General features: G+C 73.2%; 42 protein-coding genes and 1 pseudogene (1 of these 43 running past the window's edge). 24 read left to right on the plus strand and 19 right to left on the minus strand.

Annotation, left to right across the window (positions count from 1 at the left end):
* Positions 1–134: 134 nt before the first annotated feature.
* On the minus strand, positions 135–707 hold the full coding sequence (locus ACGFYY_RS09230; protein ID WP_393707833.1) for a TetR/AcrR family transcriptional regulator: 573 nt from the start codon (positions 705–707) through the stop codon (positions 135–137).
* Between the two features lie 143 nt (positions 708–850).
* On the opposite strand from ACGFYY_RS09230, the gene ACGFYY_RS09235 reads away from it, so the two are divergent.
* On the plus strand, positions 851–1582 hold the full coding sequence (locus ACGFYY_RS09235) for an SDR family oxidoreductase (protein ID WP_365280316.1): 732 nt from the start codon (positions 851–853) through the stop codon (positions 1580–1582).
* Positions 1583–1655: 73 nt separating this feature from the next.
* On the opposite strand, the gene ACGFYY_RS09240 is transcribed toward ACGFYY_RS09235, so the two are convergent.
* The 3 genes from ACGFYY_RS09240 to ACGFYY_RS09250 form a co-directional block, all read right to left on the minus strand.
* Positions 1656–3392, minus strand: coding sequence for an acyl-CoA dehydrogenase family protein (locus tag ACGFYY_RS09240; protein WP_393707834.1), 1737 nt, complete (start codon positions 3390–3392; stop codon positions 1656–1658).
* Positions 3393–3531: 139 nt separating this feature from the next.
* A complete protein-coding gene (locus ACGFYY_RS09245; protein WP_393707835.1) occupies positions 3532–4104 on the minus strand; it encodes a PadR family transcriptional regulator in 573 nt (190 codons plus the stop codon).
* A 109-nt stretch (positions 4105–4213) separates the two neighbouring features.
* Entirely contained in the window at positions 4214–5311 is a 1098-nt protein-coding gene (locus ACGFYY_RS09250; protein WP_393707836.1) for an alpha/beta hydrolase, read from the minus strand.
* A gap of 344 nt (positions 5312–5655) precedes the next feature.
* On the opposite strand from ACGFYY_RS09250, the gene ACGFYY_RS09255 reads away from it, so the two are divergent.
* Positions 5656–6261: a GPP34 family phosphoprotein gene (locus ACGFYY_RS09255; protein WP_393707837.1), complete on the plus strand. Its 606-nt coding sequence runs from the start codon at positions 5656–5658 to the stop codon at positions 6259–6261.
* A gap of 7 nt (positions 6262–6268) precedes the next feature.
* On the opposite strand, the gene ACGFYY_RS09260 is transcribed toward ACGFYY_RS09255, so the two are convergent.
* A complete protein-coding gene (locus tag ACGFYY_RS09260; RefSeq protein ID WP_393707838.1) occupies positions 6269–6892 on the minus strand; it encodes a nucleoside/nucleotide kinase family protein in 624 nt (207 codons plus the stop codon).
* Positions 6893–7000: 108 nt separating this feature from the next.
* Positions 7001–7459: an Ig domain-containing protein gene (locus ACGFYY_RS09265; protein WP_393707839.1), complete on the minus strand. Its 459-nt coding sequence runs from the start codon at positions 7457–7459 to the stop codon at positions 7001–7003.
* A gap of 855 nt (positions 7460–8314) precedes the next feature.
* Here ACGFYY_RS09265 and ACGFYY_RS09270 point away from each other — a divergent pair.
* The 4 genes from ACGFYY_RS09270 to dacB all read left to right on the plus strand — a co-directional run bounded on the left by ACGFYY_RS09270 (position 8315) and on the right by dacB (position 12521).
* Positions 8315–8752, plus strand: coding sequence for a hypothetical protein (locus ACGFYY_RS09270; RefSeq protein ID WP_393707840.1), 438 nt, complete (start codon positions 8315–8317; stop codon positions 8750–8752).
* Between the two features lie 121 nt (positions 8753–8873).
* On the plus strand, positions 8874–9251 hold the full coding sequence (locus ACGFYY_RS09275) for a hypothetical protein (protein ID WP_393707841.1): 378 nt from the start codon (positions 8874–8876) through the stop codon (positions 9249–9251).
* Positions 9252–9373: 122 nt separating this feature from the next.
* Positions 9374–10786 carry a carotenoid oxygenase family protein gene (locus ACGFYY_RS09280; RefSeq protein WP_393708012.1) on the plus strand — a complete coding sequence of 471 codons (1413 nt, stop codon included), beginning with the start codon at positions 9374–9376 and terminating at the stop codon, positions 10784–10786.
* An 85-nt stretch (positions 10787–10871) separates the two neighbouring features.
* Positions 10872–12521 carry a D-alanyl-D-alanine carboxypeptidase/D-alanyl-D-alanine-endopeptidase gene (dacB, locus tag ACGFYY_RS09285; protein ID WP_393707842.1) on the plus strand — a complete coding sequence of 550 codons (1650 nt, stop codon included), beginning with the start codon at positions 10872–10874 and terminating at the stop codon, positions 12519–12521.
* A 28-nt stretch (positions 12522–12549) separates the two neighbouring features.
* Here the strand turns inward: dacB and ACGFYY_RS09290 are convergent, their stop codons facing one another.
* Positions 12550–13056 carry a hypothetical protein gene (locus tag ACGFYY_RS09290; RefSeq protein WP_393707843.1) on the minus strand — a complete coding sequence of 169 codons (507 nt, stop codon included), beginning with the start codon at positions 13054–13056 and terminating at the stop codon, positions 12550–12552.
* Positions 13057–13201: 145 nt separating this feature from the next.
* Between ACGFYY_RS09290 and ACGFYY_RS09295 the strand changes: the two genes are divergently transcribed.
* The 4 genes from ACGFYY_RS09295 (at position 13202) to ACGFYY_RS09310 (ending at position 20181) form a co-directional block, all read left to right on the plus strand.
* A complete protein-coding gene (locus tag ACGFYY_RS09295) occupies positions 13202–13549 on the plus strand; it encodes a S26 family signal peptidase (protein ID WP_393707844.1) in 348 nt (115 codons plus the stop codon).
* A gap of 6 nt (positions 13550–13555) precedes the next feature.
* A complete protein-coding gene (locus ACGFYY_RS09300; protein ID WP_393707845.1) occupies positions 13556–14236 on the plus strand; it encodes a hypothetical protein in 681 nt (226 codons plus the stop codon).
* A 570-nt stretch (positions 14237–14806) separates the two neighbouring features.
* Positions 14807–15754, plus strand: a complete 948-nt coding sequence (locus ACGFYY_RS09305) for a GDSL-type esterase/lipase family protein (RefSeq protein ID WP_393707846.1) — start codon at positions 14807–14809, stop codon at positions 15752–15754.
* Between the two features lie 173 nt (positions 15755–15927).
* Positions 15928–20181, plus strand: coding sequence for a molybdopterin-dependent oxidoreductase (locus tag ACGFYY_RS09310; RefSeq protein WP_393707847.1), 4254 nt, complete (start codon positions 15928–15930; stop codon positions 20179–20181).
* A gap of 52 nt (positions 20182–20233) precedes the next feature.
* Here the strand turns inward: ACGFYY_RS09310 and ACGFYY_RS09315 are convergent.
* Positions 20234–20388, minus strand: a pseudogene (locus tag ACGFYY_RS09315) (aminopeptidase); the annotation flags it as partial.
* Positions 20389–20611: 223 nt separating this feature from the next.
* On the opposite strand from ACGFYY_RS09315, the gene ACGFYY_RS09320 reads away from it, so the two are divergent.
* Together ACGFYY_RS09320 and ACGFYY_RS09325 are read left to right on the plus strand one after the other, a co-directional pair.
* On the plus strand, positions 20612–21283 hold the full coding sequence (locus tag ACGFYY_RS09320; RefSeq protein ID WP_393707848.1) for a pyridoxal 5'-phosphate synthase: 672 nt from the start codon (positions 20612–20614) through the stop codon (positions 21281–21283).
* A gap of 109 nt (positions 21284–21392) precedes the next feature.
* Complete coding sequence (locus tag ACGFYY_RS09325; RefSeq protein ID WP_393707849.1) at positions 21393–22097, plus strand: M24 family metallopeptidase; 705 nt, start codon at positions 21393–21395, stop codon at positions 22095–22097.
* 42 nt (positions 22098–22139) lie between these two features.
* On the opposite strand, the gene ACGFYY_RS09330 is transcribed toward ACGFYY_RS09325, so the two are convergent.
* Together ACGFYY_RS09330 and ACGFYY_RS09335 are read right to left on the minus strand one after the other, a co-directional pair.
* Positions 22140–23390 (minus strand): molybdopterin molybdotransferase MoeA, encoded by a 1251-nt coding sequence (locus ACGFYY_RS09330; protein WP_393707850.1) that lies wholly within the window; start codon positions 23388–23390, stop codon positions 22140–22142.
* Positions 23391–23553: 163 nt separating this feature from the next.
* On the minus strand, positions 23554–23973 hold the full coding sequence (locus ACGFYY_RS09335) for a molybdopterin-binding protein (protein ID WP_393707851.1): 420 nt from the start codon (positions 23971–23973) through the stop codon (positions 23554–23556).
* A gap of 363 nt (positions 23974–24336) precedes the next feature.
* Between ACGFYY_RS09335 and modA the strand changes: the two genes are divergently transcribed.
* Positions 24337–25161 (plus strand): molybdate ABC transporter substrate-binding protein, encoded by an 825-nt coding sequence (modA, locus tag ACGFYY_RS09340; RefSeq protein WP_393707852.1) that lies wholly within the window; start codon positions 24337–24339, stop codon positions 25159–25161.
* A gap of 410 nt (positions 25162–25571) precedes the next feature.
* A complete protein-coding gene (locus tag ACGFYY_RS09345; protein ID WP_393707853.1) occupies positions 25572–26723 on the plus strand; it encodes a methyltransferase domain-containing protein in 1152 nt (383 codons plus the stop codon).
* Positions 26724–26905: 182 nt separating this feature from the next.
* On the opposite strand, the gene ACGFYY_RS09350 is transcribed toward ACGFYY_RS09345, so the two are convergent.
* A complete protein-coding gene (locus ACGFYY_RS09350) occupies positions 26906–28402 on the minus strand; it encodes a DUF6056 family protein (protein ID WP_393707854.1) in 1497 nt (498 codons plus the stop codon).
* 364 nt (positions 28403–28766) lie between these two features.
* Here ACGFYY_RS09350 and ACGFYY_RS09355 point away from each other — a divergent pair, with 364 nt between their 5' ends.
* On the plus strand, positions 28767–30245 hold the full coding sequence (locus ACGFYY_RS09355) for a hypothetical protein (RefSeq protein WP_393707855.1): 1479 nt from the start codon (positions 28767–28769) through the stop codon (positions 30243–30245).
* A gap of 80 nt (positions 30246–30325) precedes the next feature.
* Here ACGFYY_RS09355 and ACGFYY_RS09360 read toward each other — a convergent pair whose 3' ends face one another.
* Together ACGFYY_RS09360 and ACGFYY_RS09365 are read right to left on the minus strand one after the other, a co-directional pair.
* Positions 30326–30763 carry a hypothetical protein gene (locus ACGFYY_RS09360; RefSeq protein ID WP_393707856.1) on the minus strand — a complete coding sequence of 146 codons (438 nt, stop codon included), beginning with the start codon at positions 30761–30763 and terminating at the stop codon, positions 30326–30328.
* A gap of 245 nt (positions 30764–31008) precedes the next feature.
* Complete coding sequence (locus ACGFYY_RS09365) at positions 31009–33150, minus strand: PIG-L family deacetylase (RefSeq protein WP_393707857.1); 2142 nt, start codon at positions 33148–33150, stop codon at positions 31009–31011.
* A 525-nt stretch (positions 33151–33675) separates the two neighbouring features.
* On the opposite strand from ACGFYY_RS09365, the gene ACGFYY_RS09370 reads away from it, so the two are divergent.
* Complete coding sequence (locus ACGFYY_RS09370; protein ID WP_393707858.1) at positions 33676–34605, plus strand: hypothetical protein; 930 nt, start codon at positions 33676–33678, stop codon at positions 34603–34605.
* 29 nt (positions 34606–34634) lie between these two features.
* Here the strand turns inward: ACGFYY_RS09370 and sbnA are convergent, their stop codons facing one another.
* Positions 34635–35645: a 2,3-diaminopropionate biosynthesis protein SbnA gene (gene sbnA, locus ACGFYY_RS09375; RefSeq protein ID WP_393707859.1), complete on the minus strand. Its 1011-nt coding sequence runs from the start codon at positions 35643–35645 to the stop codon at positions 34635–34637.
* Positions 35646–36045: 400 nt separating this feature from the next.
* Between sbnA and ACGFYY_RS09380 the strand changes: the two genes are divergently transcribed.
* The 4 genes from ACGFYY_RS09380 to sbnB all read left to right on the plus strand — a co-directional run bounded on the left by ACGFYY_RS09380 (position 36046) and on the right by sbnB (position 43420).
* Positions 36046–38667, plus strand: coding sequence for a Pls/PosA family non-ribosomal peptide synthetase (locus tag ACGFYY_RS09380; RefSeq protein WP_393707860.1), 2622 nt, complete (start codon positions 36046–36048; stop codon positions 38665–38667).
* Between the two features lie 48 nt (positions 38668–38715).
* On the plus strand, positions 38716–41232 hold the full coding sequence (locus ACGFYY_RS09385) for an amino acid adenylation domain-containing protein (protein WP_393707861.1): 2517 nt from the start codon (positions 38716–38718) through the stop codon (positions 41230–41232).
* A gap of 119 nt (positions 41233–41351) precedes the next feature.
* The gene (locus ACGFYY_RS09390) at positions 41352–42293 is read left to right on the plus strand and encodes a TauD/TfdA family dioxygenase (RefSeq protein WP_393708014.1); all 942 of its coding nucleotides are present in this window, start codon (positions 41352–41354) and stop codon (positions 42291–42293) included.
* Between the two features lie 68 nt (positions 42294–42361).
* Positions 42362–43420 carry a 2,3-diaminopropionate biosynthesis protein SbnB gene (sbnB, locus tag ACGFYY_RS09395; protein WP_393708016.1) on the plus strand — a complete coding sequence of 353 codons (1059 nt, stop codon included), beginning with the start codon at positions 42362–42364 and terminating at the stop codon, positions 43418–43420.
* Between the two features lie 21 nt (positions 43421–43441).
* On the opposite strand, the gene ACGFYY_RS09400 is transcribed toward sbnB, so the two are convergent.
* Positions 43442–44380, minus strand: coding sequence for a nitrilase-related carbon-nitrogen hydrolase (locus ACGFYY_RS09400; RefSeq protein WP_393707862.1), 939 nt, complete (start codon positions 44378–44380; stop codon positions 43442–43444).
* 193 nt (positions 44381–44573) lie between these two features.
* On the opposite strand from ACGFYY_RS09400, the gene ACGFYY_RS09405 reads away from it, so the two are divergent.
* Positions 44574–45578, plus strand: a complete 1005-nt coding sequence (locus tag ACGFYY_RS09405; protein WP_393707863.1) for a LacI family DNA-binding transcriptional regulator — start codon at positions 44574–44576, stop codon at positions 45576–45578.
* Between the two features lie 88 nt (positions 45579–45666).
* Here ACGFYY_RS09405 and ACGFYY_RS09410 read toward each other — a convergent pair whose 3' ends face one another.
* Genes ACGFYY_RS09410 through ACGFYY_RS09420 form a run of 3 tightly spaced genes read right to left on the minus strand, consistent with a single transcriptional unit; the run spans position 45667 to position 52801 of the window.
* Entirely contained in the window at positions 45667–46626 is a 960-nt protein-coding gene (locus ACGFYY_RS09410) for an ABC transporter ATP-binding protein (protein WP_393707864.1), read from the minus strand.
* Positions 46623–49514: a hypothetical protein gene (locus ACGFYY_RS09415; RefSeq protein ID WP_393707865.1), complete on the minus strand. Its 2892-nt coding sequence runs from the start codon at positions 49512–49514 to the stop codon at positions 46623–46625. Before ACGFYY_RS09415 ends, ACGFYY_RS09410 begins: the two co-directional genes overlap by 4 nt.
* Positions 49511–52801: an FtsX-like permease family protein gene (locus tag ACGFYY_RS09420; RefSeq protein WP_393707866.1), complete on the minus strand. Its 3291-nt coding sequence runs from the start codon at positions 52799–52801 to the stop codon at positions 49511–49513. The genes ACGFYY_RS09415 and ACGFYY_RS09420 overlap by 4 nt, the downstream gene beginning before the upstream one ends.
* Positions 52802–52997: 196 nt before the next feature.
* On the opposite strand from ACGFYY_RS09420, the gene ACGFYY_RS09425 reads away from it, so the two are divergent.
* Positions 52998–53765 carry an ABC transporter ATP-binding protein gene (locus ACGFYY_RS09425; RefSeq protein WP_365271393.1) on the plus strand — a complete coding sequence of 256 codons (768 nt, stop codon included), beginning with the start codon at positions 52998–53000 and terminating at the stop codon, positions 53763–53765.
* Here the strand turns inward: ACGFYY_RS09425 and ACGFYY_RS09430 are convergent.
* Positions 53760–54464, minus strand: coding sequence for a DUF4232 domain-containing protein (locus ACGFYY_RS09430; RefSeq protein WP_393707867.1), 705 nt, complete (start codon positions 54462–54464; stop codon positions 53760–53762). The genes ACGFYY_RS09425 and ACGFYY_RS09430 overlap by 6 nt on opposite strands.
* A gap of 221 nt (positions 54465–54685) precedes the next feature.
* On the opposite strand from ACGFYY_RS09430, the gene ACGFYY_RS09435 reads away from it, so the two are divergent.
* Both ACGFYY_RS09435 and ACGFYY_RS09440 read left to right on the plus strand, forming a co-directional pair.
* On the plus strand, positions 54686–56083 hold the full coding sequence (locus ACGFYY_RS09435; protein WP_393707868.1) for a helix-turn-helix domain-containing protein: 1398 nt from the start codon (positions 54686–54688) through the stop codon (positions 56081–56083).
* Between the two features lie 174 nt (positions 56084–56257).
* On the plus strand, positions 56258–57671 hold the 5' portion of the coding sequence (locus ACGFYY_RS09440) for an FAD-dependent oxidoreductase (protein ID WP_393707869.1). The gene runs 263 nt beyond the window's last position; the window shows 1414 of its 1677 coding nt (coding positions 1–1414); it begins with the start codon at positions 56258–56260; its stop codon lies off the right edge, out of view.

The raw sequence follows: 57671 nt of genomic DNA on the forward strand, positions 1-57671 counted from the left end.
CCGGCGGGCGCGGGTCACATCCCCGTCGCCGCCCCCCCCCCGGGGGGGGGGCGGCCCCCGCCCGCCCCCCCCCCCCCCCCCCCCGCCCCCCCCGGGGGGGGGCCCCCGGGCCCCCCCCCCCCCACCCCTCGGCGTCACCCCGCGCGTCGCAGTCCGTCCAGGGTGAGGTCGAGAAGGCGTTCGGCCTGGTCCCGTCGATCCGGGCCCGCCGAGGTGAGGGCGATGCCGGCGAGAGCGGCGAACATGTCGGCCGAGCCGATGTCGGTCCTGATGGCACCCGTGGCGGCACAAGGTTCCATGAGGGAGGTGAGGGCCTCCTGGATCATCCGGCGGCTGTCGGCGTAGGGGTCGGTCCCCGCGGCGACGACGGCTCGCATCGCGTCGGCCATGCCCATCTTGGCGGTGGCGTAGTCGATGAAGCGGCGCGTCCAGGCCCGCAGCGCCTCGAACGGCGGCAGCGTCTCCAGCAGGGCGGGAACGGCGTCGCACAGTCGGGCGACCTCGTTCCGGTAGGCCGCCTCGATGAGTGCTTCCTTGGTGGGGAAGTTGCGGTAGAGGGTACCGGTGCCCACACCGGCCTCCTTGGCGATGCGCTCGAAGTGCGCCTCCAGCCCCTGCTCGGTGAACACGCGCACCGCGGCGGCCAGGATCTTGTCCCGGTTGCGCTGCGCGTCGGCCCTCAAAGGGCGTCCTGCGTCTGCGGCCATCAGCGGTCCCTCGCTCCTCAGTCGCTCCCCACTTGCTAAGTGGAGGGGCCTCCACTTAGTGTGAGCTGAAGTGGCGGCGCCTCCACTTTCACTCTAGGGCATGGCACCGACCTGCCCATTCCTCTCCCGAAGGGACTCCCGGTATGTCGGGAATCGAAGGCAAGGTCGTCGCCGTCACCGGCGCCGGCAGCGGTATCGGCGAGGCGACCGCCCTCCTGCTCGCCGAGCGGGGCGCGAAGGTGGTCCTCGGCGCACGCCGCACCGAACGGCTGGAGGCGCTGGCCGCCCGGATCGAGCGGGCCGGCGGTCAGGCCGCGTGGATCCGTACGGACGTGACGCGGCGCGCCGACCTGTCCGGCCTCGTCGGCCTGGCGCGGGAGCGGTACGGCAGGCTCGACGTCCTCGTCAGCAACGCCGGGGTCGGACTCATCTCCCCGCTCGACGAACTGCGGGTCGAGGACTGGGAGGAGATGATCGACGTCAACCTCAAGGGCGTCCTCTACGGGATCGCCGCGGCGCTGCCCGTCTTCCGGGAGCAGGGCTCCGGACACTTCGTCAACACCGTGTCCACCGCCGGACTGCGCGTCGTGCCGCTCCAGTCGGTGTACGCGGGCACCAAGAACGCCGTGCGCACGATCTCCGAGGGCCTGCGCCAGGAGGCCGGGGACAGCGTGCGCGTGACCGTGGTGTCGCCGGGGGCCGTCCGCACGGACTTCACGGAGCGCATGGACCCGCAGGCGCGGGCCCGGATCGACCGGATGATGGAGACCGCGCTGTCCCCGGACGCGGTGGCCCGCGCCATCGCCTTCGCCGTCGAGCAGCCGGACGGTGTCGATGTGGGCGACATCGTCGTACGCCCCACCGCGCAGGCCTGAGAACCCGGGAAGGGGACCGGCTCCGGCCGCGGCGATGCCGCGCCGTGCCGGTCCCCGTGGGCGGCCGGGGTGCTTACGGGGCCATCTCGTACGTGCCGGACAGGGCCTCGACCCGCGCCCAGACGCGCGCCGCCCGCTCCTCGTCGACGACCGGACGCCGGACCGCGCCCAGCGCCCAGTCCTGCTGGGCCGCCGTCGCGGAGTCCTTGCCGTACAGCTCGACCGCGTGGCCGGAGAAGTCGCGCACCAGGACGGAGAACAGCTCGTCGAGCACCGAGGCGTCCAGGTCCGTCGACCGGGCCTGCTCCAGGATCAGCTGTCCGTACACGACGAGCGCGAACAGCTGGCCCACGGAGAGGAGGAAGTCGAGGTCGCGGCTCTGCGCCTCGTCCGGGGCGACGGTGGCCACGAAGGTGCAGAGCGCGTCGGCCTGCTCGCGGAACCGGGCCACGTTCGCCACCTCGGCGTAGGCGTCGAAGGCGGTCCGCCAGTCGTGGAACTGCACGGAGCCCAGACCCCGGGCCGGGCCCTGCTGGAACAGGAAGGCGTCGTCGGCCGCGTCGAGCCGGGTCGGTACGGCCGGGTACTCGGCCGTGTTGAGCAGGTGGTTGCGCATGAACTTGAGGATCAGCGCGAGGTTGACGTGGACCGTGCCCTCCAGCTTGGGCAGTCCACGGATCTCGATCGCCGCCTGCGCGAAGTAGTTGTCCTTCTCGAAGCCCTTGGCGGCGATGACGTCCCACATCAGGTCGATGACCTTCTCGCCCTCCGTGGTCACCTTCATCTTCGTCATCGGGTTGAACAGCAGGTAGCGGCGGTCGTCCGGTCCGGCGGAGCGGAAGTAGTCGACGGCGCGATCACTGAAGAGCTTCATCCCGACCAGGCGGACGTAGGCGTCGGCCAGCTCCCGGCGCACGTGCGGGAAGGCGGTGACGGGGCGACCGTAGAGGACCCGGTTGTGCGCGTGGGTGACGGCCTCGTACATCGCGTGCTCGCAGATGCCGATGGAGGCGGTGCACAGGTTGAACTTGCCGACGTTGACGGTGTTCAGCGCGGCGTCGAAGGCGGCCTTTCCGGTGTGCAGGACGTCCTCGGCGCGGACCGGGTACTCGTCGAGACGGAACTCGCTGACGTACTTGGAGGAGTCGACGACGTTCTTCACCAGGTGGTACGCCGGGTGGCGGCTGTCGGCGGCGAAGAAGACGTACCCGTCGGGGCCCTCGATGTCGGTGCGGCGGCCGAAGACCGAGACGAGGCCCGCGGCGTTGCCGTTGCCGATGTAGTACTTGGAGCCGCTGGCGCGGAATCCACCGGCGCCGACACCCTCGTCGTCCGGCGACAGCAGCATGTCGGTGGAGTAGATGTCGGCGCCGTGGGTCTTCTCCGACAGGCCGAAGGCGAACACCTCGCCCTCGGCGAGCAACTGCGCGGCGCGGGCGCGGGCGTCGGCGTTGTCGCTCTGCCAGACCGGGCCGAGGCCGAGGATGGTGACCTGCCAGGCGTACCAGTAGTCGAGGCCGTAGAAACCGAAGATCTCGTTCAGGGCGGCGATCCGTGCGGTGTCCCAGCGCTTGTCCGACTCCCCCGCACCGGCGGCCGTGGCCGGGGTCAGGAAGGTCGCGAAGAGGCCCTCCTTCGCGGAGAAGGCGAGGAAGTCGGCGAGCCAGGCGCGCGAGCGGTAGTCCTCGATCAGCCGGCGCTTGCCGCGGCTCTCGAACCAGTCGACGGTGGCGCGCAGGAGCCTGCGGGTCTCGGGGTCGAAGTGCGCCGGGTCGTAGGTGTTCGGGTTGAAGAGCAGGGCGTCAGCCATGGAGGTTCACCTTCCGAGGGGTTCGAGGAGGGGTGGGGAGGGACGGGCACATGCGTGGGGGTGCGGCGGGGGCGATGCGTCGGGGTGCGGTCCGGCGCGGGGCGGCGCGGCCGGCCACGCCGCAGGCTCCGGGCGACGTTCAGACGGTGGCGGCCGACGGGGGCCCGCCGAGCCGGTGGAGGGTGGCGAGGACGTCGTCGAGCCAGGCGATCGTCATCCGCTCGAACGCGATGCCGCCGCGCAGCACGACGTGCTGGAGCTCCTGTCCGGCGTCGAGCGGTGCGTGGGCGTCCGGCCCGGTGAAGTCGCGCCGTTCACCGGCGAGATAGCGGGCCAGTCGGTCGCTGTGCGCCCGGTGATGTCGCTCGACCTCGTGGATCAGTGCGGCCGGGTCGTCGAAGGCCGCGCCACGGATCTTGACGGCGAGGTCGTGGCGGAGGCTCTCGGGTTCGATCGGCTCGTGCAGCCACTCGGCGAGTGCGGTGCGGCCGGGGCCGGCGACGGAGTACTCCTTCTTGTCCGGTCGGCCCTGCTGCGGGACCTCCCGGGCGGCGAGCAGCCCGTTGCCCTCCATGCGTCCCAGGACGCGGTAGATCTGCTGGTGGGTGGCGGTCCAGAAGTAGCCGATGGACCGGTCGAACCGGCGGGCCAGCTCATAGCCGGAGCCCGGCTTCTCCAGCAGGGAGACGAGGATCGCGTGGTCGAGCGCCATGCCCCGATCTTTCTATGCAACTCGTTGCATAGACAAGCGGCAGGGGTCAGGTGAGACGCGGCTCACCCGCCTCCCGGCCCGCCGCCCACCTACCCGCTCGCCCGGCCCTTCACTCGACGCCGAGCCGCGCACCCGTCCAGACGAGCGCCGGCGGGATCTCCCGGAGCCAGGTGTTGAAGCTGTGGCCGCCGCTGTCGAGGATGATCGACGACACGTGCGCGGGCGCCTTCACCTTGCGGACGAACTCCAGCGTCTGCGGGTAGTTCGGCTCCCCCCGCAGGGAGGAGGTCACCAGGAACGAGGAGTTCCCCTGCGGCAGGTGGTCCAGGTGCCACAGCAGGTCGGACCGTTGCTCCTCGCCCTTGTTCCCCTTGAACAGATCGCCCGAGTCCTTGTCGATCTCGGGCCGGTACTCCGCCGAGAGGCCCACGCCGACCGCGTACGCCTCCGGGTGCTGCACCGCCATCTTCAGCGCGCAGTAACCCCCGGTGGAGTCGCCGATGATGCCCCAGCTCCGCGGCGTGGTGCCCACGCGGTACGCACCGGAGACCGCCTTGACCACGTCCGCGCCGAAGAAGGCCTCGCTCTGCGGGCCCCCGGGGACGTCCACGCACTGGGTGTTGGGCGCGGCGATCGTGGGCCGCATCATCACCAGGATCATCGGTTGCATGCGCTTCTGCTTCGCCAGGCTCCACGCCAGTCGCGGGTAGTGCAGTTTCTTGATGAGGTTCTCGGCCATGCCCGGGTAGCCGGTGAGGACGACGGCCGCCGGGAAGGTGCGCTGTTCGTCGCGCTTGTCGAAGTACTCCGGCGGCAGGTACACGTACGCCTCGACGGCGGCCCGGGACCGCTCGCCGTGGATCGTCACCTTCTCTATCACCCCGCCCACCTGCGGGTTGCGACCGCCGAGCACCTCGGGGGCCTGCCGGCCCAGCACTTCCAGGGCGGCCCCGCCCGGGGCGGCCGGGGCCTGGCGCTTCGTCCCGGCGAGATCGGCCCAGGAGTCGTAGAGGAGGAAGGTGCGGTTGGCCGCCGCACCTACCGAGGCGAGGACCAGCAACTGCACGAGTGCGAGCAGCCCGACCCGCCCCAGCACCCACCGGACGCCGGGCCGCCCCAGCCGGGGCCACAGCCCTACCGTGAGGGCGAACAGCAGCGCCGTGCACACCACGACGCCCGCCATGAGCGTGCCACTCGTCAGACCCATGAATCAGTGAACCTTCTCCGTCGCACCGGTCCGGACGCTCGGTCCGGTGCGCTACCGGTGGGTAGCGCGCCAGGCAAGAGGGACGGATCGGGCCCCACGTTCCCTCGCGGAGCGAGAGGGCCCCTTTGCGCATGCGTTGCTCGGGGTCGCCGGGCTCGGCGCCGCGGCCGGTGGCGACGCCCTCGGCCGCCACCTGATCCGCGAGGCCTCGTCCCTCTTCGTGGTCCCCGGGGGCGTCCGTCCGGGCGACGTTCGGGAACCCGGGGGTCGTGGTGGGCGTTGGTGCGACCATAGGAAGGTGATCAGCGGGATCCGACTTCCGATGACTTCGAGGGGAGCCGTTCATGAGCACGGCGAAAGACCTGTTCATCATCGCCATGGATCCGCAGCCGGAGCGTGCGGTCGGCCAGGGGGACCTGTCGCTCGCCCTCGCCGGTGCCGAGTTGATCGATCTGCTCGCCGCGCAGGCCGCCGTTCTGGAGGGTGACCGCATCGTGCCGGCCGGTGTGTCCGAGCTGAACGACGAGCTCCTGACCGAGGCCTCGTCGGTGCTCACCCGGCAGACGCCGTACGAACGGGTCGAGGACTGGCTGTGGCGCCGCGGCCGTGACCTCTCCGCCTCGTACCAGGCCGCCCTGGAGGAAGCCGGTCAGCTGACCCGGGGGCGGCGCGGCCTGCTGCCCTTCGGCACGGATCGCCTGGAAGTGGCCGACACGCCCGCGCACCGCCGGGCGCTGAGCCGCTGGGAGGCGGACGAGCCCGTCCTCGCCTCGCTCGCCGCGGCCGTCGGCGTCCGCGAACCGCGCTCCGACGACGAGCCGGGCCCGGACGACGAAGCGGTGACGACCGTGCTGGCCGTCGTCGGCGACGCCGTCATGGAACTGGAGGCGGTACGCCAGCGGCGGTCCATCGAGAACGCGGCGTTCGCCAACGTCTGGCGCGTCCCGTGAGCCGCGGTCAGCCGGCGTCGAGGACGACGTCGGCGCGGTGGCGGCCGAGGGCGACGAGGCGGGCGTTGGCCTCGTCGGAGCGGGCCACCCACGCGCGCGCGTGGGCGGGGTCCTTGCCGTGCCGTACGTGACGCTCGATCAGTCGCTCCAGGCGCAGCTCCTCGGCGGGGGCGAGGTACCAGGCCTCGTCCAGCAACGGGCGTACCGCGGCCCACTCCCCCGCGTCGTGCAGCAGGTAGTTCCCCTCGGTGATCACCAGCGGTACGTCCGGGGGTACGGGGATGCTGCCCGCGATCGGCTCCTCCAGCGAGCGGTCGAAGGCGGGCGCGTACACCGTGGGTCCGTGGGGCGCGCGCAGCCGTCGCAGCAGGGCGACGTAGCCGGCGGCGTCGAAGGTGTCCGGGGCGCCCTTGCGGTCGGCGCGGCCCAGCCGGTCCAGTTCGGCCTGGGCGAGGTGGAACCCGTCCATCGGGACCACGACGGCCCGCTGGGGCCCGAGCGCGTCCGCGAGCCGGGCGGCCAGTGTCGACTTCCCGGCGCCCGGGGGTCCGGCGATGCCCAGGACGCGCCGCTCGCCCGGGACGGCCAGCGCGCCCGCCCTCACCACCGGTTCCGTCGCACTCGTCCTCATCCGCACATCCTGCCCCAGGGGTTCGACACCGGGTGCCCCGGCCGTGGTCACGGCCGGGGCGCCGGGCGCCGGGCGATGGGTGCCTGGCGATGGGTGCCTGGCGATGGGTCAGCAGCGCGGGCAGGCGTCGCGGATCACGCGCCAGGTGAAGGTGGCGGAGGCCGTGGCACCGGCGGCGTCCCTCGCGGTGACCGTGACGGTACGCGTGCCGGCGCCGCGCAGGAGGCCGGTGATCAGGCCGGTCGAGGTGTTGATCACGGCACCGGTGGGCAGGTTGGTCGCCGACCAGGTGTAGGGAGCGGTGCCGCCGGTGGCGGTCATCGGTAAGTAGGCGTGGTCGTACTGGTAGTCGACCTGGTTGCCGGGATTGACCACGGACGGGGCGGCCGTCGCCGCGCGCGTCACCGGGGCGGTCGGGGCGTGCGGTGCCGCGACGGACGGGGCCGCCGACACGGCCAGGACGGCCGTCAGGCCGACGGCCAACGTGGCCAGGGTGCGCGGGACGCGTGCGGGACGCGCGGTGCGTGAGGTGCCTGCGATGCGTGAGGTGCGCGTGGATCTGCTCAACTGGACCTCCGAACTCGTCGGGAGAGAGCGGCGGTTCCGGTAGGGTCCCGGCAGCCGCCATCACCCGGTGTGGGTATGAGTGTTCGAGGTGCGTGGCGCGTCGGCATCATAGGTGGGCGCGGCCGTCGCGTCGATGGCGCCGCCACCGCCGGACGCGGGCCGGGCGGGCCGTGCCCGTCGGAAGCCACGCGGACCGGCCGCTCAGGCCTACGATGTCCGACATGCCCGGTTCGGTCGCCGTTCCGCACAACCCCCCGCCCCGCGCCCGACTGCGGTCCGCCACCCGCCTGGCCGTGTGCGCCGCCGTGCCCTGGTTCCTCTGCCTCTGGTGGGGCACGAGCACGGTCCCGGTGCCGGCCGCCCTGCCGGCGGTGCTGATCCTCCGCGAGGACGTGTACGCCGCCCCGCGCCTGGCGTGGGACCGGCTCGTCGGCGTCGTCGTGGGCGTCGCGCTGACCACCCTCGTACTGCACTGGCTGCCGCCGCCCTCGGCCTCCGCGGTGACCTCGACATCGGTGGCCGCCTCGGTGTCCTTCCTCGCCGTACTGACCTGCGGCTGTGCGGGCATGTACCTGATGTACCGGGGTGGTGCCCCCAACCAGCAGGTCCTGATCACCGCGCTGGTGATCTACGCGACCGCCCTTCCCGGGTACGCCGTGGCCCGCCTGGTGGAGAGCGCGGTCGGCATCGCCACCGTCGTACTGCTGGGACCCCTGCTGTGGCCGCCGGACCCCTACCGGCAGGCCGCCGCCGGCCTCGACGCGTACCGGGGCGAACTCGGCGGTCTCCTCGACGCGGTCGCCTCCCGGCTCGCCGGAGACGGCGGAGCTGTGGCTGCGCCCGCGCGGCGCCCTCGTGTCCTACGACCGCGCCGTCCGGCGCGCCCGACCCCCGCGGCTCCGGCGGCTCCACCCGCGTACTCCGAGGCGCCCGCCCGACGGGCTCGGGGAGCGGCTGCGGCTCGCCGCTCGGAGCGCCCTGACCCTCCAGTACTTCGGCCACGAGCTCCGGGAGCGCGCCAGGACCACCGTCCCGGGCGGGCCTCCCGACGCCGGCGGGCCGTCCGATCCCGCCCTGCGCGATCTGGCCCCGCTGGTGCGGGCCACCGCCCGCGCGCTGGACGCCGCCCTGCGCGGCGAGGACTGCGCCGCGGACCTCGACCGGGCCCGCGGCCTGGACCTCGCCCACCGTGCGGCCCATCCCACCCGACACGACGCCGTCCTACGGGCGGGCCTGCACCTGACCCACGAGGCCGTGGCCGACCACCAGGCGACCCGGTCGACCCGCCCCTGACGGCCGTGCGGGCGGCCCGCTCCGGGTCGGCCGACCGCGGCCTCGTACCGAGCGGTGCCGGTCGCGGCCGGCGCGGGAGCCACCGATAGGCTCGGGCACCGTGCGGCGAGACGAAGGAACGATGACGTTGGACGAAGGCCTGCGGGTGAAGTTGGCCGAGGACCTCACGCTGGCCGGTCCGGTCACGGCGGCGGGGGAAGTCGTCGCCGGGTACCTGGCCCTGGCCTCGGGCACGGAGGGCACGATCGAGCGGGTGGACGAGTACCGACCGCGCAGCGGCGAGGACGTGCGCGAGTACGAGCGCCTGAAGTCGCTCCTCGACTCCTTCGGCCATCAGATGCCCGAGGGGAGCAGGAAGCAGCTCGAGGAGAAGGTCACGTCCCTGGAATCCGCGTGGATCGCCTTCCAGGAGCAGAAGGTCCGCGTGACGGTCCGCGTCCGCTTCGACAACGGGTTCGTCCTCGACGGGGCACACGAGGAACTCTTCACCTCCGCCTGAGGCCGGTGAGCGGGGCCGGCGGGTCCGTCTGGCACCCGTACCCGACGCGCGTTTCACTGGAAGGTGCCGTACCTGCCCGCCCACGGAGGACCGCGCACCCGGGAGGTCCCGTGAACACGTACGTGTCACCGCGCTTCGACCCCACCCGCGTCCCGCATCTGCTGGGGGCCTTCGCGCCGGTGTCCGAGGAGGTCGACGTCGCGGACCTGGAGGTGACGGGCGAACTGCCCGACTCCCTGGACGGCCTGTACCTGCGCAACGGCCCCAATCCGCGGTTCACGCCGATCGGCTCGTACCTGTACCCCATCGACGGCGACGGGATGCTGCACGGCGTACGGGTCTCCGGTGGCCGGGCCCGGTACCGCAACCGCTTCGTCCGTACCCCGGCGCTGCTGGCCGAGGAACGAGCCGGTCGGGCCCTGTGGGGCGGCCTCGAATCGATGGTCGTGCCGGACGCCGACCAGGTGGGACCGGAGCTGGCCGGCACCTTCAAGGACCTGCCCGACATCAACGTCGTCCGGCACGCCGGCCGCCTGCTGGCCCTCGCCGAATCGGCCTGCCCGTTCCGGATCGACACCGAACTGGCGACCCTGGGCCGTGAGGACTTCGGCGGGGCCCTGCCCGCCGGCATCACCGCCCACCCGAAGATCGATCCGGTCACGGGCGAGATGGTCGTCTTCTGCTACGGGCTGGAGCCGCCCTACCTGACCTGGTCCGTCATCGACCGCGACGGCACGGTCGGCCGCGGGCCCACCCCCGTCGACGGGGTGGACGAGCCCATGATGATCCACGACATGGCTCTGACCGGCCGCTACGCCGTCCTCGTCCTCGCCCCGGCCTTCTTCGACCTCGGCGCGGCCATGGCCGGCGGCTCCTTCCTGGCCTGGCGCCCCGAACGCGGCACCCGGGTGGCGCTGATCCCGCGCGACGGCGGGCCGGTGCGCTGGGCGTCCGACGAGGCCTTCTGGGCGTGGCACACGGTGAACGCGTACGACGACGGCCCCGGCGCGGACGCCACGGTGGTGCTCGACTACGTGGAGTGGAGCAGGTTGACCGTCGGCGGCCCCGAGCAGGACGGCGCCCCGATCAGCGGTGGCCTGGTGCGGGCGCGCCTCGACCCGGCCGCCGGCAGCATGGCCCGTACCCCGCTGGACGACTCCCGGGTGGAGTTCCCGCGGGTCGACGACCGCCGCATCGGCAGGCGCCACCGGTACACCGCGCTGGCCACCGAAACCGGGCGGACGGACCTGCTCCCCGGCGAGTACGACGCCGTGCGCTGGTACGACGTCGAGACCGGGACCTCCCGTGTCTGGGCGGCCGGGGACCTCTCCGTGGGCGAGCCGGTCTTCGCCCCCGAGCCCGGCTCCGAGGAGGGCGGCCACTGGCTGACCTTCGCCACGGACCGTACCGACGGATCGAGCTGGTTCCTGGTCATCCCCGCCGAGGACCCCACCGCCGGCCCGGTGGCCCGCGCCCGTATCCCCGTACGCGTCCCGCTCGGCCTGCACGGCTGCTGGCTGCCGACCGAGGAGTGAACCGTCCGGCGCGCCGGCGCGGCGCGGCCGTGCCACCCTGTTGCTTGGCCTCGGGAGGAGACAGCCGCGACGAACGGAGCGCGCTGTGAGCAGACCGTTGCACCCCGCACCGATACGGCGCAGCATGGCCGCCGCCTGCGCCGCCCTGCTGTTCGTGGCCCTCGTCCCGGGGACCGCGACCGGCGCGGACCCGACCCCTACGCCGTCCTCGGCCCCGTCGACCTCCACGCCGTCGGCGACCGGCGACACAGGTCTCGCGGGCCTCGACCCACGGATCACGGCGATCATGCGCAAGCCGGACTACCGCAACGCCCGGTGGGGCCTGCTGCAGACCGATCCGGACGGCCGCGTGGTGCACAGCCTCTTCCCCGAGGAGTTCTTCATCCCCGGCTCCACCGCCAAACTGCTGAGCGTCTCGGGTCCGTGGCACACCCTCGGCGCCGACCACCGCTTCGTGACCCCGCTGTACGCGGTCGGGGAGCGCGACGGCGCGACGCTGACCGGCGACCTCGACCTCGTCGCCCAGGGCGACCTGACCATGGGCGGTCGGACGCGCCCCGACGGTACGGTCGCGTACACCGACCTCGACCACACCTACGCCAACGACTTCCCGGGCGCGACCCTCACCCCGGAGAACCCGCTCGCCGGCATCGACCAGCTCGCCCGGCAGGTGCGGAAATCCGGCATCACCCGTGTCGAAGGCGACGTGATCGTCGACAGTCGGCTGTTCCTCCCCGACCCGGAGCTCGTCCCCACCCCGACGCCGCTGATCATCAACGACAACCTGATCGACCTCATGACCACCCCCGGGGACCGGCCCGGCGCGGACGCCCGGCTGGACTGGCGCCCCAAGGTCGCCCCCTACGAGGTCACCTCGGCGGTGAAGACCGTGGCGGCCGGGAAACCGACCGCGGTCACGGTGACGGCCACCGACGGCGGCACCCGGATCCGGCTGACGGGAACGATCGCGGCGGACTCCGAACCGCTGCTGCGCACCTCGCCGATCGGCGACCCGGCCGGCTTCGGACGCGTCGCGCTGATCGAGGCCCTCGCACGCGCCGGGGTGCACGTCACCGCCGACCCGTCGGGCGCGAACCCGGTGGGGCGGCTGCCGAGCGACTACGACGGGCGGCCGCGGGTGGCGGCGTACACCTCCCCGCCCTATGCCCAGTACGCCAAGCTGATCCTCAAGGTCAGCCACAATCTCGGCGCGAACCTCGGCATCTGTCTCCTCGCCGTCACGGTGAAGAGCAACCAGTGTCCGGCCGGCTTCCCGGTGCTCGCCGACTTCCTCGACCAGGCCGGTGTGGACCGTGAGCAGGCGCAGCTCATGGACGGCCGGGGCGGCAACCCCGCCGACCGGGCCACTCCGCAGGTGCTGGTGCAGATGCTGGCGTACTGGCAGCGGACCCCGGACGCACGGCTGTTCCGGGAGGCCCTGCCGATCCTCGGGGTCGACGGCCTGCTGGCCGAGAACTGCCGCGACTGTCCGGCCCGGGGAAAGGTGTTCGCGAAGACCGGCGCGGCCGTCGGCGGTGACGCCCTCAACGACCGGCTGGCCGTCGGCGCGATCACCATCGCGGGCTACCTGGACAAGGGCGGCGGACGCTTCGACACCTTCTACGCGGGCGTCAACGGCGCCTCCACCCCGAGCGCCGACCCCACCGAGGTACTGACCATCGCCAACGACCTCGCGATGATCGCCGCCTACCTCCAGGAGTCGACCGCGCCCTGAGCGTTCACCTCCCGCCCGAGGGGAGCGGCTACGGCTGCGCCCAGGTGTGCAGCAGGGCTTCGCGCGCACGTGGCTCGGGGGTGCCCTCCGCGGCATGCTCCCGGCCCCACTCCTCGAGGGTCAGCGGGTTCCCGCTCCCTCCCACGAACTGGTCGAGCAGGTCCCGGGAGAGGCGTGTCTCCTCCGCGGTGTAGCCGCCGGCCGCGGCGGCGTGGACGGTCACCTCCTGCGCGCCCTCTTCCGTCTCCAGCCGCAGCCTCATCTCGGGCGGCCCCTCGCCGAGGTTCTCCGCTCCGATCGCGGCCGAGACCATCGACCCGAGGATCTTCGCCGCACGCCCCACCGGGTTGTGCTTGGGCGCGTCCTCGACCGCCGCTGAGCGCAGCTCCACCCAGGTCCACGTCCGGGGGCTGTCGGGGTCCATGGCCTCCACGCCCTCGGCGGTCAGCCGGACGCCGATCCCGAGGGCGTTGGGCGGCGAGCCCACGTACACCGCGTCCGAGGTGACCCAGAACAGTCCGACCATGGCTGCCACGCGCCGCTCCCTCGCTCTCGCCCCGACACACCCCATCCATACCGCCCGCCGGGAACGGACGACGGCAGACACACCGGGCGTCCGGCGTGCCGTGCCCGGGCGTAATTCGATAGGGTCCCGCGGCCAGGTCTGCGAGCATCCTTCAATGGGTGCATGGGACGCAGTGGCCGGCAGGGTCGCCGGCGGGGCCACCGTGGGGTTCCGACCGACCGGCTCCTCGATGGTCCCGTTGATACGCAGTCGTCAGCGGGTGGTCGTCGCTCCGGTCGATCCGGCGAAACTGAAGGTCGGGGACATCGTCCTGGCCCGTGTCGCCGGGACGGTGTATCTGCACCTGGTCTCGGCCGTGGACCCGGCGCGGCAGCGGGTGCAGATCAGCAACAACCGGGGCCGGGTGAACGGCTGGACCGGTCACGATCGGGTCTTCGGCATCTGCACGGCGGTCGAAGGTGTCCCGCGGGCGGGCGCCGCGGACAAGACGCGTGCGGCGTAGGGGAACATGGCGACGCACCGCGTGAAGCTTCCGGTCACCATCCACCGAGCGCGGCTCGGCCCGGTGGAGTTCAAGGTGATCCGACCGGCCCGGCCGCCGGTCCGCGCCGTACTCGTCGACCGTGACCGCTATGTCGACACCCTCCTCGACCAGGATGCCGCGAAGCTGATCGGGGGCCTGTGGACGGTGGCCGCCTCGTCACCGCGCTCGCTGGTCCACATACCGATGCGCGGGAACCATGCTCCCGATCACGTGCAGCCGGAAGCGGGCACACGCCAGCTGGACCTCGTGCTGCTGCACCACTCGCTCCAGTTCGCGCCCGCGCGGTGGAAGGAACTCCGTGCCCGGCTCGGCCCGGGGCGCCCGCGAACGGTGACCCTGCCGGTGCCCGCTCCCGTTCCCGGCGGCGAACCGGCGGGCGACGAGGCGGCACGGCACCACCGGGAGGACCGGGATCTGTTCCACCAGCACCTCCACGCCGAGACGCTGTTCATGACCGGCAGCGCCAAGGTGTTCCGGGCCACCGCCCACCGCTTCCTCGACATCGCCCGGTACGGTCCCGGACACGTGGCCGCCCCTCCGCGCAACCCGCACTTCTGCACGCAGTTCCATGCCGCCGACGGAGTCCTCGGTGACGCGCGCGAGATCCACATCGAGTACCGCGACCGCTGGAGCCCCCACGGGTGATCCCCGCGTCCCCGTTCACCCGTCCGGGCGCTGTACGTGGACGACGGGCGGACGGCGCGCGAGCGGATGAGCCCGCTGTGGGTGCTGACCCGCCGGCTCGCGGACATCGCCGACGGGCGTGGGCCCGAGTGCGCGGAGCGCGGTGCCGAGGAAAGGCTCCGGTGCGCGCGGCTGCTCCTCAGGATGTTCGGCGCTCCGACCAGCTCGGGAGCGCGAACCGGGCCCTCGCCGCCCTCTCGCCGGTCGTCACCCCCGAACCGCAGCCGGAGCTGGTGGCGTTGCCACGCGTCCGACGGCATGTCCCGGCGGCGGCGCGGCGCACTGCGCGGCCCCACCGCCGTCGGCCCCGGCCACGCTCGCCGAACGGGGTGTGACCCCGGAGGAGATCCACCCCCACCTGCGCACGTGGGCGGACTCCGACCGCCGACTCCTCCCCTGCCACACGGGGCACGGCCTCCCGGAGGACGGCCTGCCGCGGGAGGCGGCGCGGGCCCACCTGTCGCCGCTCGCGCCCTGTCGGCCGTTAGGGTGAAACCTGACCCTCCGTGAAGAAAGGCCCCACGGCTCACTGTGACCGCATCACGTTCGCACACCCTGTTCTCCTTCGGCACGCTGAGGGACGAGCGGGTCCAGACCGCCCTCTTCGGCGGAGCCGTCCCCACCTCCCCGGCGTCGCTGGCCGGTTACACCACCCGGCCGCTGAAGATCACCGATCCGGCCGTGATCGCCGCGAGCGGGCTCGACGTGCACCTGATCCTGGAGCGCAGGCTCGGCGCGTCGGTCGAGGGCGCCGTCCTGCACCTCACCGACCAGGAACTCGCCGCGGCCGACGCCTACGAGGTCGACGACTACACCCGCCGGCGGGTGGTCCTGTCCTCCGGAGCGAGCACCTGGGCCTACCTGGACGCCAAGCCGCTGCGCCCGGCCGAGCGCATCGTCGTCGTGGGCGACAGCATCGCCTACGGGCGCTGCGACCCGCGGGGCGGCTGGGCGGGCCACCTGGCGGCCGCCCACATCGCCGCGAACGAGGCCGAACGCCGGTTCTTCAACCTGGCGGTGCCCGGCAGCACCCTCGCCGACGTCGTCGAGCAGACGCCATCGCTGCTGGCGGCCCGCCGGCCCGACACCCTCCTGGTCGCCGCCGGCATCAACGACTCGGCCCTACCGGCGGCCGATGCGGAGGCCGACGCCGACGGGACCGCCGATCTCGCGCGGCTCACCGACAGCCTCGACGCGCTGGCCGCCACCGCTCTCGGCCACAACGCCCGGCTCGTGGTCGCCGGGCCGTCCTGGCTCGACGAGGACCGCACCCGCGACTACGAGGGCCTGCGCTTCACCCGGGCCCGCGCACTGGCCCTACGCGCCCACGTCCGGGCCTGGTGCGAGGCGCACCACATCGACTTCCTCGACCTGTGGGAGCCACTGCGGGAGCGGACCGAGTTGCTCGTCGACGGTCTGCATCCCACGGCCGAAGGCCACCGGGCCCTCTACGAGCACCTCGACGCGCTCGGCCGCTGACCACCTCACCTCCCCTGGTGATCTTGGCGAAGCGGCTTGTAACGCCCTGGGGGCACCGCCCGTCACCTGCGCGCAACAGGGACTTCCTACGGTGGACCGCGACGGGACCGACCCGCACACGGCCGCGCGGCCCACGGCGGTGCGGGTGGGCCGAAGGCGCGAGGAGGTCTGCGGTGACGGAGGCGGGGGCGGAGGCAGGGGCGGGGGCGAGGGCCGCGACCGGGCAGCGGGTGCGTACGGTCTGCTCGTACTGCGGTGTCGGGTGCGGGATCGTCCTGGACATCGCCACGCGCGGCGACGGCCGCCGTACGGTGGCCAAGGTCGCGGGCGACAAACAGCACCCGGCGAACGCCGGGCGCCTGTGCACCAAGGGCGCCACGCACGCCGACCTGCTGGCCGCGCCCGGCCGGCTGACCACCGCGCTGGTCCGCGCGGAGCGGGGCGCCGAGCCCGCACCCGCCCCGGTGGAGGCGGCCGTCACCGAGGCCGCCGTGCGCCTGAGGGAGATCCTCGACGCGCACGGCCCCGACGCGCTGGCGCTCTACGTCTCCGGCCAGATGTCCCTGGAGGCCCAGTACCTGGCGAACAAGCTGGCCAAGGGCTTCCTCCGGACGAACCAGATCGAATCCAATTCCCGGCTGTGCATGGCGAGCGCCGGCACCGGCTACAAGCTCTCGCTCGGCGCCGACGGACCGCCCGGCTCGTACGAGGACTTCGAGCGGGCGGACGCGTTCTTCGTCATCGGCGCCAACATGGCCGACTGCCATCCCATCCTCTTCCTGCGGATGATGGACCGGATCAAGACCTCGGGTGCCAAACTCATCGTGGTCGATCCCCGGCGCAACGCCACCGCCGACAAGGCCGACCTGTTCCTGCAGATCCGGCCGGGCACCGACCTGGCCCTCCTCAACGGCCTGCTGCACCTCCTGGTCGAGGGCGGCTGGACCGACCCCGACTTCATCGAGGAACATACCGAGGGCTGGCAGGACATGCCCGCCTTCCTGGAGGACTACCCGCCCGACCGGGTGGCCCGGATCACCGGCATACCGGAGGCCGACATCCGGCTGGCCGCCCGCTGGATCGGCGAGTCGGGCGAGTGGACGAGCTGTTGGACCATGGGCCTCAACCAGTCCACCCACGGCACCTGGAACACGAACGCGCTGGTCAACCTGCACCTCGCCACCGGGGCCATCTGCCGCCCGGGCAGCGGGCCCTTCTCCCTCACCGGCCAGCCCAACGCGATGGGCGGCCGGGAGATGGGGTACATGGGACCGGGGCTGCCCGGCCAGCGCTCGGTCCTGGTGGAGGAGGACCGCCGCTACGTCGAGGAGCTGTGGGGCGTGCCGGCGGGCAGCCTGCGCACCGACGTCGGCCGCGGCACCGTCGAGATGTTCGAGAAGATGGCCGCCGGCGAGATCAAGGCGTGCTGGATCATCTGCACCAACCCGGTCGCCTCCGTCGCCAACCGCAGCACCGTGATCAAGGCCTTGGAGACCGCCGAACTCGTCGTCACGCAGGACGTGTTCGCGGAGACCGAGACCAACGCCTACGCGGACATCGCGCTCCCCGCGACGCTCTGGGCCGAGGCGGACGGCGTGATGATCAACTCGGAGCGCAACCTCACCCTGGTACGGGGGGCCGTCGACCCGCCCGGTGCGGCGCTGCCCGACTGGCAGCTGATCGCCCGGGTCGCCTGCGCGATGGGTTTTGCCGAGGCGTTCACGTACACGTGTGCCGAGGAGGTGTTCGAGGAGCTGCGGCAGGCATGGAACCCGAAGACGGGCTGGGACCTGCGCGGGGTCACGTACGAGCGGCTGCGCTCGGGCCCGGTGCAGTGGCCGGCCGCTCCGGGCGGCCCGGACCGCAACCCGGTCCGCTACCTCAACGACGGGGTCAGCCGGCCCCTGGCCGAGCGTCCGGACGGCAGCCGCCCCCGGCTCGCCTTCCCGACGGCGACGGGACGGGCCGTCTTCTTCGCCCGCCCTCACCTGCCTGACGGTGAACTCCCGGACGACGACTACCCGTTCGTGCTGAACACCGGCCGTCTGCAGCACCAGTGGCACACCCTGACCAAAACCGGAAGGGTCGCCAAGCTCAACAAGCTGAACCCCGGACCGTTCGTGGAGATGCACCCGCAGGACGCGGCCGCGCTCGGCATCGAGGAGGGCGACGGGGTGGAGGTGGCCTCGCGGCGCGGTCGGGCCGTGCTGCCCGCCGTCGTCACCGACCGGGTCCGGCCCGGGAACTGCTTCGCCCCCTTCCACTGGAACGACCTGTTCGGCGAGTACCTCAGCGTCAACGCCGTCACCGACGACGCCGTCGACCCGCTCTCCTTCCAACCCGGATTCAAGATGTGTGCGGTGACCTTGACCAAGACCAGGGCCCCGATTCCCGTGGCGACCTCGACCTCGACCTCGTCCTCGGCCTCGGCCTCGACCGCGACCCGGGCCGTGGGCATCGGTGGCGGCCCCGGCGACCTCGCCTCAGGCCTGACCCGGGCCGGCGGCGCCGCCACCGCCACCACGCCGGCCCGTCCCGTAGCGGCCCCCGTGACGGCCGCCCTCGCCGCCCTCTTCGGGGTGGACGACCACACGCCGCCGGCCCTCTCCGACCGGGAGCGCCAGTACCTCGCAGGATTCCTCAGCGGACTCGGCGCCGCGCCGCCCGGCCCGGGCGTCCCCGTACTTCCCGCCGGCGCTCCCTTCGAGGCCGGGCACGCGCTCTGGGTCGACGGTGTCCTCGCCGGTACGTACGCGCGTACGGCCGCCGCCCTGGCGGCCGCTCCCCCGGCCGCGCCGGCCGTCGCTCCCACCGCCCCGGACCGGCCGACCCGGCAGACCGTGATCCTGTGGGCCTCGCAGACGGGCAACGCCGAGGGCCTCGCGGCGACCGTCGGAGCCGCGCTGACCGACAGCGGGTACCCGGCGAGCGTGCACAGCATGGCGGACCGCACCGCCGCCGCCCTGACACCCGGCACCGATCTGCTGGTCGTCACCAGCACCTTCGGTGACGGCGACGCACCGGACAACGGGGCCGCGTTCTGGGAGTCCCTCACCGCCGCCGACGCGCCGCGTCTCCAGGACGTCCGGTACGCGGTGCTCGCCCTCGGCGACTCCACCTACGACGCCTTCTGCGGCCACGGCCGCCGGCTCGACCAGCGCCTCGCAGAGCTCGGCGGCCGACGCCTGCTGCCCCGCGTGGACTGCGAGCCCGACTACGAGGAGCCCGCGGGGCGGTGGCTGGAGCAGGTGCGCGAGGCCCTCGCGGCCGCCTCGGCCCCGGAGCGCGCCGAGCGACCCCGGCCCGCGGCGGACCGCAACTCCCCCTACACCGCCCGACTGTCCGGCAACCGGCTGCTCAGCCTGCCCGGGGCCACCAAGGAGGTCCGCCGGTTCACCTTCGATCTGGGCGAGGACGGCCCGGCGTACGAGGCCGGCGACGCGCTCGGGATCCAGCCGGTCAACTGCCCCGACCTCGTCACGCAGTGGCTGGCCGTGACCGGCCTCTCCCCGGACGCGGAGGTGGCGGTACCCGGCCGCGCGCCCATGCCGTTCGCCGAGGCGCTCCACCGACACCTGGACATCACCCGGCTCACGCCCGACCTGCTGCGCTTCATCACCGAGCACACCGGCGACCGTACGCTCAAGCGGCTGACCCGCCCCGACAACAAGGACGGCCTCGCCCGGTGGACCTGGGGGCGTCAACCCGTCGACGTCCTGGCCGAGTTCCCGGTCCGGATCGGCGCCCAGGAGTGGGCGGAGCGTCTGCGGCGACTCGGTCCGCGCCTCTACTCGATCTCCTCCAGCCCGCTCGTCGACCCGCGCGAGGTCAGCCTGACCGTCTCGGTCCTGCGCTACGAGGGCCCGGGCGGCCACCACCGCAAGGGTGTCGCCTCCACCTTCCTCGCGGACGCCGAACCGGGCACTCCCGTACCACTGTTCGTGCAGAGCTCGGCGCACTTCCGGCCGCCCGCGGGCCCGGACACCCCGGCGATCATGGTCGGTCCCGGGACGGGGGTCGCACCGTTCCTGGCCTTCCTCGAACACCGCCGGGCGCTCGGGCATCAGGGCCGGAACTGGCTGTTCTTCGGGGAACAGCGCCGCGCCACGGACTTCTACCACCGCGAGGAGCTGGAGGAACTCCACCGGCACGGCACGCTCACCCGGCTCGACCTGGCGTTCTCCCGCGACCAGCGGACCAAGGTCTACGTCCAGGACCGGATGCGCGAGCACGGCGCCCAGCTGTGGTCGTGGCTGCAGGACGGCGCCCACTTCTACGTGTGCGGCGACGCGAGCCGGATGGCCAAGGATGTGGACCGGGCGCTGCGCGATGTCGCCATGGCGCACGGCGGACTCGACGCGGACGAGGCCGCCGCGTACCTGAAGCAGCTGTCCGCCGCCAAGCGGTACGGCCGCGACGTGTACTGAGCGCGGGTACCGAGCCCATGTACCGAACGTGCGCCGGGCCGGCACGGGAACGTCAGGCCAGGTCGAGGAGCTGCTCGTAGAAGCCACCGAAGCCCCTTTCCCGGTCCACGAGGTGGAGTTCCAGTATCCGGTGACGGGTCCGGCGGGCGCGGTCGGTCCGCGCAGCGGGTTGTCGTTCGCTGGGGTGATCTCCGTCGTCGTGGGCGCGTCGGCCCGGTTCCGCCGCGCGGCACGCCATCGGGTGCCGGCGCGTGCCTACGAGTATGCGAGGGCCCTCGCGGGAGCGCACGCGCATGGTCGTCACCTCCAAGCATGACCACTCAAACGCAGTGCACTTTGGGGTTTCCCACAAGCATGTGCCAGAAGATTGTCGAATCTCGATCGCAACTGCAAGATGTGGTCGATGGATGCGGACGGAGGAGGCCATCTGATGGGCGAGGGAGAACCGGGCAGCGCCGTCCGCGGCCGGTTGCGGGGCATCGAGGTGTTCGCGGGGCCCCTTCCGGCGTTCGATCCGGAGCGGGCTCCGGCCGATCCCGTGCGGCTCTTCCTCTCCTGGCTGGCGGACGCCGTGGCGGACGGCGTGCGCGACCCGCACGCGATGACCCTGTCCACCGTCGACGAGGCCGGCGACCCCGATGCCCGGGTGCTGATCCTCAAGGGTGTGGACGGCGCCGGATGGCAGTTCGCCGGGCACGCCTTCAGCCCCAAGGGGCACCAGTTGGCCGTCCACCCGCGGGCCGCGCTCACCTTCTACTGGCCCGAGCACGGCCGTCAGGTCCGCCTGCGCGGGCCGGTGACGCCCGGATCCGCCCAGGACAACGCCACCGATTTCCTGGGTCGGTCGGACGCGGCGCGCGCCGCGTCGCTGCCGGCCCGCCAGAGCCAGTACCTGGCGGACCCCGCGGAACGCGACCGGGCCCTGGAGAAGTCCCTGTCGCTGATCCGGCGGGAGCCCTCGCTCGTCGACTCGGGCTGGACCCTCTACACCCTCGCCCCGGCCGTGGTCGAGTTCTGGCAGGCGTCCCACAGTCGTGTGCACACCCGACTGCGCTACGAGCGGGCCGGCGACGGCTGGGAACGCTTCCGGCTCTGGTCGTGAGGAGCGTTCCGTCGATCATGCCGGGCTCGCGGACCCCACCCGCGACCCGGCTGCGCGCCGCGCGGGCTCGGCCTGGAGCTTCGTCGGCGAGAGAAAGAGGAAGTACGCGATGTCAGTACCCGACCGGATGGACGAACGACTGCGCGCCCTGGGGTTGGTGGAGGCCCAGCGCATGATCGAGGCCCTCTTCGCCGCGACCGCGGCCCGCGGTCTCGTGGCGCCGGGCCTCGGTGAACGCGAGGCGAGCGACCGGATCGGGGACCTGGCGAGGGAGTTGTTCGGCACGGCGGCGCGCCTGCCCGGGCCGGTCGTGCGCTCGGGCCCGCGGACCCTGCTCCCGTACGGCCCCGAGACCCCGGACCGGGTGATCGGCGAGGACGACGTCGTCATCGCCGAACTCGGTTCGTTGCTCGCGGTGTCGGAGGCCGGCTTCGCCTCGACCCTCGTCTTCGGCCAGGACCCGGCCAAGCACCGGCTCGCCCTGGACCTGCCGAAGATGTTCACCGCCTGCCGCGAGGCCCTGCTCGCCGACTCCCGCATCACGGGGGCGCGGATGCACGCCGAGCTCCTGGCCCTCGCGGCCGAGTCGGATTGGACGGTGGCCGGATGGCACTGCGGCCACCTGGTCGGGACGGACCCCTCGGCGGACGTCCGGGACGCGCGGCCGGAGGCGTACATCTGCGCGGAGAACGACCGGCCGCTGCGACGGACCGTCGCGGGAGGGTGGCAGGCGCATTGGGTCCTGGAGATCCATCTGGTCGACGGATCAAGCGGTTTCGGCGGCTCGTTCAAGCGGCTGCTGGACCTCGCCTGACGGCCGCCGGACGCGGGGTCGGACGTGGGGTCGGCCGGATCGTCAGCCGGCCGTCGACACCAGGGGCGCCGGGCCGCCGTCGGTCCAGTCCGGGGGGATCGCGGCGAGCGCGTCGCCCACGGCGGCCCCTTGGAGGAAGGCGGCGCGGTGTCCGTCGGCGATCCGGGCCCGCTCGCCGTCCCAGCTGACGGGCACCATCCGGGTCAGTCCGGGGGCGGGCCGCGCCCGCCCGTGCACCGGAACGTGCGGCAGGGGATCGAGGGTGCGTCCGGCCAGGCCCGCGATCAGCGGGCCGAGCAGGGTGCGGGCGGCGACCAGGGCGGCGTACGGGTTGCCGGGCAGCCCCACCACCCAGCGGTCCGGGGTCGGTTCGGCGAGCAGCATGGGGTGCCCGGGCCGGCAGGCGACGGTGTCGACGACCATGCGTGCCCCGGCGTCCGCGAGCAGGCGGCGCAGTTGGTCGGTGGCGCCGACGGAGGTGGAGCCGGTGACCACGACGACGTCGGCGCCCCGCACCGCCCGCACGGCCCCGGCCAGCCGCCCGGCGGGCCGGTCGGGTACGTACCCCACCTCCGTGGTCTCGCCGCCGAGTTCGGCGACCAGGGCCGGGAGCAGCGGCCCGAGGGCATCGCGTACCCGGCCCGGGCCCGGAACTCCCGCGTGGTCCAACTCGTCCCCCGTGACCAGTACGCCGACCCGGGGGCGCGGCCGCGCCGACAGGGTGTCGTGCCCGCAGGAGGCGGCGAGGCCGAGCAGCGCGGGACCGATCCGGGTGCCCGCCGGGGCGAGCCGACGGCCCGCGGGAGCGTCCTCGCCGGTGCGCCGGATGTGCCGGCCCGGCGGCGGCACGGGGCCGAACACCCGGCCGTCGTCCGTGGTGACCGCCGATTCCACGGGCAGCACGGCGTGGGCGCCGGCCGGCACCTCGGCCCCGGTGGAGATCTCCACGCACTCCGCCGCGCCGAGTACGCCCGCCCAGGGCGCGCCGGCGCGGACGGCGGCCCGTACCCGCCAGGGGCCGGTGCCGGACACCGCGTACCCGTCCATCGCGGCCGTGTCGAAGCCCGGGAGGGGCCGCAGGGTGGGCAGGCCGTCGGCCAGGGTGAGTCCGGCGGCATCGCGCAAGGGCACCGTACGGGCGGGCAGCGGGCGGGCCGCGCCGTGGGCCAGTACCCGGGCCCGCGCCCAGGACACCACCGGGTGCCGGGCCGCGCCCCGGGGCGTGGCGGGGAGGGCGGAGGCGGGCGCGAGTGCGGGGGCGGCGTCGAGTGCGGGCGCGGTCGTCGAATGCATGAACACGACTGTCGGCCCGGTCCGTTTCCGGGTCCTCCCGGGAGGGTTGCGGTCGCGCTCCGATCCGCTCACCTCCCGCGTCCCGCGGGTGTGAACCTCGTGCGCACGCCCGGGGGCCGCGCACCGAAGCGGTACGCGGCACCAGGGCGATACGAGAGGGTGATCAGGCGGCGGCGAGCGAGATCTCGGTCGACTTGATCAGGGCGACGACGGCGGTGCCGGAGGCCAGGCCGAGGGCCTCGACGGCGTCCTTGGTGATCGCGGCGGTCAGCTCGCCACCCTCGACGGAGAGCTTCACCGAGCCCATGGCGCCACCGGTCGCGACGTCCGTGACGGTGCCCGCGAGCTGGTTGCGGATGGAGATGCCCTCGACCGGGCCGGTCGCGAGGGCCACCTCGGTGGCCTTCACCAGCGCCTTGACGGAGGAGCCCTCGGCGAGACCGAGGTCCTTGACGGCGTCCGTGGTGATGGCGGCGGTGATGTCCTGACCGCCTACCAGGCGCACCTTCACCGAGGCCATGGCCTCGCCGGCGGTGACAGCGGTGACGGTGCCGGCGATCTGGTTACGGATGGACAAGCTCATGGAAAACACGCCTCACATGGTCGTGATCGGAACGGCAAGCACTTCTGTGACCTGCGTCATGGCCGACGTTAACCGACGCATCACGGCTGCCGGAGTGCCCCCGTCGCATCTGCCGACCGAATGGACGCAATGCCCTGGCGTATTCCGGAAAAGGCCCGAGGCCCGCTCCTTATCCGGGCCCGTCGCCCGCCTGGACCGGGACCTTTGACCCGTTTGGTGGAATCGCAGACCGGGCGACGCCGAGAGATGAATTGCAGATGCGGTCCTTCGATGCTCCATTGGCAGCAGATGCAGCACTGTTTTCGGGTCTCATGCCGTGCATGCGTGGGATTCGGAGAACCGGACCGGAGGACACACCCCGTCATGCGCTTCCTTCAGCACGTCCGACAGCGTCGGGCGGTCACCGGCCTCCTCGGCGGCGCGCTCCTCGTTCCCGTCCTGGCGGCCTGCGGCGGTGGCGACACCGGCGCTTCCGCGCCCGCCGCGCCGAGCGCGTCCGCGACCGCGTCGAGCTCCGTACCGGCCGCGAACCTGACGGTGCTCGCCGCCGCCTCCCTCACCGACGTGTTCACGACCATGGGTGCGCAGTACGCGAAGGAACACCCCGGCACGAAGGTCACGTTCTCCTTCGCCGGATCGCAGGAGCTGGCCGCGCAGGTGCGGCAGGGGGCTCCGGCCGATGCCCTGGTCACGGCGGACACCAAGACGATGGACGGCCTCAAGGCGGAGACCGGAACCCCGACCGTGATCGCGACGAATGAGCTCGTGATCGCCACCGCGCCGGGCAACCCGCACAAGATCGATTCCCTGAAGGACCTGTCCGACCCGAACCTGAAGGTCGTCCTGGCCGCCCCCGAGGTCCCCGCCGGGCGCTACAGCCAGGAGATCCTCGACAAGCAGAAGATCACCGTCGTGCCGGTCTCGCTGGAGCCGAACGTACGGGCCGTGCTGTCCAAGGTGGAACTGGGCGAGGCGGACGCCGGCCTCGTCTACAAGACGGACACGACCGCGGCCGAGGGGAAGGTCGGCGCGGTGGAGATCCCGCCCGACCAGAACGCCGTCGCCTCCTACCCGGCCGCCACGCTGAAGGCCACCAAGTACCCCGCCGCCGCGGACGCCTTCGTCGGCTGGCTGTCCTCGCCGGAGGCCCAGCGGACCCTCCAGGAAGCGGGCTTCCAGCAGCCGTGACCGGCCCCCGCTCCTCATCGATCAGCAGAAGCCACTAAAACTGATCTGTCCACCTCGCATATGCCGTCACCTATGGCGCATTCACCTGGTGGATGATTAACTGACATCAGGCGGGCCGATGCGACCCGCCTCCGTGTCCACGCCCAGTCGCCCTGCCGGGTCGACGTCGGCCGACCGACACGTACACCGGCCCCGTGACGGTCGAGCGGCTCTCGCCGCCATGGGGAGCACCGGCAAAAGAGGCCCCTGCATGCCGATCGCGGTGTTCGGCACGTGGGGGCCTCTTTGCGTGCGGACCGACCCCCGTCTCACGGAGCGGAGCGTCTCTGGCATATGCGGCCCCTCTATGGGCATGCTTGCGCAGATACAGCCCGACACAGCCCCACCGGCTCGAATGTAAGGACTGAGGTATGGCGGTCGTCGTCATGCAGCACGCGGCCGGTCAGGCTCCCCCCGCCGTCAGCAGGGTGCTCGCCGCGGCGGGGCTGGCCTCCCGGACCGTCCCGCTCGCGGACGATGCCGGTCCGTCCGCCGACCTCGCCGGGGTGGAGGGTCTGATCGTCCTGGGCGCCGCCGATCCGGCCCTCCTGCGGGAAGCCCTCGCCGCGGAGGTGCCCGTACTGGCCCTGGAGCCCGGTACCCGACTGCTCGTACGGGCGGCGGGCGCCGCCCCGGGGACCCGACTCGACGCCGCCCCCGACCGCCCGCCGGTGGAACTCACCCGGGCCGCCGGCCGCGATCCCCTGTTCGCCGGGGCCACCCGGCCCTCCCCCGGCCTCCGGCCGGCCTGCGAACCCTTGGAACTGCCCGCCGACGCCGTGGTCCTGGCCTCCTGCGACGGGTACCCGGAGCAGGCGTTCCGGATCGGCGCCAGCGCCTGGGGCGTCCGCTTCCTGCCCCAGGAGCTCCCCCTGGACCCCTGGGGTGAGCAGCTCCTCGGCCGGTTCGCCACACTCGTGGCGGCCCGCGCCGAACACACCGCGACCCGGGCCTTCTTCACCCGTCGGGCCGACGCCTGGGAGGAGCGGTTCGCCTACCAGACCCCCGCCTACGAGGCCGCGATCGCCCGGCTGCGACTGGCGCCCGGCGGGCGGGCGATGGACCTCGGCTGCGGCACCGGACGGGCGATGCCCGCGCTCCGCGCCCAGGTCGGGCCGGACGGCCACGTGCTCGGCGTCGACCTCACCCCGGCCATGCTGGCCGCCGCCGCCCGGCATGGGCGCACCCGCCACGGGCACCTCCTCGCCGCCGACTGCACCCGGCTCCCGCTGGCCGCCGCGTCCGTGGACGGCATCTTCTCCGCGGGGCTGCTCGACCATCTCCCGGACCCGGCCGCAGCCCTGCGCGAATGGGCTCGTGTCACCGCGGCCGACGGGGTCCTGCTGCTCTTCCACCCTTCGGGCCGCGCGGAACGCGCCGCCCGGCACGGCCGCCCCCTGGACCCCGACGACCTCCTCGCCGAGGGCAACCTGCGCCGAGCGCTGGACGCCTCCGGCTGGCAGCTGGACGCGTACGAGGACGGCGCCGATCACTTCCTGGCGCGTGCGGTACCGCGCGGCTGAACCCTCGCCTCCCCTAAGGGCTGTCCCGTAATCCCCGGCGGGCGCACGACGACAGATACGGCACCTCGCTGCGTTGTCGGAACGCCCGAATACGCCCAGTATGGGGATGCTCCTCCGCCTTGCGATGCACCGCATCTGACGCCGCGCGCTGATCCACCGGGGATTACGGGACAGCCCTTGGCTCAGAGGCGATGGATCCGCTCGATGCCGTACCAGCTGGAGACACAGGCCGCGACCCAGTCACGCCGGTAGTCGGAGGTGAAGAAGGGCTCGGCCAGGCTCCCGATGTACATCGGCTCGTACCCGAGGTCGGTGGCACCCCGCGCGACCTCGGCCCTGATGCGGGAGTTCTGGGCGTCCCAGGCCACCGAGCGGGTGACCGTGGCGGTGGTGAGCTGCTCGACGCCGGGGACGAGCACGGCCAGCGAGGCCAGCGTCAGTCCGGCCGCGACCACGATGCCCGCGGGCAGGGCCACGGCCACCCCGCGGCGTGCCAGGTACCGGCGGGCCCACAGGCCCAGCAGGACTCCGTAGGCACAGAGCGCCAGTTCCATCGGTACGAGGTAGTTCGTCCAGGTACGGGCGTACGTCCATCCGGTCGGCCCGTAGCCGCTGCGCAGTCCCAGCGCCACCGCGAACGACCCCAGCACCACCACGATCACCGGCATCAGCAGGAGGGCGACCAGCATCGGGCGCGGGACGGCCCGGCCCGACTCACGCTTCCCGGGGGCGGGCACGCGCGCCGCGAGCCCGGCCCCCAGGCCCAGCAGCAGGCCGACGGCGGCGGCACCGAGGTAGGCCCACCGGCCGGTGACGGTGTCCCACATGTGCAGCCAGTCCTCGTAGGTGCCCCGGAGTTCGGCCGGGGAGAGCATGGACTCCTTGGCCGGCTGCTGGGCGCGGCGCCATCGGGCGCCGGGGGACGTGGTGAGCACGATCAGTCCGCAGACGACCCCGGAGCACCAGAGCAGGCACCAGGTGAACGGATGCCAGGTCCGCGCCAACCCCAGGCGGGGCACGGCCAGCAGTCCCACGCAGGCCGCGAGGAGGCCGCTGACGAGGGAGAACGATTCGCTCAGGGTGCCGATCGCGAAGCCGATGAGGAACGCCGAGACGAAGCCGCCCGCGCGGACGCCGGCCCGGGGCTGCCGGACGGTCCAGATGGCCAGCAGGAGCGCCCACACCCCGATGACGCTCGGAATGGTGTGGGAGATCGTGGCCGGTGCCCACAGCAGGACCTGATAGCTGCGGGTGCCGCCGAAGTAGATCAGGGCCTGGACGGCGAGGGCGGCGGCGAGCAGGAGCAGCACCGGCGGTTTCACGCCGAGGCAGCGCAGGAACTGGATCCCGAGCAGCACCAGGCCGACGGTGAACGCGACGGCGATGACGGTCGGAAGGATCTTCACCCCGGCGAGTCCGTCGCCGTACACGATGCCGCTCAGGAAGGCGTTGGTGAGCCGGCCGTTCTGGGTGGCGTAGAAGTCGTGCGTGATGCCGAGGACGCCCATGTCGCGGGACTTCCAGGCGGCGCACCAGTCGTCCGAGGTGGGTCGTACGTAGAGGCCGAGGAAGCAGCCGACGGCGATCAGGGCGCCGGCGGCCGCCACGACGCAGCCGCCCGCGACCGGCAGGAGCCCGCGGACGAACCGGCGATTCCCCTCGGTCGAAGCAGTGCTCATCCACCCGTCCTTCGCAGCGAGCGCGGCCGGTCCGACGCGCGACGTGCCATGTGCGAGGCGCCGGCCGGTTCGGTCCCACCAATCTGCACGGTCCGCCGCCCACCGGCATCCGAGGGAGCGCCGCCGGGGCCCGGCCCGCTGCCCTCCCGCCGTGTGCCACGGGCGCGTTCGCCCCTGCCACGGCCGGCCCCCCGTTGCTCCGTCCGTTGCGCCGTCCGACGTTCCGTGTCGGAACGCGGGCACGCGGCCGCCGGTCCGCCGGCGTCACCCGGGCGGCGGGCATGTCATGGCGGGCTCCGCACCGCGGGCCCACGATGGGAGCTCCAGGGGCCGCGCGCACGGAAGCCCGACAGAAGGAGTGGCGATGCCTGCTGCCCCACTCGTCCGCTGGGCGGTCGTCACGGCGGCCCTCGCGAGCGTCGCCCTCCCGGTGTGTGTCGCCGGGAGTTCCCTCGACCGGCCGGCCGAGGTGGAGCGGCCGGTGTTCTTCGTCCGGCCGCTCGGACACCAGAGCCACGGCGACGCCGAGGGGCGCTACGCACCGCTGTCGATGCTGGTCGCCCCCACCGTCGGGCTCCTCTCCAACACCACCGCAGCCGAGGGTGTCCCACCCGCCCTGGCCGGGGGCGCACGGTACGTCGAGCGGAGCCACGTACTGCGGCTGCTGTCCGGCCGGTGGCGGTACCTCCCCGCCGGGCGGACCGCCTCGGTCGTGGTGGCCCCGGAGGATCCGACGGCCCGGCTGCAGATCGCCGAGAGCCGCGCCTGGCTGGCGGCCGGCCGGGTACCGGGCGGCTCGGCGGTCCGGCGCGCGGCGGCCGAGCGGGCCCTGCTGGCCATGCGCGCCCTGCTGCGGCCCAACGGGGCCATGGCCGCGGGTTGGTCCCCCGGCTGGATGTACTCCTGGCCGCGCGACTCCAGCTTCGCCTCCGCCGCGTTCGCACACACCGGCCACGATGCCGAGGCCTACCGGATCCTGCGCCACAGCGCCGCGACGCAGCGCGCGGACGGCACCTGGGAGGCGCGGACGGAACTCGACGGGTCCGGGCCGCCCGACAGCAGGCGGTGGCAGCTCGACGCCAACGGCTGGGTCCCCTGGGCCGCCTGGCAGTGGTACCGGACGGCGCCGCCCGCCACCCGCACGGCCCGGCTGACCGCCCTCTACCCGATGATCCGCAAGGCGGCCGACCACGCGGCGGCCTCCCTCGGGGCGGACGGTCTGCCCCCGGCCTCCCCGGACTACTGGGAGGTGATGACGACCACCACGAACATCGGAACGGCGGCCCCGCTGCTCGCCGGACTCAACGCCGCCGCGGACCTCGCCGACGCGTTGGACCGGCCGGCAGACGCGGCGCGCTGGTCCGGCGCTGCCGGGCGGCTCTCCACCGGGATCTCCCGGAGGTTCGCCCCACTGGGCTATCAGCGCACCGTCGACGGACAGCACGGACGGGACAGCGCGGTGGCCTTCATGGCGCCCCCGTTCAACACGGCGCCGGCGGACCTGCCCCGGGCGCTGGACACCACGTACAAGGCGCTGCTCCTGCCCAACGGGGGGCTCACGCCTGGCAACGATCCGACGGCGCCCTGGGGTGCCAACGCCTGGACCCCGAGCACCTCGTTCTTCGCCCTCGCCTGGGCGGCGACGGGGAGGGCGGCGAAGGCCGGTCAGGTCCTGGACTGGGTCCTCGCCAAGCGGAACCCGCTCGGGGAACTACCCGAGAAGGTGGACCGGGCGGGCAGGCCCTCGTCGGTGGCACCACTGGCCTGGACGGGCTCGATCGTCGTCCTCACCCTGGTGGCGCTCGACGGCGGGGCGCTCACCGCGCCACCCCCGCGGTCGTAGCCCCGCGGTCGTGGCCCCGCGGTCGTGGCCCCGCGGCCGTTGCCCCGAGGTCGTAGCCCCTCGGTCGTGGCCTGCGGCCGTCAGACCGGATCCGTTCCGTCACCGGGCGGCGGGGCGGTACGCAGGCGCTCCAGCTCGGCGAGGAGGCGCTGGTACGCGAGCTTCTCGGCCGCCACCGCCCGCGCGAGGGGGAGGTGGTGGGGGTCCTGCCGCGACCGGGCCTCGCGGGCGGCGGCGACGCGGAGCTCCCTCGCCCGCTCCAGTTCGTTCATCGCCGCCACGGCTCCGGCGTCGAGCAGCTTGTGGTCCAGGACCTGGGCGAAAGCCCGCTCGGTCGGCGCCGTGAGCCCGTCGAGGTCCCGTGCGCAGCTCTCCGGGGTCTCCGTCCGCCCACAGGCCTCGTCGAGTTCGCGGGAGAGCGACCCCAGGGCCTTCCGGAGTTCGGGGTACCCCCGGTCGGGCGCGGTGTCGTTGCCGCATCCGGCCACCAGGGCCGTGCAGGCGGCGAGGGCGGCCACGGCGCGCAGCGTTCCGGCTCCCGCGCAAGCGCGTCGGCACGAGTGGAGAGGAGGGGTCATGGATGCCCCGATCGCCCGTTGGTCCGAGTGCGGCCGGTCCGGCCGCGGCCGGTCGGAGTACGCGGCCGGTCGGAGTACGCGGCCGGTCGGAGTACGCGGCCGGTCCGGCTGCGCGAGGTGCTCGGCTGCCATCCTCACCCGCCCCGCTCCCCGCTGCCACCGGGCGGACCGGGATCCGGGCCGGGTCAGCGAGGGGGTTGTCCCCCGGCGACGGTCGAGCCCGGGCGGCCGGCCTGCGCGAGCGTCCAGGGCTGGACCGCCCGGTGCCACGGGGCGGGGGTCCGGCTGCCGGCCGGCGTGGCGCCGCCCGCGGGGACCGTGGTGATGACGTGCAGATCGGCGTCCAGGCCGAGCGCCGCGGCGACGGCCGTACCGGCTCCCTCGACCACACCGGCCGGGGCGCCCGTGTACAGCATCTGTGACTCCTGCCAGGGCTGCGGACCGTCGGTGGCCGCGACGCCGACGGTGCCCGCGCCCGCCCGGCCGGCGAGGAGGTCGCCCGCTATGCCCACGGCGCCGTAGCCGCCGAGGCCGCCGGCCTCGGCGACCGGGGAGAACTCCGGCGCGGTCCCGCCCGCGCGGGCCAGGCTGGTGGCCACGGTGCCGATGCCGGGCCGACGGAAGAACAGCCGGACGCCGTCGCCCTCCGGGCGGACCGAGAGCGCGCCCGTCGTCTGGGGCAGCCCGGTCGGTACGGGTCCGCCGAGCGGCGCGTCCGGGGTCGGCGTGACCCAGGCCAGCACCGACCCGGCCGTGGCCGCGTACACGTGGCGGCGCCCGGACTCGTCGGTCGCGGTGACCGGATCGCCCTGGAGGCCGGAGCCGCCCAGGTTCCGCCAGTCCCCGAAGTCGCCGCCCGGGGTCTCCTGCGCCCGGGCGGCGAGCGTGCGCCGGGAGTCGCGGACGTACACCGTCATCCGACCCTCGTCGTCGACGGCGACGGAGGGACCGCTGATCGCCGAGGTGCCGGACCGGTCCACGGTGTCCGGGGTGCCCAGTGACCGCCACGGGCCGAATCCGCCGTCGACCGTGCTCTGGACGGCGTAGACGATCTCCCGGCCGTACTCCTGGGGCGTCGCGCCCAGGGTGGTGCGGGTGGCGAACACGCCGATCCGGCCGTCCCAGAGGCGGACGGCCGACGCCCCGGAGTCGATGCCCTCGCCGGACAGGAACTCGGGGCCCTTCCAGAGGGCCTGCGGGCCGCTGCGCGACCAGTACGCCATCCGGCCGTCCAGTGCGGCGAAGGCCCACAGCCGTCCGGAGACGCCCTCGGTCATCCAGGAGGTGCCGTCGCCGCGGCTGTAGCGGATGGTCTGGCTCCAGCCGGCGCCGGTGGGCCGGGTCGCGGTCTTGCGGTCGCCGCAGCCGGCGGGGCTGCCGCACCAGTCCTGGTGGTCGGTCCAGGCGTAGGTCTTGAGGTAGCCGAGCTTCTCCTCGGCCGTCCGCGGGTCGAGGGTCGGGGGCAGTGAGCTGTTCGGATAGCTCACGTAGTTCTGGACCGAGAAGTGCGGCCGGTCCGTGGTCCTGGCGTAGCGCTCGGCGGCGGCCTGTACGAAGCGGGCGCCGTAGATGTGGTCCTGGTGGTCGAGGAAGGCGCCGCCGCCGTCCGCCCTGCCGGGGGTCGGGTCCTGCGTCCGTATCGTCGTCGGCCGGTACGCCTCGAACACGCCGGCTATGGCGGCCACGGCCTGGTCCTTGGTGTAGGAGAACCAGTCCTTGACCGGTGTTCCGGAGGTCAGCTGGGCCCCCAGGGCGGGGGTCCGGCCGTCCCACAGGCCACGCAGGCTCTCGGGGTTGTCCCCGGAGATGCTGCGGGCCTCGCGCAGCTCCATCCACACGAGGTTCACCTCGGGGCGGGCGACCAGGACGTCCACCTCGGCGCTGCCGCCGCCGGCGGTGGGCACGGCCTTGCGCTGCCAGGCGCTGGCTCGGTCCCCGGTCGCCATCTGCGCGTAGGCGGCACGTATGCCGTTCTGCCGGGCCTCCGCGTAGGCGGCGCGGTCGGAGGGGCCGGCGGCGTCCTGGAGGTGCGGGCTGTGGGCCTCGTTCCTGCCGTCGGACTCGCCGGAGGTCAGGTAGACGGTGGTGACCTTGATGCCGGTCGATATGGAGCGGCTGAGATCGGGGTTCATGAAGAAGAGGTCGTCGTCGGGGTGCGCGACCACCTGGAGGGCGGAGCCCTCGGTCACGCTGGCGGCGGTCACCGCGGCGAAAGCCGCCTGCGGGCGCTCGGTGTCGTGTCCGTAGGCCCAGGCCGTCATGCCGGCGGTGCCGACGGAGAACGCGGCGAGCAGGGCCGCGAGTCGGGTGCGGCGGGCCAGGGACATGTACAGCGCCTTGAGGGTCGGTCCGGTGCGGCGATCCGCCTGGGAGGTCGATTCGGTGTCCCGATGGCTCCAGTGCTTCCGGAGACGACCGGGGCCGATTATGTCCCGCACGCTGGGGGCTGACACACCATCAAGTCACTTATGACCGTAAAGGGAGTTGCAAGAAAAAGATTAGATTTTGTCCCATTTAATGAAGATTGTGCGGTTGGCCCGGAAAACAGGTCGGAACCGGCGTATGTGCTGGCCACGTGCGGGTCGCGTGGGATCGGTACGACCGCCGAGTGGGCCGACCTCTCGGCCACCGACCCCCACAAGTGGCGCATTCCACACCCCTGACCGACCGGTGGCGGCCGTGACGCAGCTCTCATCGGCGGCAGGGCCGACAAGGCGGACCGGGAGGGCAGGCGCGTCGACCACCCGGGGACTAACCTGGACGGAAGCGACCGAAAAGGGCTGAATCCGATGCCGATGAAGCGCATCAGGGGACCGCGCCCGCGCAGGGGGACCCCCGCCATCGCCACCGTCGTGAGCGTCACCGCAGCCTGCCTGCTGTCCGGAGCCGCCGATCCCGGCGGGAAAGCACCGCCGTGCCCCACGGCACCGTCGGACAGTTTCTGGCACGCCCCCGTCGACGGACTGCCCGTGCACCCCAAGTCCGACCAGTACGTCGCCTCGATCGGTGCGACCGAACCCCTTCATCCGGATTTCGGATCGGGGCTCGTGGAGGGCCGACCCTTCGGCATTCCCCTCACCGTCTCGCAGTCCACGGTGCCGGAATCGAAGGTGTCCCTGGACTACGCCGAGGAGAGTGACACGTCCGGCTACCGGATCCCGCCGGACGCCAGGGTCGAGAACGGTCCGGCGAGCGACGGGGACCGGCACGTCGTCGTCTGGGACAAGGCCCTGTGCCGGTCGTACGAACTCTTCGACGCCGAGCGGCAGGGCGGCAACGCCTGGCACGCCGGCTCGGGGGCGATCTTCGACCTCCGGTCCAACGCCCTGCGACCCGACGGATGGACCTCCGCCGATGCCGCCGGCCTCGCCATCCTCCCCGGCCTGGCGCGCTACGAGGAGGCGGCCGGCGGGAACGTCGACCACGCGATCCGCATCACCGTGCCGCGCTCCGACCGGAGCTACGTCTGGCCCGCGAGGCACCAGGCGGGCGCGGCGTCGGACGACTCGCTGCCTCCGATGGGGCTGCGGCTGCGGCTCAAGAGTTCGGTGGACACCTCGGGCCTGGCCCCGCAGGCCAAGGCCGTGGCCGACGCGCTCAAGAAGTACGGCGCCATCGTCGCGGACAACGGCTCACCCTGGTACATCACCGGCGAGGAGAACGCCGGTTGGGACAACGCCCAGCTCGACGGGCTCAAGGCCTTCAAGGGTTCGGACTTCGAGGCGGTCGACGCGTCCGGACTCCAGCAGGCACCGGACTCAGGAGCCGTCGCGCCGCGGTGAGCTTCTCACCCCTCCTGCCCGCCGAGGCTTCAGTTCGTCGGAACCAGTTCGTCGGGATCGGTTCGCCGGCCGGCGATGGCGGCCGTCCGGGGCTGGAGCGCGTCGCCTCCGTAGAGATCTTGCACCCAGTTGGTCTGGTAGACGGTTTCGAGGTAGCGCTCGCCGAGGTCGGGGGCGATGGCGACCGCGGTGACCGGCTGTTCCCGTTCCGCCAGCCAGCGGGTGGCGCCGCTGACCACGGTGCCGGTGGAACCGCCGAAGACGAAGCCGTGCCGGGCCAGTTGGTGGCACGCGCGAATGGTGTCGGGTTCGTCGACGTGCACCACCTCGTCGACGTAGGAGGTGTCGAGGAGCGGGGGGCGGATGCTGGTACCGAGGCCGGGGATCATGCGGCGGCTGGGTGTGCGTCCGAACGTGGTGGAGCCTTCGGTGTCGATCGCGACGATCCTCACCGGGCGGTGCCAGGCGCGGAAGTAGCGCGCGCATCCCATGAGGGTTCCCGTGGTGCCGGCTCCGACGAAGAGGACATCGAGGTCGGGGAAAGCGCGGGCGATGGCCGGCGCGGTGGTGCGGTAGTGCGCCATGTGGTTGTTGGGGTTGGCGTACTGGTTGAGCCATACGTAGCGGTCGTCGGAGGCACACAACGCGCGGACGTGGTCGATGCGTGCGCCGAGCAGGCCACCGCCGGGGGAGGGGTCGGTCACGATGTGGATCTGGCTTCCGAGGGCCTCCATGAGCAGCCGGGCCGACAGGTTGCAGCGGGAGTCGGTCACGCACACGAACGGGTAGCCCTTGCTGGCCGCGATCATGCTCAGGGCCACGCCGAGGTTGCCGGACGAGGATTCGACCAGGATCGAATCAGGGGTGAGCACGCCGTCGCGTTCGGCCGCCTCGACCATGGCCGACGCGGCTTTCAACTTGATGGACCCTGCGAAGTTGAATCCCTCGCATTTGAGGAACAACCGGTGTCCGGTGATCGCCTCAAGGTCCACGTAGAGGTCGTCCTGATTGAATGCCTGGGGGGTTGATATGACCGTCATGGTCACCTCCTCGAATGCGCTCACGGAGGCGTTCACTGCCCCTGGCCCGTGCGGGAGCGACTTCGGAAAGGCATCGCACATTGCGAGCCTTTTGGACTCCTCCAGTACGCGGGTCGAGCATTTTTCTGTCACGCCACTGGAATTCGGGGCTTGACACTCGACATGATCGCGGCCTTCGACCGCCGATCCACCTCGGCGCGCGATATCGAGGCGCACCTGCCCGTTATCGCCGCGAACGCGTGGCGTCAAGCTACGAGATTCAGTGGCGTGACCGCGTAAGTCCCGATGCGTCCTACTGGAGGGGCGGCCACGCGAAATCCGCCCGTATGGGTTCAGACCTTTCGCGGACGCAGGGCGAAAACCGATCGATGCCGTGAGGCATCCCGACCGCGGAGCTCATATGCCAAGCAATTCCATCGACACCCGGACGGCCGGTCCGCCCACGACCGAGACCGCGACCGCGAGGTTGCTGGCCGAGGTGCTGGCCGAGGTCGTGGGCGTGGAGCACGTGTCGGGCGACAGCAACTTCTTCGACGACCTGGGTGCCGATTCCCTGGTGATGGCGCGGTTCTGCGCCCGGGCCAGGAAACGCGCGGAATTGCCGGCTGTGTCGATGAAGGACGTCTATCGGCATCCCACGGTCGACGGCCTGGCCTCCGCTCTCTCCGCCAGCACGCCGGCGGCCGCACCCGCCACCACGCCGGCCGCCGCACCCGCGCCCGACCAGGCGTCCGTGCGTCCGCCCGCCCCGGCATCGACGCCGCCGACCGCCTCCGTACGCCGGACCGCGGCGCGCGCGGGCTCCGGGCAGTACCTGCTCTGCGCAGTGCTGCAGTTCGCGCTGTTCCTCGGTTACTCGTACCTCGCCGCCCTGGCCGTGGTCCGAGGCCTCCAGTGGGTCGGCGCCGGCACGGGTGTGCTCGACGTCTACCTCCGTTCCGTGGCGGCGGGCGGGGTCGGCTTCGCCGGGCTGTGCCTGGTGCCGATCGTGGCGAAGTGGACCCTCATAGGCCGTTTCACGCCCCGCGAGTTCCCCGTCTGGAGCCTCGGCTACGTGCGCTGGTGGCTGGTCAAGACCCTGATCCGGACGAGCCCCGCCCGGCTGTTCGTCGCGTCGCCCTTGTACGTGGTGTACCTCAGGGCGCTGGGCGCGAACATCGGCCGCAATGTGGCGATCTTCTCCACGCACATACCCGTCTGCGCCGATCTGCTCACGATCGGTGACGGAACGGTGATCCGCAAGGACACGCTGTTCTCCTGCTACCGGGCATACGACGGCCTCATCCAGACCGGCCCCGTCACCCTCGGCCGCGACGTCCTCGTCAGCGCGCAGACCGTGCTCGACATCCACACCTCGATGGGCGACCGGGCCCAGCTCGGGCACGCCTCCGGCCTGCACGCCGGCCAGACCGTCCCCGCCGGTGAGCGCCGGCACGGTTCGCCCGCCGAACCCACCGACACCGACTTCCGTGCGATCGGTGCCGCCGCGTACTCCCCCGCCAGGAAGGCCCGCTACACCGTCGGGCAGCTGCTCGCCCTGCTGCTGGTGTACCTGCCGCTGGCCACCGGAGGCGTCACCCTCCTGCTGGCCGCCCTGCCGGAGCTGCACACACCGGGCGGGGACGCGACCTCGGCGTTCACCAGCGGGACGTTCTATCTGGGTGCGCTGGCCGCGTCCTTCGTCCTGTTCTTCGGCGCGACGGTCGTCGGGCTCCTCGTCCAGGGCACGGTGCCGCGCCTGCTGAGTCTGGCGATCAAGCCGGACACGGACTATCCGCTCTACGGCTTCCACTACGGTCTGCAGCGGGCCGTCGCGCTCCTGACCAACAGGAAGTTCTTCACGGCACTGTTCGGAGACAGCTCCGCGATCGTCCACTACCTGCGCTATCTCGGCTACGACCTGTCCCGTGTCACACAGACCGGCTCGAACTTCGGTTCCGAGGTGAAGCACGACAGCCCGTACTTGAGCTCGGTGGGCACCAGGACGATGGTCGCCGACGGCCTGTCACTCATCAACGCGGAATTCTCCGACACCTCGTTCCGACTGTCCCGGGTCGCGGTCGGAGCCCACAACTTCCTCGGCAACCGCATCGCCTATCCCGCGCGGGCCAGGACGGGCGACAACTGTCTGCTGGCGACGAAGGTGATGGTCCCCATCGACGGAGAGGTACGGGAGAACACGGGTCTGCTGGGATCGCCTCCCTTCGCCATTCCGCGCACGGTGATGCGGGACACCCGGTTCCAGGACCTGGAGAGCGACGGCGAGTTGGGCCGTCGCCTGGCCGCCAAGAACCGGCACAACACCGTCACCGCCGGGCTGTACCTGGCGGCGCGCTGGATCCACCTCTTCGCCATGACCCTCCTCGCGCTGGGTGCCAAGGCCCTGTACCCCACGATGGGTGCTTCGGCGATCGCGCTGGACGCCGTCCTCAGCCTGCTGATCACCGTCGTCCACTTCGCGCTGATCGAACGGGCCACCACGGGGTTCCGGGCGCAGGAGCCGCTGTACTGCTCGATCTACACGCCCTCGTTCTGGCGGCACGAGCGCTTCTGGAAGATCGCGTCGATCGACTACGTGCACGCCTTCGACGGAACCCCGTTCAAGAGCGTCGTGTGGCGGTTGCTGGGTGCCCGGGTCGGCAAACGGCTCTTCGACGACGGCTGTTCCATGCCGGAGCGCACGCTCGTCACCATCGGGGACGACTGCACGTTGAACACGGGCACCGTCGTCCAGTGCCACTCGCAGGAGGACGGCGCCTTCAAGTCCGACCGCACGACGATCGGTGACGGCTGCACGCTCGGGGTCGGCGCTTTCGTCCACTACGGCGTGACGTTGGCGGACCACGTCCGACTCGCCTGCGACTCCTTCCTCATGAAGGGCGAGGAGGTCCCGCGAGGGGCCACATGGGGCGGAAACCCGGCCCGGCAGCTTCCCGACGGTACCCCGCCGCACAGGGCGCGGCCGGCGCATCACCTGTCCGGTGCCGCGACCACGCACGCCCGTCCGGTCGGCGAATTCTGACCGGCGACCGGCCCCCTCCACATCCGTACGAACACAGGAGAGATCCTCATGGCACTCGACACCTCCCCCGACAGAGAGTTCTGGCACGGCGTCCTCGCCGCCGGCAGCGGCTTCGCGCCCCTGCCGCGCTGGACCCAGGTCCCGGTCGCGGGCGCGGCCGCGTACGAGGCTCCGATCCCGTCGGCCCGAGCGGCAGCGCTGCACCGAGCGGCGGACGAGCTGGTGGTGCCCCTGGACCGCGTGTTGCTGACCGCGCACGCGAAGGTGCTGGCCGCGCTGAGCGGCGAGCGGCAGGTCACCACCGGCTACGTCACCGCCGGCGGCCGGCCGCTGCCGTGCACGTTGACGGTCGACTCCGGCTCATGGCGGAGCCTGCTGCGGCACACCGACCGCACCGTCACGGAGCTGCTGGCGCACCAGGACTTCCCCGTCGAGGGCCTCGGGCGCGAACTCGGCCTGGTCGGACCGCCCTTCGAGACCGTGCTGGACCCCACCGGCGACAGCGGCTCCGCGGCCGCCGACGCCGCGCTGTGGGTGGGCATCGCCCACCACGACGACGGCGGGATGACGCTGCGGCTGCGCTACCGGACCGACGTCCTCGACGCGGACTGCGCCGCCCGGATCGCGGGGTACCACCTCACCGCGCTCACCTCGATGGTCGCCGATCCCGATGGCGACCACGCGATGCGGAGCCTGCTGTCGGAGCAGGAGGTCCGGTTCCAGGTGCATGGGCTCGCCGGACCGAGCCGCGACCTGCCCGAGCGCCGCGTGCACGAGCTGTTCGAGCAGCGGGTGCGGCAGCACCCGGACGCCGTGGCCGCCCAGTTCGGCGACCGGACGTGGACCTACGAGGAGCTCAACTCGCGGGCCAACCGGCTGGCCCGCGCCCTGCGGGCCAGCGGGCTGCACCGGGAGGGGGTGGTGGCGGTGGCCATGGAGAGGAACCTGGACTGGCTGGCCGCCACCCTGGCGGTCTTCAAAGCCGGCGGTACCTACCTGCCCGTCGAGCCGCACCTGCCGGCCGAACGGATCGAGGCCATGCTGGCCCGTGCCGGCTGCGGTCTCGTCGTGACGCAGCCCGCCTCCACGGCCGCCGGCACGCCCCTGCGGCAGGCGCTCGCCTCCCGGCCCGCAGTCCGGACGCTGTGCGTCGACACCGCTTACGACCAGGAACGTTCCGGCGTCGATCTCGGCATCGACGTCACACCCGACCAGCTGGCCTACATCTACTTCACCTCCGGCTCGACGGGCGAGCCCAAGGGCGCGATGTGCGAACACCAGGGCATGCTCAACCACCTCTATGCCAAGATCGACGATCTCCGGATCGGCGAAGGGCAGGTGGTCGCCCAGACCGCTCCGCAGTGCTTCGACATCTCGCTGTGGCAGTTGCTCGCCGCGCTGCTGGTCGGCGGGCGGACCCTGCTGATCGAGCAGGAAACCATCCTCGACGCCGCACGGTTCGTCGACACCGTCGCCCGAGGCCGGGTCACCGTGCTGCAGGTCGTCCCCTCCTACCTCGACGTCGTCGTGTCCCATCTGGAGCAACACCCCCGGGCGTTGCCCGACCTGCGGTACGTGTCGGTCACGGGCGAGCCGCTGAAGCGGGACCTCACGCGGCGCTGGTTCGCCGTCCAGCCCGACATCAGGCTCGTCAACGCCTACGGGCTGACCGAGACCAGCGACGACACCAATCACGAGGTCATGGACCGCGTGCCGCACGGCGACCGGGTCCCGCTGGGCCCGCCCGTCAACAACGTGCACCTCTACGTGGTCGACGAGCACCTTCACCCGGTGCCGCTCGGGGCGCCCGGGCTGATCGCCTTCTCCGGGGTCTGCGTGGGCCGTGGCTACGTCAACGCCCCCGAACTCACCCGCCCCACCTACCTCGCCGATCCGCACCGAGCGGGCAACCGCCTGTACCGCAGCGGCGATGTCGGCCGCTGGCTGCCCGACGGCAAGCTGGAGTTCCTCGGCCGCCGCGACAACCAGGTCAAGATCCGCGGGTTCCGCATCGAGATCGGCGAGATCGAGAGCACCCTGCTCCGCGCGCCCGGGGTGCGGGACAGCGCCGTGGTGGTCGCCGAGCGACCGGACCGCAGCAGCCATCTGGTGGCCTTCTACACCGCCTCGCAGCCGCTCGAAACCGGCCTCCTGCTCGACCGACTGGGCGCGTCGCTGCCCTCGTACATGATCCCCTCGACCGTCCACTGGCGGGAAAGCCTCCCGCTGACCGCCAACAGCAAGGTCGACCGGAAGGCCCTGACCGCTCTGGCCGCGCGGCTCCACACCGTCGAGGACGGGGTCGAGACACCGCGTACGCCCGCCGAACTGCGGCTGGCGGCGGCGTGGGCGAGTGTGCTCGGCATCCCGCTGGACCGGATCGACCGGCGGGACAACTTCTTCGACCGGGGCGGCACGTCCCTGTCGTCCGTGCGGCTCGCCGTCACCCTGGACCGCGCCGTCTCCCCGGCGGAAGTCAAACGTCACCCGATCCTCACCGATCTGGCCCGTTTCCTGGACTCGGCGTCCCACCCCTCCCCCGCGGCACCGCCGGCCTCGCGTTGACCGCCGGTCTCTTCTCCGACACCACCGAAAGGACAACGATCATGTCGTTCACCACCCCTGCCCCGATGACCCTCGTCCCCGCGACCGCGTCGACGACCGCAGTCACCTCCGGGTTCCCGATGGACTCGCACCCCGGCAAACCCCCGGTGCTGCACGTCCCCGCGTCCGCGGATCCGGCGGCCTGGGCGGCCGAGCACCGTCACACCCTGCGCGGCCTCGTCACCGAGCACGGCGCCGTTCTCGTACGCGGCCTGGGCCTGAGCGACCGCGCGCAGGTCGGTGCCGTCTTCGGTGGACTGGTCCCCGCCCTGATGCCCGAGACGGAGGCCTTCGCCCCCCGCGAGGCCTACGGCCCCGGTGTGTACTCCTCCACACCGTGGCCGGCCAACCAGCCCATGTGCATGCACCACGAGCTCAGCTACACCCACAGCCCACCCGGTCTGCTGCTCCTGGCTTGCCTGACGGCGCCCACCACGGGCGGCGCCACGGCCCTCGCGGACGCGGCCACCGTCCTGGAGGCGCTGCCGCCCGAACTGGTCCAGCGGTTCGAACAGGAGGGCTGGCTGCTCACCCGTACCTACGGTGAGGACATCGGAGCCTCCTGGGCCGAGGCGTTCGGCACCGACGACCGTGCCGCTGTCGAGGAGTACTGCCGCACCCACGCGATCGAGTACGCCTGGCAGGGCGACGGCAGCCTGCGGACCCGCCGGCGCCGCCCCGCCGTGGTGCGCCATCCGGTCACCGGCCGGCGCTGCTGGTTCAACCAGATCGCGTTCCTCAACGAGTGGACGCTGGAGCCCGAGGTGCGGGAGTACCTCGTCGAGGTGTACGGCCCCGAGGCGCTGCCGTTCAACACCCGCTTCGGAGGCGGCGACCCGATCGGCGAGGACATCGTCGAGCTGATCAACACGGTCTACACCGAACACACCGTCCGCGAGCCGTGGCGGTCCGGTGACCTCATGCTCATCGACAACATCCGCACCGCCCACAGCAGGGAGCCGTTCGAGCCGCCGCGCGAGATCCTCGTCGCCATGGCCGCCCCTGAAGCGAGCACGCGATGAACACGTCCCGTTCCACCACCGAGGAGTCCGCCATGACCGACCTGACCACCGCCACGACCCCGACCCCGATGCCTCCGCCGACGCCCACGCCGACGCCGCTCACCGTGCCCCCGTTCGCGGTGATCCCCGGCGCCCAGGTCCAGCACACCCTGCGGGGCCAGGAGCAGCAGGTCGTGGAGCTGGTCGAGGACACCTACCGTCTGCACGCCGCCGGACAGTCGGTGAACCCGCCGTCGTACTTCCTGCGCTTCCCCGACCGCCCGAGTGCCCGGATCATCGCGCTGCCCGCGTCGATCGGCGGACAGGCTCGGGTCGACGGCATCAAGTGGATCTCCAGCTTCCCCGACAACGTGCAGGCGGGCATCCCGAGGGCCTCGGCGGTGCTGATCCTCAACGACCACGACACCGGCTACCCGTTCGCCTGTCTGGAGAGCTCCATCATCAGCGCCACCCGGACGGCCGCGATGGCCGCGTCGGCGGCCCGCACGCTCAGCCGGGCCCGCGGGACCCGCCCGACCCGCATCGGGTTCTTCGGAACAGGCCTGATCGCCCGGTACGTCCACACGTTCCTGACCGCCACCGGCTGGTCCTTCGACGAGATCGGCGTGCACGACACCAGTGCCGACAGCGCGGCCGGCTTCGACAGCTACCTGCGCTCCGCCCACGACGCCACCACCCGCATCACCGTGCACGACAGCCCCGAGGAACTGATCCGCGCCGGCGATCTGGTCGTCTTCGCCACGGTCGCCGGCCGGCCCCATGTCACGGACCCGGCATGGTTCGACCACAACCCCCTGGTCCTGCACGTGTCCCTGCGTGATCTCGCACCCGAGATCATCCTCGCCTCGACCAACATCGTGGACGACGTCGAGCACTGCCTCAAGGCCGACACCTCGCCCCATCTGGCCGAACAGCTCACCGGTAACCGGGACTTCCTCGCCGGTACGCTGCACGACGTCATGACCGGGCGGGCGGAACTCCCGGAGGACCGACCGGTCGTGTTCTCACCCTTCGGTCTGGGCGTGCTCGACCTCGCCATCGGCAAACACGTCCACGACGAGGTCACCCGGACCGGGCAGCTGAACGTCATCGACGACTTCTTCCACGAACGGCGCCGGTACGGATGAGTGGTCCCCCGGGTGCGCGTCCTACGCGTCCAGCCGCTCGGTGAGGCTGCCGTAGAGCTCGGGGCGGCGGGTGCGCATGAGGCCGAACTCCAGCCAGTCGCGGCGCTGGTCGAGGTCGAGGTCGGCGACGAGGACGGCCTCGCGGTCGCGCGGGGCGCGCAGCATCACGCGGCCGTAGGGGTCGGAGATGAACGAGGAGCCGTAGAAGGTGGAGCGGCCCTCGGTGCCGACGCGGTTGGGCACGACGGCGAAGAGGGCGTTGGCGAGGCCGTTGGCGGTGATGGCGTGCTCCCACAGGGGGCGGGTGTCGAAGCCGGGCAGGTCGATCTCGGAGCCGATGGCGGTGGGGTGGACCAGGATCTCGGCGCCGGCCAGGGAGTAGGCGCGGGCCAGTTCGGGGAACCACTCGTCCCAGCAGGTGGGGAATCCGAGGCGGGCGCCCTCGTGGGTGATGACGGGGAACCCGCTGTCGCCGGGGCGGAAGCACAGGTCCTCGCGGTAGCCCGGGAAGGCGGGGATGTGGTTCTTGCGGGTCCGGGCGATCAGCTTGCCGTCGCGGTCCACGCACACGGCGGTGTTGTAGCCGAGGCCGCCGTCCTCGGCACGCTCGTAGAGGGAGGCGTGGACGGCGATGCCGAGCTCGGTGGCCAGCTCCGCCGCGAGGGCGACCGTGGGGCCGCTCTCCACGTCCTCCAGGTAGCGGGCGGCGCCGTCGGCCATGGGGTCGTCGGTGTTGCAGAAGTAGGGGCTGCGGGTGAGTTCCGGGAGGCAGACGATCGTGGCGCCCTGCACGGCGGCGAGTGCCACGCCCTCGCGGAGCCGGTCGTCGTGCTCGACGGCATCGGCGTACCAGCGCATCTGGACGAGGCCGACGCGCAGCGGTTCGCGTTCGCCGGGCTGGGTGCGGCCCGGGGAGCCGAGGGGGGATCCGTAGGAGGTGAGGAGCGCGTACGAGGTCACGGCGGGCTGCTTTCGAAGGACTGACTGAAATTTCAGTCAGAATGCGGGACACGGAAAGGATCGGTCAAGGGGTGGGCGGTGCGACGCGGCGGACGAGGGCCGGACCGGCCGTGCCGGAACGTTCCGGCACGGCATGAATGTAGACCCTGCCGGAACGTTCCGGCAAGGCCGGTCGGACGTCTAGGATGTGGGCGTGACCCCACCTGCCGTGACCCTGCTCGACGTCGCCCGCGCCGCCGGCGTCTCCAAGAGCACCGTCTCCGACGCCCTCCAGGGCTCCGGCCGGGTCGCGGGAGCCACCCGGGAGCGGGTCCGCGCGGTCGCGGAGCAGCTCGGCTACCGCCCCAACAGCGCCGCTCGCCGGCTGCGCCGTTCCAGCACCGGGGCCGTCGGCCTGCACCTGCCGCAGACCGCGACCCGGCTGGACTACTACATGAACTTGGCCTTCGGCGCCGTCCAGCGCGCCCAGGAGGAGGGGCTCGACGTGGTGCTGCTGGCCCCGGCCGGCGGAGCCTCCGGCCCGCTCTCCTCCCGGGTCGACGGGCTCCTGGTCATCGACCCCGAGGTCGGCGACAGTGCCGTGCCGGGGCTGCTCGACGCGGGCGTCCCCGTCGTCACCGGTGAGCGCTACCTCGGCCCCTCCCCCACCCCCACGGGCGCGGTCGTCTGCGACAACGCCGCCTCACTCACCGCTCTCCTCGACCACGTGCGCGACCGCGGCGCCCGCCGCCCCGCCCTCCTCGCCCCCGAGGGCACCTCGGCCTGGGCCCAGGCCCTGCGCGAGACGGCAGCCGGTTGGGGCGCCGCGCACGGCACCGAGGTCACCCTGCACACGGTGCCGTTCGCGGCGACCTCGACCGACACCGAGGTCGCCACGCGGCGGCTGCTCACGACCGACCCAGGGATCGACGCCGTGCTGTGCGCCCCCGACGGGGCCGCTCCCGGAGCCCTGCGTGCCGCGTCCGATCTCGGCCGCTCGGTGGGCGCCGACCTGCTGGTCGCCTCCTGCGTCGACGGCGCCGCCCACCGCGGCGCGAACCCGCCCGTCACGGCCGTCGACCTGCGCCCGGCCGACTACGGGCGGGCCTGCGCGGCGCTCCTCTGCGACATCCTGGCCGGCCGCGCCGAGCCCGACACCGTCCGCCGCCACGCCTGGGTTCTCGAAACCCGGCCGTCCACCACCGGCCCCCGCTCCTGACCGCCGCGGATCGGACGGTCCGGCAACGCGCCGGAACCGGCGGCCGGTTCGGCCCCGGACGGGGTGCGCGACGCGTCGCCGCGCCTCCTCAGTGGGCGCCGTCCGGGCGCAGTTCGATGTGGTCCGCGGCGAGGTCGACCGCCACCCGGTGTTCCATGCCCAAGGCCTCCAGGAACTTCGGGGGGAGCTGGACGCGCCCGGAGCGGTCGAGGACGACGTACTCGCGTTCGCTGATGGATTCCTCGCCGTGCTCGTCGGTGACCAGGCGGCGCAGGACCTCGCTGCTGGTGCGGCCGTCGCGGATCGCCACGGTCCGGCGGACCTCCCCCGCCACCATCGGGTCGTGCGTCACGATGACCACCGTCACGCCGAGTTCCTTGTTCACCGTCCGGAAGGTCTCGAAGACCGCGGCGGCCGTCTCCGAGTCCAGTTCGCCCGTGGGTTCGTCGGCGAGCAGCACCTTGGGGTCGTTCGCCATCGCCACGGCGATCGCGACGCGCTGCTGCTGGCCGCCGGACAGTTCCGCCGGACGCCGGTGCGCCAGTTCGCCGATCTCGAGGGCCTCCAGGATCCCCCCGACCCTGGCCGCGCGGCGGGCGCTCGCGCCGCGGCGGGGGCTGTCGCCCTTCAACTGCATCGGCAGGGCGACGTTCTGGGCGGCCGTCAGGAAGGGCAGCAGGTTGCGGGCCGTCTGCTGGAAGACGAATCCGACCGCCTCGCGCCGGTAGCGCAGCCGGTCCCGCGCCGACAGTTCCAGCAGGTCGTAGCCGGCGACCGCCGCGCTGCCGGCGGTGGGGACGTCCAGACCCGCCAGGATGTTCAAGAGGGTGGACTTGCCGCTGCCGGAGGCCCCGACGAGTGCCATCAGGTCGCCCTGGTCGACCGTCAGCTCCAGCCCTTGGAGGGCCTGTACCTCGATGCCGTCCTGGCTGAAGATCCGGACCAGGCGGTCGCAGGCGATCGCGGCGTCCGCCGCCCGGGTGCGCGGCTCCGCGGCGGCCGTCGCCCGGCGGCGCAGCTCCTCGTACGTCGGCTGGTCGGTTTTCAACGCTGGTCTCCCGCTCTCAACTCGTTGGTGATCTGCCGTCGCCCGGATGTGGCCGCTTCCATGAACACGGCCGCGGCGACCAGGGCGGCCAGGCCCAGGGCCTGGGTCAGCACGGGCCCCGCCGTGAGCCGCACCCCGTTCGGCACGTGGGCGCCGACCAGCGTGGACAGGTCGATCGCCGGGCCCAGCAGGGCCACCGCGGCGGCCGCCACCAACGCCCCGCCGAGCGTCGCGGCCAGGGTCTGCGGCAAGGTCTCGGCGAGGATCAGCGCCACACCCTGCCGGCGACGCAGGCCCATGGTGCGCAGCCGGGCCAGCAGCGCCGCGCGTTCGGGGACGGCCCGCATCAGCGTCAGCAGGACCGCCAGCAGGGCGAAGCCCGCCGCTCCGGCCATGGAGGCCCAGAAGAGGCGCCCGGCCGAGCGTTGCAGTGGGTCGGAGCCCAGTGCGGTGACGGCCTCGGCGCTGGTGCTCACGGGGAACAACTCGTCGAGCGGGGCCGGGCCCGCGGTGGAACCGGAACCGGGGATCGGGGCCGGGGCCGGGGCGGGGGTCCCGGACGGCGTCGGGAGCTTGGAGCGGACCAGCGCACGCAGCCGGTCCCCGTCGACGTCACCGAGGCCGAGCCACCGGTTCGGGTGGTCGGCGCCGCCCATGAGGTCCGTGGCGACTCCGGTCGGCAGGACCACGGTGGCGGCGTCCCGCGCCGGGTGGGCCGGGGTGCAGTCGATGGTTCCCACGACCCGTACCTTCAGCTCCCGGCCGTCGCCGGGCTGCACCGCGTACGTGCCGCCCTGCACGGCCTGCCGAGCCAGGCTCGCGCTCAGCAGCGCGGGCACCGGGGCATCGGCGCCCGCCGCACCTCCGGTGGCCAGCAGGGCGGGGTCGAAGGATCCGCAGCCGAGCACACGGGACAGCTCCGCGTACGCCCTCGGCTCGGCGACGACCACGGTGACCTGGCTGGATCGCACGGTGGTGCCGTGCAGGGAGGTGTCGTGGTCGATCCACAGCGGTACGGACGTCCGTACGCCGGGCAGCTCGCCCGCGGCCTGCGCGAGCCCGGCCGGGAGCGGGGATTTGCCGAACGCGGAGATCGCCGCGTCGCCGCCGACGGTCAGTCGGGCCACCCCGAGCCGGGAGGAGTCCACGGCGTGCAGCACGGCGGCTCCGAATCCTCCGGTGGTGACGGCCAGCAGGAGCGCGACCATGGGCAGGACGGAGGGTCCGGTGCGGCCGGTGGTCCCCGAGCCGCGGGCGGCCCGCGCGAGTCCGAGGAAGCCGACCAGTCCGGAGCTGCGGCCGGCGGCCCGGGCGAGCCATCCGGTGACCACCGGCTGGAGCCGGGCCAACAGCAGCCCGCCGCACAGGGCGAGCAGCAGCGGGGCCGCGATCAGCAGCGGGTCGAGGTCGCTGCCGGGCGGGGCTACCCCGCGTCGGCGGACCTCCACCACGGCCGCGGCGGTGGCGATGAGGACGAGCAGTTCGGCCACGGGCCTGCGCCACCGCCCGGCCGGGCGGGCCGGAGTCAGCAGTACGGCCGCCCGTACGGGGAAGGCCAGCAGCGCGAGCAGCGCCACGGCCGTGGCCGCGAGCAGTGCGGGCGCGAGCCGGGGGGTGGGCAGCAGCAGGACGGCGAGCGCGGTGGCGGCCGCGGCCGCGGGGAGTACGGTGACGGCGCCCTCGCCGAGGAGCCGGCCGACGATGGCGGCGCGCGAGCCGCCGCGTGCGAGCAGCAGCCGTAGTTCGGCGTCGCGGCGGTCGGCCGCGAGCGCGCCGGCCAGACACAGGACGACGAAGGCGACGCCGCCGACCCCGGCGGGACCGATCGCGGCCAGCGGCGCTGCCGCCTGGGTACGGGCGCGGGCCTCTTCGAGCCGTTCGGGCAGCCACGAGGTGGTGTGCAGCCGCGCGCGCCCCGTCTCCCGGGCGAGGGTGGCGGCCGTGGGCCCGGCGATGTAGGAGGCGATGTCCTGCCTCGTGGCGTCGAGCAGGTCGGCGCGCAGGTGGCCGATGTCCACCGGCAGTCGCCAGAAGTCCTCGGCGACGGTGCGGCTCCAGGTGCTCATCCGGTCGAGGTCCCCGGTGCCGACGAGGGCGTCGACGTCCCAGGCGAGGCTCTCGTTGAAGTAGTGCTCGCAGGCGCGGGCGAGGCACCCCAGGTTGTCCGTCCAGAAGTCGTCGCTCTCGTCGAGGACCGCGTAGAGACCGACGACCTCGACGGAGGGGGTGGCGTCCACGCGGGACTCGGCGGTCAGGACGGATCCGACGCGGGCGCCGAGGGTCGCGGCGGCCTTCTGCGAGAGGACGACCTGCAGCGGCGCCGTCGCACCGGTGGCGGCCTGCGCGGGGGCCGTGGGGGTGCTGCTCGGCCACTTCCCCTCCGCGAGCTTCACGTACTTCTCCGCCTCGCGGACGTGCAGGAGGTTCATGCTGGGCGGCAGGCCGGAGGGTCGGGAGAGTTCCGGATTCGTCAGCGGCTGTCGCTTGGTGGTGCGCGCGCCGTGGACCGTCTCCTCCGGGTCCACTCGGAAGGTGGACCCGGTCGGCCCGAGCAGTTTCTCCAGCGTGGCGTCCAGGGCCTGGGCGCCCCCGGTTTCCGGGGAGGGCGCGGTCACCAGCAGGCTGGTGTCGGCGGTTCCGCGGCGCTCCAGGAAGGACCGCAGGGCCTGGTCGGCGCCCCGGTCCTGGGCGCGCGGCAGCGCGGCGGCCAGCAGCACGGCGACGAACGCCAGGGCGGCGCCGAGCAGGGTGGCCAGCGGCGCCGCCCGCAGCCGCGTCCTGATCCAGGGCGCGGGCCGCGGGGCGGTGGACGAGGGCGGGACGGACGACGGCGCGGTGGCCGTCGGCCGGGTGGCTGACGGCGGGGTGGCGGTCGGCGGGGTGGTCACATCTCCTCCACGGGACGCAGCCGGGCGGCGATGTCGCGGCCGCGGGGGCCGCCGAGCGCGGCCGACAGCAGGGGAACGGCTGCGATGGCGGCGACCGTGAGCACGGTCTGCCAGAACGGCATGTCCACTCGCACGGGTGGGAAGGGCCGCCCGGCGGCGGGTGTCAGCACGACCAGGGGCGCCATCAGATGGACGAGGGCGACCCCCAGACCGGCTCCGACCGCGGACCCGATGGCGATCAGCACCCCGCCCTCGGCGGCGGACGCGAGGGCCAGCGAGCGGCGCGGCGTGCCGAGTGCGAGAAGCACCGAGAACTCCCGGCCTCGGACCCGTCGTTCGGCGGCGGTGGAGGTCGCGAAGCCGATGGCCGCCAGGACCGCGCAGGCGGCGGCGAGGGCGGCCAGCGCGCTCTGCGGGCCGGCGCTCAGCGGGTCGTCGAGCAGCCGCTCGGTGATCTCCTCGCGCAGTTGCACGCGCTCGATCCGGGCGCCGTCGCGCAGCTGGGCCGCCGCTCGGGCCGGAACCGGGTCGGCGGCCGAGTCGGCGGGCAGCCACCACTCGGTGGGCGAGGCCGGTTGCTGACCCACGGACTCCAGCAGGAACCGGCCGAGCACATGCAGGTCGACGGCGAGCGCCGAGCGGCCCACCACCGGGAGGGAGTCCACGGAGGCGGTGATCCGCATCTGGACCGAGGCGCCGTCCAGGGTGACGGGGACCGTATCGCCCACGGAGGCGCCCAGGGACCGCAGGTAGCGGGTGGTGGCGACCGCGGGCACGGCGACGGGGGCCGGCGTGGCAGGGGCCGGGAACACCACGGTGGTGACGCCCTGCAGGGTGCTGAAGCCGCCCCAGTAGCGCAGCCGCAGCAGGTCCGTGGAGCCGGCCGGGACCTGCATCGGCTCGGGGGGCCTCCGGGAGCTCTTCCCCTGGGGGAGGGAGGTCTGCCAGGTCAAGGCGTTCGCCGGTGCGGGGACGGCGGTGGCGGCGCCCTCCGCGGTGTCGGAGACGGCGATCCGGTGCACGGCCAGTTCGCTGCCGTCGCCCGGCTCGTCGCCGTCCCCGGCGTACGAGAGACGGATACCCGCCAGGGTCAGCGGGGTCGCCGCCGAGCCGACCGGGGCTCCGGTCAGGGTGTCGAGGGAGAACGTGAGGGTGGTGTCGCCGGTGGCGGGCAGGGTGACCGAGGCCGTCCCGTACGTCGCTCCGAACCGGTCGCGCAACAGCAGGCTCACGGCGGCCCAGCTCGTCCCCGAGGACCGCACCGACACGTCGAGGTCGATCCGGCGCGGGGAGCCGGGCAGGGCGACGCCGGGGCTCGCGGGGGTGGCGGCGGTGCCCGGGTCACCGGCGGCGAGCGGGGTGAACAGCTCGCTCATGCCGCGCCCGCCGCGCAGGTCCGCGCGCAGCGGGACCCGTTCGCCGGTCTTGACGGCGTCCAGGGCGACGATGTCGGCGGGATTGCCGTCCGGCAGCTTCTGCTCGCGGCGGACCACGGGAACGAGGCGGTCGCCGCCGGGCAGGGCCGCGTAGCGTCCGCCCTGCCCCATCGGGGACATGGTGCTGCCGGAGATCCGCAGGCCACCGGCGGTCGCGAAGTCGGCCTGGTCGCGCTGGGACGCGGACCAGCCGATGTGCTGGCCGAGGGCCAGGATCCCGCTGGCGACGGCGAGTACGAGCAGCAGCACGGGCCCGGTTGCCCGGCCGGGCCGGCGGGCGAGCTGCCAGCCGAAGAGGGCGGGGCCCAGGCTCCGGCCGCGCGCCGCCAGGCGTCCCCCGGCCCGCGCCGCGAACGGCAGCAGGCGCAGGACGAGCAGCGTGCCCCCGCACAGGGCCAGGGCGGGCGCGGCGACCAGGACGGGGTCGACGCCGAGCGCGCCGCCGACGGAGGCGCCGGACGTGGGGGCGTCCGTACCGCCGTACTGCGCGAGTTGCTGGTAGCCGAGGACGGCGAGGACCAGGACGGCCAGGTCGACGCCGGAGCGGGCGGCGCCCGTCACCAGGGCCTGGCGGCTGCCCACGCGGCGCAGTACGGCTGCCGAGGCCCCGCGCAGGACGGAGGGCAGGGTCGTCAGCAGCACGCAGGCCAGGGCGCAGCAGGCGGCGACCGGCCAGACCAGCCAGGTGTCCGGGATGTCCAGGTGGACGCGGCCGAGGGGGCCGAAGCGGCCGAACAGTCTCAGCAGGGGCGGTGTGAGCAGGGGTGCCAGGACGGCCGCGGGCAGGGCGAGCAGCAGCGACTCGGCCGCGGTGAGCGCGCCGAGCCGACGGCGGGAGGCGCCGCGCGCGGTGAGCAGGACGCGTTCCGGTTCCTGGCGGACGGTCAGGATGTGCGACACGAGGAGGAGGGCCGCGGTCGACAGGACGGTGAGCTGGAGGGCGCCCATCAGCAGCGTGGAGCGGGCGACGACCGTGCCGGCACTCAGCTCGGCCAGCAGTTCGGGCAGTTCGGTGGCGGTCCGCAGGGAGCCGACGCGTTCGAGGGTGGCGCTCGCGGGGTCGGTGGCGGTCCGGACGGCCTCGGCCTCGGTGGCGCGGACCGTGCGCAGGTCCGGGGTGAGCAGCGTGAGGCGGTGGTCCTGCAGGAGGCCGCCGGTGGTGAAGGCACTGTCGTCCACCAGGAGCGGGCCGTAGATGGCGAAGGTGTCGGCCTGGACCTCGCGGCCGCCGAGCGGGTCGAGCCGCCAGTAGGCGGCGTCCGGTTCGGCGGCCCGGTACACGCCGGTGATCAGCACGGTCAACGGGGGCCCGCCGAACCGGTCGTCCAGCCGGACCGGTGCGGGCAGTGCGGACTCGGCCAGGCCGAGCCGGACGAGCGCCGCGCGCGGCACGGCCACCTGGGTCGCGGCGGTCGGGGCTCCGGCGCCCCGGGGCGCGGCGACCGGCCCGGGCCACTCACCGGCGAGCAGCTGTACGTGGTCCTTGCCCAGCGCGGCCAGCACGGTGAGGTCGGCGTCGCGGCCGGAGGCGGCGACGCCGGGCAGGCCGTACGACCGGCTGCGGGCCACGCTCTCGGAGGCCACCGGCAGCCGCCCGAACACCTCGTCCGCGAAGGCCCGTACGGACGCGTCGTCCTTGGCGCGGGATTCGGCGGGATGGCCGCTGGTGATCAGGACGGTGGTCCGGGCCTGTTCTGCCCCGGTCAGGGCCCGCCGGAGCCCTTCCTCGCCCACGCCACGGGTGAATGCCGTCAGCGCGGTCAGTGTGGTCGCGGTGATCAGTACGGTGAGCAGCACGGCGACGGCGAGCGGCCATCGCCCGCGCAGTCGGCGCACGACGAAGCCGAGCACGTGTTGAAATCCTCCCCCGTCCGGACCCTCGGTACCGGATAGCGGACGATGTTGTCAGATGTGTGCAAGAGAGGGAAGGGGCTTGCGTGATTGGTGCGGCAGATGCGCAAATGCGATCGGAAAGCTGCAGCGGCAGCGTGTGCGGGACGCGGGGCCGGGCGCCCCGCGTGGACAACACGACGGGGGAACAGACGCGATGAGGCATCACGAGGCACCGGCGACGGTCGCGACGAAGGCACCGCGGGAGCGCGACGGCTCGCCGATCGTGGTCGTCGACGACGTGCACCACAGCTTCGGCAGCGGTCCGCAGGCCGTCCACGCCCTGCGCGGTGTGTCCTTCGAGGTCCGCCGCGGCGAACTCACCGCCCTCAGGGGCCGGTCGGGCTCCGGCAAGACCACCCTGCTCAACCTCGTCGGCGGGCTCGACACCCCGACCGGCGGCCGGATCGCCCTCGACGGCACCGACCTGGCGACCCTCGACGAGTCGGGCCTGCTCGCCCTGCGCCGCGACCGCATCGGCTTCGTCTTCCAGTCCTTCGGCCTGATACCCGTCCTGACCGCCGCCGAGAACGTGGGCGTTCCGATGCGGCTGCGGCGCGTCCCCGCGAAGGTGCGCGAGGAGCGCGCCCGCACCCTGCTGGCCCTGGTCGGGCTCGCGGACCACGCCGAGCAGCGCCCGGGCGAGCTCTCCGGTGGCCAGCAGCAGCGGGTGGCGGTGGCCCGCGCCCTGGCCAACGACCCCGAACTGATCATCGCGGACGAGCCCACGGGGCAGCTCGACTCGGAGACGGGCCGTTCGGTGATGGAACTGCTGCGGGCGGTGGTGCGCAGCGAGTCGGTCACCATCCTGGTCGCCACCCACGACCCGAACCTGATCGAACTCGCCGACCGGGTCGTGGAGCTGCGCGACGGTCGCATCGTGGACGTCGAGCCGGTCGACCCTGCCGACCCGGTCGGCTCATGATGCGAGCGCGTCCTCGCTGCCGCGCTGCCAGTAGGTGACCGTCAGCGAGCTGTCGTAGGAGACGCCGGCGGCCGGGAGGTCCGGGGTCGCGGACGCGCCGCCGTCGCTGAGGGGCGTACGGCCCTGGAAGGCGACCGTGAGCCGGCGGCCGGTCGTCGCGCCCTCGCCGCTCCCGTCGGCCGCCGACAGCAGGACCCCCGCGTATCCCGACTCGCCCGGCGCGAGGGACACCACGGCCTGGGGCCGGGTCTCCGGCCGAGCGGCCGGCACCCACTGCATCTCGTCGAAGCGGAGGACGGGGTGGTACGTCAGATCGCAGGTCTTCGACCCGGTGTTCTTCACCGTGATCAGCATGTGGTTGAGCGGCCGGGGGACGGGCTGCACGGTGACCCGCGTGTTCGCTCCGTTGCACAGGACGCGCTCCCCCGCGCCCGACGGGGCCGGGGAACCCTTGGGGGTCGGGGTGGCCGGGGCGGTCGAGGGAGCGGTCGAAGGGGCGGCGGAGGTCGTGGCGGGTCCACCGGTGGCCACGCCGGCGGAGGCCGAAGCGCTCGGCTCTCCCCCGTCCTTGAAGCCCGTACCGTCCTGGCACGCGGTGAGGGAGAGGACGACGAGGGAAGCCACCGCCCCTCCCGCGAGGCGCCGGAGGGTGTGCGCACGGGAGGTGCGGGCGAGCGGGGTGCCGTGGAACGCGTGCATGACTGACGACCTCTCATCGGGCGTGACCGCAGGGCCGGTCGGGGTCCGTAGGGACCGGCCGCCGGGAGCGGTGTGCTTGGATGACCCCAGCCTGAGCGGTGATCCGTCCCAGCCGCCACATCCGCCGGTCGATCCGGCATGCTGGGATACCGAAACAGGCTCTGAACTGCGGAAACAACCTGTCCCTGGAATGCGGGACAGGCCATGGGGTGGGAGGAACGGTGCCGGAGGGCACAGCTGGACCCGAGTTCGCCGGGCTGCTGCGGGAGTTGAAGGACCGGTCCGGACTCAGTTACGGAACGCTCGCCCGACGGCTCCACATGAGTACGTCGACACTGCACCGCTATTGCAGCGGCGAGGTCGTCCCGGCGGACTACGCACCCGTCGAACGGCTCGCCCGCCTGTGCAAGGCCACCCCCGAGGAACTCCTGGCCCTGCACCGGGGTTGGGTGGAGGCGGACGCGAACCGCCCGCGCAGGGGCACGGACACGAGCGGAGCGGCGGCGACCGAAGCGGCGGCCCAGGCACCCGCCGAGGCGGCGGCCCAGGCACCCGCCGAGGCGGCGGGCGAGGCACTCGCCGAGCCGTCCGCGGTGGCGGTCGAGGCGCCCACCGAGCTCGTGGTGGTGGCCGGGACCGCGCGGTCGCCGGCGCCGGCCCGGCGGCCCCGCTCGCGCAGGGCCCTGCTCGCCGCGGTGGCCGTGCCCGTCGTGGCCGCCGCCACCGCCCTCACGTGGGCGCTCACGCTCGACGGGGACCGGCCGGGGCCGGGCACCGACGTCCGGGACAGCCCCCTCGCCGCCGACCGCACCCCCGGTGCGGAGCAGTCCCCTCAGGACCCCGACGGATCCGCGGTACCCCCGTCCTCCTCCGCGTCGTCGTCACCGTCCGTTTCCGGGCCCTCCGGCTCCGCGCCCGCCGCCCCCGCGGCCGGGGGCGGCGGCGAAAGCGGAGGAGGAACCACGGGCACAAGCGGAACCGGCGGTGGCGGCGCCGACACGGCCGCCGGCGCGCCGGTGAAGGTCACCGTCCGCCCGCACACCTGGGAGGCGCCCTGCGGCCAGCACTACCTGATCGACAAGCCCCCGGCCCAGGTGGGACCACCCCCCGTGGAACGCGACGCGCCCGCCTGGGTCGCGGCGGCCGGGGCGGTACCCGCCGGCGAGCAGTACGTCACCCTCACCCTGCAGGGCTCCGGCAAGGACACGGTGGTTCTGGACGGCCTCACCGTCCGTACGGTCGCCAAGCGCGCTCCGCTGCCCTGGAACGACTACGCCATGGGCTACCCCGGGGTGGGGTGCGGCGCGGGCGTCCCGACCCGCTCGTTCGACGTCTCCCTCGACTCCGCGCGCCCGGCCGTCGTGCCCATGGAGGGTCAGTCGGGCTTCCCGTTCTCGGTGAGCGAGTCGCAGCCGGAGGTGTTCCACATCCTGGCCGCCGCCTCCGCCCACGACGTGAGCTGGTACCTGGAGCTGTCCTGGTCCAGCGGCTCCCGCCACGGCACGCTCGCGATCGACCACAACGGCCGGCCCTTCCGTACCAGCGGACGCGACGGCAGGCCCGGCTACGAGTTCCCCCTCGGCGGCGAGGGCTGGGTCAGGGCGGGCACGGTCTCCTGACCCCCGCAAGGTCTCCGCACGGCAGGCCGTCGACCAGGAGCGACCGGGCGGGTACCCGGAGCGCCGGCCCGCCACGTCCCGGAGCGGTCCGGAGCGATCGCCCCTACGATGGGCGGGAACCGGTGCGGGCGGCCGGCCGGCCGCCGGCCCAGAACACTCGGGTGGAGACGACGTATGGCACAGGCCGCCGACACAGCGCGGACCGTCATCCTGACCGTGGACGACGACCCTGGGGTCTCCCGGGCCATCGCCCGTGACCTGCGGCGGCGCTACGGCGCCGAGTACCGGATCGTGCGCGCCGAGTCCGGCGAGTCCGCGCTGGACGCGCTCCGCGAGCTGAAGCTGCGCGGCGACCTGGTCGCGGTGATCCTCGCCGACTACCGGATGCCGCAGATGAACGGCATCGAGTTCCTCGAACAGGCCCTGGCGGTGTACCCCGGCGCCCGGCGGGTGCTGCTGACCGCGTACGCCGACACCAACGCGGCGATCGACGCGATCAACGTCGTCGACCTCGACCATTACCTGCTCAAGCCCTGGGACCCGCCGGAGGAGAAGCTCTACCCGGTCGTGGACGATCTGCTCACGGCCTGGCGGACCAGCGACTACCGTCCGGTCCCCGCCACCAAGGTGGTGGGGCACCGCTGGTCGGCGCGTTCCTCGGACGTCCGGGAGTTCCTGGCTCGCAACCAGGTGCCGTACCGCTGGTACTCCTCCGACGAACCGGAGGGACGGCGGCTGCTGGAGGCGGCCGGGGCCGACGGCCGACGTCTCCCGCTGGTCATCACGCCCGAGGGCACCGCGCTGATCGAACCGGAGGCGCCCGAGCTGGCCGCCCACGTGGGCCTCGCGACGACGCCGGCCGCCGACTTCTACGACCTCGTCGTCATCGGCGGCGGCCCGGCCGGGCTCGGCTCGGCGGTGTACGGGGCCTCCGAGGGGCTGCGTACCGTACTGGTCGAGCGGTCGGCGACCGGCGGACAGGCCGGGCAGAGCTCCCGCATCGAGAACTACCTCGGCTTCCCGGACGGCGTGTCCGGTGCCCAGCTCACGGAGCGGGCCCGCCGTCAGGCCGGTCGGTTCGGCGCCGAGATCCTCACGGCGCGCGAGGTCACGGGGCTGGAGGTGAACGGAGCGGCGCGCATCGTCCGCTTCTCGGACGGTTCGGCGATCGCCGCCCACAGCGTCATCCTGGCGACCGGCGTGTCGTACCGGCAGCTCCGCGCCCCGGGCTGCGACCAACTGACCGGCTGCGGGGTGTACTACGGCTCCTCGTTGACCGAGGCGGCCTCCTGCCTGGGGCAGGACGTGTACATCGTGGGCGGCGCCAACTCGGCCGGGCAGGCGGCGATGTACCTGGCGCGGGGCGCCAAGTCGGTGACGCTGCTGGTGCGCGGGGAGTCCCTGAACGACTCGATGTCGTACTACCTGATCCAGCAGATCGAGGAGACTCCGAACATCACCGTGCGCACCCGGACGGTCGTCGAGGCGGCGCACGGCGAGGGGCACCTGGAGCAGTTGACCCTGCGGGACGTGGACGGCGGAGCGAGCGAACTCGTCGACGCGCAGTGGATGTTCGTGTTCATCGGCG

The organism is Streptomyces sp. NPDC048331 (assembly GCF_043201215.1).
GTDB lineage: Bacteria > Actinomycetota > Actinomycetes > Streptomycetales > Streptomycetaceae > Streptomyces.

What these genes read in the sequence shown, in the direction of transcription:
- ACGFYY_RS09230 (WP_393707833.1), bottom strand. Translation starts at nt 707, where the DNA reads ATGGCCGCAGACGCAGGACGCCCTTTGAGGGCCGACGCGCAGCGCAAC.
- ACGFYY_RS09235 (WP_365280316.1), top strand. Translation starts at nt 851, where the DNA reads ATGTCGGGAATCGAAGGCAAGGTCGTCGCCGTCACCGGCGCCGGCAGC.
- ACGFYY_RS09240 (WP_393707834.1), bottom strand. Translation starts at nt 3,392, where the DNA reads ATGGCTGACGCCCTGCTCTTCAACCCGAACACCTACGACCCGGCGCAC.
- ACGFYY_RS09245 (WP_393707835.1), bottom strand. Translation starts at nt 4,104, where the DNA reads ATGGCGCTCGACCACGCGATCCTCGTCTCCCTGCTGGAGAAGCCGGGC.
- ACGFYY_RS09250 (WP_393707836.1), bottom strand. Translation starts at nt 5,311, where the DNA reads ATGGGTCTGACGAGTGGCACGCTCATGGCGGGCGTCGTGGTGTGCACG.
- ACGFYY_RS09255 (WP_393707837.1), top strand. Translation starts at nt 5,656, where the DNA reads ATGAGCACGGCGAAAGACCTGTTCATCATCGCCATGGATCCGCAGCCG.
- ACGFYY_RS09260 (WP_393707838.1), bottom strand. Translation starts at nt 6,892, where the DNA reads ATGAGGACGAGTGCGACGGAACCGGTGGTGAGGGCGGGCGCGCTGGCC.
- ACGFYY_RS09275 (WP_393707841.1), top strand. Translation starts at nt 8,874, where the DNA reads ATGACGTTGGACGAAGGCCTGCGGGTGAAGTTGGCCGAGGACCTCACG.
- ACGFYY_RS09295 (WP_393707844.1), top strand. Translation starts at nt 13,202, where the DNA reads ATGGGTGCATGGGACGCAGTGGCCGGCAGGGTCGCCGGCGGGGCCACC.
- ACGFYY_RS09300 (WP_393707845.1), top strand. Translation starts at nt 13,556, where the DNA reads ATGGCGACGCACCGCGTGAAGCTTCCGGTCACCATCCACCGAGCGCGG.
- ACGFYY_RS09320 (WP_393707848.1), top strand. Translation starts at nt 20,612, where the DNA reads ATGGGCGAGGGAGAACCGGGCAGCGCCGTCCGCGGCCGGTTGCGGGGC.
- ACGFYY_RS09325 (WP_393707849.1), top strand. Translation starts at nt 21,393, where the DNA reads ATGTCAGTACCCGACCGGATGGACGAACGACTGCGCGCCCTGGGGTTG.
- ACGFYY_RS09330 (WP_393707850.1), bottom strand. Translation starts at nt 23,390, where the DNA reads ATGCATTCGACGACCGCGCCCGCACTCGACGCCGCCCCCGCACTCGCG.
- ACGFYY_RS09335 (WP_393707851.1), bottom strand. Translation starts at nt 23,973, where the DNA reads ATGAGCTTGTCCATCCGTAACCAGATCGCCGGCACCGTCACCGCTGTC.
- modA (WP_393707852.1), top strand. Translation starts at nt 24,337, where the DNA reads ATGCGCTTCCTTCAGCACGTCCGACAGCGTCGGGCGGTCACCGGCCTC.
- ACGFYY_RS09345 (WP_393707853.1), top strand. Translation starts at nt 25,572, where the DNA reads ATGGCGGTCGTCGTCATGCAGCACGCGGCCGGTCAGGCTCCCCCCGCC.
- ACGFYY_RS09350 (WP_393707854.1), bottom strand. Translation starts at nt 28,402, where the DNA reads ATGAGCACTGCTTCGACCGAGGGGAATCGCCGGTTCGTCCGCGGGCTC.
- ACGFYY_RS09355 (WP_393707855.1), top strand. Translation starts at nt 28,767, where the DNA reads ATGCCTGCTGCCCCACTCGTCCGCTGGGCGGTCGTCACGGCGGCCCTC.
- ACGFYY_RS09365 (WP_393707857.1), bottom strand. Translation starts at nt 33,150, where the DNA reads ATGTCCCTGGCCCGCCGCACCCGACTCGCGGCCCTGCTCGCCGCGTTC.
- sbnA (WP_393707859.1), bottom strand. Translation starts at nt 35,645, where the DNA reads ATGACGGTCATATCAACCCCCCAGGCATTCAATCAGGACGACCTCTAC.
- ACGFYY_RS09380 (WP_393707860.1), top strand. Translation starts at nt 36,046, where the DNA reads ATGCCAAGCAATTCCATCGACACCCGGACGGCCGGTCCGCCCACGACC.
- ACGFYY_RS09385 (WP_393707861.1), top strand. Translation starts at nt 38,716, where the DNA reads ATGGCACTCGACACCTCCCCCGACAGAGAGTTCTGGCACGGCGTCCTC.
- ACGFYY_RS09390 (WP_393708014.1), top strand. Translation starts at nt 41,352, where the DNA reads ATGGACTCGCACCCCGGCAAACCCCCGGTGCTGCACGTCCCCGCGTCC.
- sbnB (WP_393708016.1), top strand. Translation starts at nt 42,362, where the DNA reads ATGCCTCCGCCGACGCCCACGCCGACGCCGCTCACCGTGCCCCCGTTC.
- ACGFYY_RS09425 (WP_365271393.1), top strand. Translation starts at nt 52,998, where the DNA reads ATGAGGCATCACGAGGCACCGGCGACGGTCGCGACGAAGGCACCGCGG.
- ACGFYY_RS09430 (WP_393707867.1), bottom strand. Translation starts at nt 54,464, where the DNA reads ATGCACGCGTTCCACGGCACCCCGCTCGCCCGCACCTCCCGTGCGCAC.